The 57671-nt window shown below is 73.0% G+C and carries 43 protein-coding genes, 1 tRNA gene and 2 pseudogenes; 13 read left to right on the top strand and 33 right to left on the bottom strand.

From position 1 onward, the window contains the following. Nucleotides 1-94: 94 nt before the first annotated feature. Nucleotides 95-1786: a class I adenylate-forming enzyme family protein gene (locus tag ACWDAK_RS21205; RefSeq protein ID WP_427394196.1), complete on the top strand. Its 1692-nt coding sequence runs from the start codon at nt 95-97 to the stop codon at nt 1784-1786. 63 nt (nt 1787-1849) lie between these two features. Here ACWDAK_RS21205 and ACWDAK_RS21200 read toward each other — a convergent pair whose 3' ends face one another. Then, a complete protein-coding gene (locus ACWDAK_RS21200; protein WP_427394195.1) occupies nt 1850-2110 on the bottom strand; it encodes a hypothetical protein in 261 nt (86 codons plus the stop codon). Nucleotides 2111-2298: 188 nt separating this feature from the next. Here ACWDAK_RS21200 and ACWDAK_RS21195 point away from each other — a divergent pair, with 188 nt between their 5' ends. Next, nucleotides 2299-2643 carry a cupin domain-containing protein gene (locus ACWDAK_RS21195; protein WP_344635028.1) on the top strand — a complete coding sequence of 115 codons (345 nt, stop codon included), beginning with the start codon at nt 2299-2301 and terminating at the stop codon, nt 2641-2643. A gap of 65 nt (nt 2644-2708) precedes the next feature. On the opposite strand, the gene ACWDAK_RS21190 is transcribed toward ACWDAK_RS21195, so the two are convergent. Then, nucleotides 2709-3296 (bottom strand): TetR/AcrR family transcriptional regulator, encoded by a 588-nt coding sequence (locus ACWDAK_RS21190; RefSeq protein WP_344635029.1) that lies wholly within the window; start codon nt 3294-3296, stop codon nt 2709-2711. 464 nt (nt 3297-3760) lie between these two features. On the opposite strand from ACWDAK_RS21190, the gene tatA reads away from it, so the two are divergent. Then, nucleotides 3761-4045 (top strand): Sec-independent protein translocase subunit TatA, encoded by a 285-nt coding sequence (gene tatA, locus ACWDAK_RS21185; RefSeq protein WP_344635030.1) that lies wholly within the window; start codon nt 3761-3763, stop codon nt 4043-4045. A gap of 172 nt (nt 4046-4217) precedes the next feature. On the opposite strand, the gene ACWDAK_RS21180 is transcribed toward tatA, so the two are convergent. The 5 genes from ACWDAK_RS21180 to ACWDAK_RS21160 form a co-directional block, all read right to left on the bottom strand. Continuing rightward, a complete protein-coding gene (locus tag ACWDAK_RS21180; protein WP_427394194.1) occupies nt 4218-5831 on the bottom strand; it encodes a protein kinase domain-containing protein in 1614 nt (537 codons plus the stop codon). 212 nt (nt 5832-6043) lie between these two features. Next, entirely contained in the window at nt 6044-8194 is a 2151-nt protein-coding gene (locus ACWDAK_RS21175; RefSeq protein WP_427394193.1) for a bifunctional polysaccharide deacetylase/glycosyltransferase family 2 protein, read from the bottom strand. A gap of 68 nt (nt 8195-8262) precedes the next feature. Continuing rightward, a complete protein-coding gene (locus tag ACWDAK_RS21170; RefSeq protein ID WP_427394192.1) occupies nt 8263-9012 on the bottom strand; it encodes a hypothetical protein in 750 nt (249 codons plus the stop codon). A gap of 358 nt (nt 9013-9370) precedes the next feature. Next, nucleotides 9371-10306 (bottom strand): hypothetical protein, encoded by a 936-nt coding sequence (locus tag ACWDAK_RS21165; protein WP_449806486.1) that lies wholly within the window; start codon nt 10304-10306, stop codon nt 9371-9373. Then, nucleotides 10303-11127 carry an RNA polymerase sigma factor gene (locus ACWDAK_RS21160; RefSeq protein WP_427395444.1) on the bottom strand — a complete coding sequence of 275 codons (825 nt, stop codon included), beginning with the start codon at nt 11125-11127 and terminating at the stop codon, nt 10303-10305. Before ACWDAK_RS21160 ends, ACWDAK_RS21165 begins: the two co-directional genes overlap by 4 nt. A gap of 286 nt (nt 11128-11413) precedes the next feature. On the opposite strand from ACWDAK_RS21160, the gene ACWDAK_RS21155 reads away from it, so the two are divergent. From ACWDAK_RS21155 to ACWDAK_RS21145, 3 genes are all read left to right on the top strand, one after another. Then, nucleotides 11414-12055, top strand: a complete 642-nt coding sequence (locus tag ACWDAK_RS21155) for a hypothetical protein (RefSeq protein ID WP_344635035.1) — start codon at nt 11414-11416, stop codon at nt 12053-12055. A gap of 82 nt (nt 12056-12137) precedes the next feature. Continuing rightward, on the top strand, nt 12138-12845 hold the full coding sequence (locus tag ACWDAK_RS21150) for a tyrosine-protein phosphatase (RefSeq protein WP_344635036.1): 708 nt from the start codon (nt 12138-12140) through the stop codon (nt 12843-12845). A 670-nt stretch (nt 12846-13515) separates the two neighbouring features. Beyond that, a complete protein-coding gene (locus ACWDAK_RS21145) occupies nt 13516-14217 on the top strand; it encodes a class I SAM-dependent DNA methyltransferase (protein ID WP_344635038.1) in 702 nt (233 codons plus the stop codon). A gap of 57 nt (nt 14218-14274) precedes the next feature. On the opposite strand, the gene ACWDAK_RS21140 is transcribed toward ACWDAK_RS21145, so the two are convergent. Both ACWDAK_RS21140 and ACWDAK_RS21135 read right to left on the bottom strand, forming a co-directional pair. Then, a complete protein-coding gene (locus tag ACWDAK_RS21140; protein WP_344635039.1) occupies nt 14275-14769 on the bottom strand; it encodes an NUDIX hydrolase in 495 nt (164 codons plus the stop codon). 133 nt (nt 14770-14902) lie between these two features. After that, nucleotides 14903-15181 carry a hypothetical protein gene (locus ACWDAK_RS21135; protein ID WP_344635040.1) on the bottom strand — a complete coding sequence of 93 codons (279 nt, stop codon included), beginning with the start codon at nt 15179-15181 and terminating at the stop codon, nt 14903-14905. 193 nt (nt 15182-15374) lie between these two features. Between ACWDAK_RS21135 and ACWDAK_RS21130 the strand changes: the two genes are divergently transcribed. Continuing rightward, nucleotides 15375-17759: a lysylphosphatidylglycerol synthase transmembrane domain-containing protein gene (locus ACWDAK_RS21130; protein WP_344635041.1), complete on the top strand. Its 2385-nt coding sequence runs from the start codon at nt 15375-15377 to the stop codon at nt 17757-17759. 82 nt (nt 17760-17841) lie between these two features. Here the strand turns inward: ACWDAK_RS21130 and ACWDAK_RS21125 are convergent, their stop codons facing one another. After that, nucleotides 17842-18072, bottom strand: a complete 231-nt coding sequence (locus ACWDAK_RS21125) for a hypothetical protein (RefSeq protein WP_344635042.1) — start codon at nt 18070-18072, stop codon at nt 17842-17844. Between the two features lie 156 nt (nt 18073-18228). Then, complete coding sequence (locus ACWDAK_RS21120) at nt 18229-19227, bottom strand: helix-turn-helix transcriptional regulator (protein WP_344635043.1); 999 nt, start codon at nt 19225-19227, stop codon at nt 18229-18231. Between the two features lie 138 nt (nt 19228-19365). On the opposite strand from ACWDAK_RS21120, the gene ACWDAK_RS21115 reads away from it, so the two are divergent. Both ACWDAK_RS21115 and ACWDAK_RS21110 read left to right on the top strand, forming a co-directional pair. Next, nucleotides 19366-20850 carry an MFS transporter gene (locus ACWDAK_RS21115; protein ID WP_427395437.1) on the top strand — a complete coding sequence of 495 codons (1485 nt, stop codon included), beginning with the start codon at nt 19366-19368 and terminating at the stop codon, nt 20848-20850. Nucleotides 20851-21131: 281 nt separating this feature from the next. Beyond that, a pseudogene (locus tag ACWDAK_RS21110) lies at nt 21132-22070 on the top strand (beta-ketoacyl-ACP synthase III). Nucleotides 22071-22283: 213 nt separating this feature from the next. On the opposite strand, the gene ACWDAK_RS21105 reads toward ACWDAK_RS21110, so the two are convergent. The 13 genes from ACWDAK_RS21105 to ACWDAK_RS21045 form a co-directional block, all read right to left on the bottom strand. Next, a tRNA-Thr gene (locus tag ACWDAK_RS21105) sits at nt 22284-22360 on the bottom strand. A gap of 127 nt (nt 22361-22487) precedes the next feature. Then, the gene (gene leuE / locus ACWDAK_RS21100; RefSeq protein WP_344635064.1) at nt 22488-23156 is read right to left on the bottom strand and encodes a leucine efflux protein LeuE; all 669 of its coding nucleotides are present in this window, start codon (nt 23154-23156) and stop codon (nt 22488-22490) included. A 75-nt stretch (nt 23157-23231) separates the two neighbouring features. Next, nucleotides 23232-24791, bottom strand: coding sequence for an alpha/beta hydrolase (locus ACWDAK_RS21095; protein ID WP_344635065.1), 1560 nt, complete (start codon nt 24789-24791; stop codon nt 23232-23234). A 214-nt stretch (nt 24792-25005) separates the two neighbouring features. Further along, nucleotides 25006-26097, bottom strand: coding sequence for a hypothetical protein (locus tag ACWDAK_RS21090; protein ID WP_427395438.1), 1092 nt, complete (start codon nt 26095-26097; stop codon nt 25006-25008). 300 nt (nt 26098-26397) lie between these two features. After that, the gene (locus ACWDAK_RS21085) at nt 26398-27609 is read right to left on the bottom strand and encodes a DNA polymerase III subunit delta' (RefSeq protein WP_344635067.1); all 1212 of its coding nucleotides are present in this window, start codon (nt 27607-27609) and stop codon (nt 26398-26400) included. A gap of 45 nt (nt 27610-27654) precedes the next feature. Beyond that, a complete protein-coding gene (locus ACWDAK_RS21080) occupies nt 27655-28857 on the bottom strand; it encodes an acyltransferase family protein (protein WP_427395439.1) in 1203 nt (400 codons plus the stop codon). A gap of 210 nt (nt 28858-29067) precedes the next feature. Beyond that, nucleotides 29068-32268, bottom strand: coding sequence for a dTMP kinase (gene tmk, locus ACWDAK_RS21075; RefSeq protein ID WP_427395440.1), 3201 nt, complete (start codon nt 32266-32268; stop codon nt 29068-29070). A gap of 156 nt (nt 32269-32424) precedes the next feature. After that, nucleotides 32425-35256 (bottom strand): type I DNA topoisomerase, encoded by a 2832-nt coding sequence (gene topA, locus ACWDAK_RS21070; RefSeq protein WP_344635070.1) that lies wholly within the window; start codon nt 35254-35256, stop codon nt 32425-32427. Between the two features lie 477 nt (nt 35257-35733). Beyond that, entirely contained in the window at nt 35734-36216 is a 483-nt protein-coding gene (locus ACWDAK_RS21065; protein WP_344635071.1) for a DUF3592 domain-containing protein, read from the bottom strand. A 623-nt stretch (nt 36217-36839) separates the two neighbouring features. After that, entirely contained in the window at nt 36840-38372 is a 1533-nt protein-coding gene (locus ACWDAK_RS21060; protein ID WP_344635072.1) for a DUF7059 domain-containing protein, read from the bottom strand. Nucleotides 38373-38606: 234 nt separating this feature from the next. Further along, on the bottom strand, nt 38607-39407 hold the full coding sequence (locus tag ACWDAK_RS21055) for a hypothetical protein (RefSeq protein ID WP_344635073.1): 801 nt from the start codon (nt 39405-39407) through the stop codon (nt 38607-38609). Nucleotides 39408-39961: 554 nt separating this feature from the next. Further along, entirely contained in the window at nt 39962-40381 is a 420-nt protein-coding gene (locus ACWDAK_RS21050) for an ATP-binding protein (protein WP_344635074.1), read from the bottom strand. A 130-nt stretch (nt 40382-40511) separates the two neighbouring features. Beyond that, entirely contained in the window at nt 40512-40853 is a 342-nt protein-coding gene (locus tag ACWDAK_RS21045; RefSeq protein WP_045299370.1) for an STAS domain-containing protein, read from the bottom strand. 217 nt (nt 40854-41070) lie between these two features. Here ACWDAK_RS21045 and ACWDAK_RS21040 point away from each other — a divergent pair, with 217 nt between their 5' ends. Beyond that, nucleotides 41071-43416: a DEAD/DEAH box helicase gene (locus tag ACWDAK_RS21040; protein ID WP_427395441.1), complete on the top strand. Its 2346-nt coding sequence runs from the start codon at nt 41071-41073 to the stop codon at nt 43414-43416. A 182-nt stretch (nt 43417-43598) separates the two neighbouring features. Here the strand turns inward: ACWDAK_RS21040 and ACWDAK_RS21035 are convergent. The 7 genes and pseudogenes from ACWDAK_RS21035 to ssd all read right to left on the bottom strand — a co-directional run. Further along, nucleotides 43599-43943 (bottom strand): annotated as a pseudogene (locus ACWDAK_RS21035) (Rv3654c family TadE-like protein); the annotation flags it as partial. 290 nt (nt 43944-44233) lie between these two features. Next, nucleotides 44234-44578 carry a TadE family type IV pilus minor pilin gene (locus ACWDAK_RS21030; protein WP_344635076.1) on the bottom strand — a complete coding sequence of 115 codons (345 nt, stop codon included), beginning with the start codon at nt 44576-44578 and terminating at the stop codon, nt 44234-44236. 91 nt (nt 44579-44669) lie between these two features. Then, the gene (locus ACWDAK_RS21025) at nt 44670-44930 is read right to left on the bottom strand and encodes a DUF4244 domain-containing protein (RefSeq protein ID WP_427395442.1); all 261 of its coding nucleotides are present in this window, start codon (nt 44928-44930) and stop codon (nt 44670-44672) included. Between the two features lie 149 nt (nt 44931-45079). After that, on the bottom strand, nt 45080-45568 hold the full coding sequence (locus ACWDAK_RS21020) for a type II secretion system F family protein (protein WP_344635078.1): 489 nt from the start codon (nt 45566-45568) through the stop codon (nt 45080-45082). A gap of 374 nt (nt 45569-45942) precedes the next feature. Then, nucleotides 45943-46758, bottom strand: coding sequence for a type II secretion system F family protein (locus tag ACWDAK_RS21015; RefSeq protein WP_344635079.1), 816 nt, complete (start codon nt 46756-46758; stop codon nt 45943-45945). A gap of 355 nt (nt 46759-47113) precedes the next feature. Beyond that, nucleotides 47114-48289: a TadA family conjugal transfer-associated ATPase gene (locus ACWDAK_RS21010; RefSeq protein ID WP_427395443.1), complete on the bottom strand. Its 1176-nt coding sequence runs from the start codon at nt 48287-48289 to the stop codon at nt 47114-47116. Between the two features lie 323 nt (nt 48290-48612). After that, nucleotides 48613-49728: a septum site-determining protein Ssd gene (ssd, locus tag ACWDAK_RS21005; protein WP_344635081.1), complete on the bottom strand. Its 1116-nt coding sequence runs from the start codon at nt 49726-49728 to the stop codon at nt 48613-48615. Between the two features lie 747 nt (nt 49729-50475). Between ssd and ACWDAK_RS21000 the strand changes: the two genes are divergently transcribed. After that, nucleotides 50476-51300 carry an HAD family hydrolase gene (locus ACWDAK_RS21000; RefSeq protein ID WP_344635111.1) on the top strand — a complete coding sequence of 275 codons (825 nt, stop codon included), beginning with the start codon at nt 50476-50478 and terminating at the stop codon, nt 51298-51300. Between the two features lie 426 nt (nt 51301-51726). Here the strand turns inward: ACWDAK_RS21000 and ACWDAK_RS20995 are convergent, their stop codons facing one another. Further along, nucleotides 51727-52611 carry a Fic family protein gene (locus ACWDAK_RS20995; RefSeq protein WP_344635082.1) on the bottom strand — a complete coding sequence of 295 codons (885 nt, stop codon included), beginning with the start codon at nt 52609-52611 and terminating at the stop codon, nt 51727-51729. A 193-nt stretch (nt 52612-52804) separates the two neighbouring features. On the opposite strand from ACWDAK_RS20995, the gene ACWDAK_RS20990 reads away from it, so the two are divergent. Beyond that, the gene (locus ACWDAK_RS20990) at nt 52805-53803 is read left to right on the top strand and encodes a nucleotide-binding protein (protein WP_344635083.1); all 999 of its coding nucleotides are present in this window, start codon (nt 52805-52807) and stop codon (nt 53801-53803) included. A 360-nt stretch (nt 53804-54163) separates the two neighbouring features. Further along, the gene (locus ACWDAK_RS20985; protein WP_344635084.1) at nt 54164-56506 is read left to right on the top strand and encodes a SulP family inorganic anion transporter; all 2343 of its coding nucleotides are present in this window, start codon (nt 54164-54166) and stop codon (nt 56504-56506) included. A 117-nt stretch (nt 56507-56623) separates the two neighbouring features. Here the strand turns inward: ACWDAK_RS20985 and ACWDAK_RS20980 are convergent, their stop codons facing one another. Further along, the gene (locus ACWDAK_RS20980) at nt 56624-57088 is read right to left on the bottom strand and encodes a hypothetical protein (RefSeq protein ID WP_344635085.1); all 465 of its coding nucleotides are present in this window, start codon (nt 57086-57088) and stop codon (nt 56624-56626) included. Nucleotides 57089-57671: the final 583 nt, after the last annotated feature.

The raw sequence follows: 57671 nt of genomic DNA, 5'->3' as shown, positions 1-57671 counted from the left end.
TCCCCGGCAGCGGGCTTCCCCCATGGGCCCGCTGCCGGACCCTTCGCGACCTTAGACCGACCGGTCTTCCGAGAGCCGACGCACCGAGGACGCCATGACACCCGCGCTCGCCAAGCTCGTCCGCGTCCAGGCCGCGCTCAGCGCACCCGGCGCCCCCTTCGCCACCGCCGACACCCCTGACGGCCCTCACTACCGCCAAGGACCGCGCACCCTACGGGAGTTGCTGGACACCACCCTCGCGCACGGCGACCGCCCCTTCCTACTGGCCGGCTCCCGCGAGCTGACCTACGCGGGGCACCACACGGCCGCCACCGCCCTCGCCCACCGGTACCGCACCAGGTACGGCCTGCGGCCCGGCGACCGGGTGGTGATCGCCATGCGCAACCTCCCCGAGTGGCAGATCGCCTTCTGGGCCACCCAGTTGGCCGGACTGGTCGCCGTACCGCTGAACGCCTGGTGGGAGCGCGGGGAGCTGGGGTACGCGCTGGACGACTGCGAACCGGGGCTGATCGTCGCCGACCGCGAGCGTGCCGAGCGGACCGAGCGGTGGGCCGCCGCCCGTGGAGTACCGCTGCTCACCGTCGGGGCCCCGGGGCTCGGGCACGACCGGCTGGAGGAACTGCCGCTCGACGGCCCGGCCGCGTCCGGGGCCGGCCTCCCACCGGTCGAGATCTCCCCCGAGGACCAGGCCACGCTCATCTACACCTCGGGAACCACCGGTCACCCCAAGGGAGTTGCCGCCACCCACCGGGCCTGGTGCGCGGCGGCGCAGAACCCCCGCTTCTTCGCGCTGAGCGCGATGCTCTGCGCGGACGTGGACCCGGTGGCGGTGCCGCTGCACACCGCGCTGATGACCTACCCGTTCTTCCACGTCGCGGCGTTCACCGCGCTGTTCCCGCTGATGGCGAGCGGCGGCGCCGTGGTCCTGATGCACAAATGGGATGCCGCCGAGGCGCTCCGGCTGATCGCCGGGCACCGGATCACCGCCTACTACGGGGTCCCCGCCACCGCCCTCGGGCTGCTGGACGCGGCCGACGCCGCCGGGGAGGAGCTGCCCACGATGCGGGCGATCAGCACCGGCGGCTCCGCGGCCCCGCCCGGGCTGGCCCGGCGGATCGCCCGCCGCTTCGGCGGGCGGGTGGAGGCCCGCAACGGCTACGGCCTCACCGAGACCTGCGGCGGCGTGATCGCCAACCTAGGCGCCCGCTACGTCGAGCAGCCCGACAGCATCGGCCGCCCCGCTCCCGCCGTCGAGGTGAGGATCGCAGGCCCCACGGGCGCCGCCCTCCCGGACGGCGAGATCGGCGAGCTCTGGCTGCGCGGGCAGCCGGTCTTCAGCGGCTACCGCAACAACCCCGAGGCCACCGCCGCCGCCTTCACCGACGGCTGGTTCCGCACCGGTGACCTGGCCCGCCTCCAGGGCGGCGAGGTCTACATCGTCGACCGCCTGAAGGACATCGTGATCCGCGGCGGCGAGAACGTCTACTGCATCGAGGTCGAGGGGGTGCTCTTCGACCATCCCGAGGTCGCCGACGCCGCCGTGATCGGTGTGCCGCACCCCGTACTCGGCGAGGAGGTGGCCGCCGTGGTGGTGCTCCGGCCGGGCGCGGGCGTCGACGCGGACGGGCTCCGCGACCATGTCGCGGCCCGGCTGGCTTCGTTCAAGGTGCCCACGCACGTGTTCCTGCGCGGCACCGGACTGCCCCGCAACCCCACCGGGAAGATCGTCAAGCGTGCCCTGCGCGCCGAGGTCATCGCGCAGGGAGCCGTTCCGGGCGCGACGTGAGCCGGAGGGCGGCCCACGCGGGGTGCCGGAACGGCTCCGTGCCCGCCAGGGCCGTCCGGCCGGTCAGTCCGCCGCCTGGGCGCGCCAGGCTTCGAGGCCCGCCTGGGAGGCCGCCTTGGCCTGCTGGAAGGCGCGGGCCGCCAGTTCGCTGGGTGGGGTCTCCAGGTGCTGCACCCAGCCCCGTCCGGCCGAGGCCAGCGCCACGCCGACGAGCACCGTGCCGGTCAGCCCGATCAGCGCGCCGATCCCGGTGAGCGCGGCACCGGCGGTGAGCATGCCCCGGTTGACCTGGAATCCACTGATGAACTTCTGATAGTTCGCCATGGCATCCACCATCCAAGAGTGGCGTGCCGCCCGCACCCGGAAGCCGTCCGCCGATGGACCGGACCGGGTACCCGCCTACCGCCCGCGGCTGGTCCGGGCCGGGTGCACGGTTGCCGTCCGCGGAGCGGGCCGCCTAGGGTCGCGGTCAGGGGACCCTCCAGCAGTAGGCCGCGAACCAGGAGGACGCGATGGCCGGCCCAGCCCCCGCCGACACCCCCGTCGATCTGGTGGCACTCGCTGACGAGCACGCCGCGAAGGCCGCCGCCGACCCGCACGGCCGCAGCGCGCACCTCCTGGTCCACGACGGCGTACTGCGCCAGACCGTGATCGCCCTGACGGCCGGGACCTCACTGGACGAGCACAACGCACCGCCCGCCGCCAGCATCCAGGTGCTGCGCGGACGGGTGTCGCTGACCGTCTCGGGCCGGCGGATCGAGCTGCGGGCCGGCCAACTGCGCCCGATCCCGCAGGAGCGGCACGGCCTGCTGGCCCACCAGGACTCGGTGGTGCTGCTCACCGCCGTCACCTACTGACCGCGCGGGCCGCGCGGCGGAACAGCCGTCAGCCATCCGAAGCAACCATCCGGGCCGCGTCGGGCTCAGGACGCCGGTGCGGCCAGGACCGTCCCGCTGACCAGCCGCAACCCGCGCAGGATCTCCCGTCCGTCCGGAGCCTGGTCGGGGGTCGCGAACCACTGGACCGCCAGCCCGATCAGGAGTGACTGGTAGAAGGCACCCCTGGCCAGCTCCTCCGGGCTGTCGGGCACCTCCGCCAGCCCCTGGAAGATCGCCGAGAGTCCGAGCCGCGCCTCGCGCTGGGTGGCCGCGAACGCCTCCCGCAGCTCCGGCGAGTCCGCCACCCGGGTGGCGACCTCCAGTTGCACCGCCCACAGGTCGCGGTGCTCGACGAAGCTCTCCAGCACCCGGTCCCAGACGGCGACGAAGCGTTCCTCGGGGGTGGCGGCGCCGCGCGCCTCGGTCGTCAGCCTGCCGACCGCCTCACCCCACTCACCCATCGCCTCGATGATCGCCTGGACGAGCAGGGCGTCCTTCGAGCCGTAGTGGTAGCCGATGGCGGCCAGGCTGACCCCGGCGGCCGTGGCGATGTCCCGGGCGGTGGTGCGCCCGTAGCCCTTCTCGTACAGGCAGCGCTTGGCCCCCGCCAGCAGATCCTCGCGATTTCCCATGGCCCGATGCTATTCCAGCGCTGGACGACCGTCTTGGACAGTAGAGCAAGACACCCGAGTCACACGACCGTGCGGCGCAGCCGTCCCGGACGGCCCCACTCCACGCCACCGCCGCCGCGCCCCGGCCGCCCCGTCCCCGCCGTCAACACGGCTCTCCACCCGCCCCCGACCTGATGAGATCTCAGACCGCACGCTCGCCACCCCGGTGCGGCCGGCGGACCAGAGCGGGCCGCACAGCCGGTCGGGCGGGGTGCGGCGGCCGGTGCGCGATACCGGCAACAGGCGGCCCATCCGTACGTGGTCGAGACCACATACCCTGCCCCACCTGCAGAACACCCGCTCTTTGACCACCGTTTCCCGGCCGGTGTATACGTTCTGCGCTCGCGCCAGGCATACTGGCCAAGTCGGGCAAGCCCGCCCGGCCCTGATAACGGCGAGATATCCGAAGGGACCGGTGGTCAGGGATGCTGCGCAACGGTCTGGAGCCCTGGCACCTCCTCGTGGTGCTGGCTGTCATCGTTCTGCTCTTTGGCTCGAAGAAGCTGCCCGAGATGGCCCGCGGCCTCGGGAAGTCCATGCGGATCCTGAAGGCGGAGACCAAGGCGCTGCGCGAGGACGAGACTCCGACCGACGGGACGGCCCAGAACTCCACGGCCACCAGCACTGCCGCCGAGCAGCCGCGCCCGGCGGTGAGCCCCGCCAACATCGCCAAGTCCGCCGAGACCGACAGGTCGGCCACCACCGCCTGAACCGGCCACCACGACTTCACCCGGAGCCTCCGGCCCGTCAGCTGACGGGCCGGAGGCTCCGGCGTTTCCGCATCCACCGCGGGCGCCACCGCCGCCGACCGGCCGGCGTGAACGGGTGGCGGAGCGGCCCGTACGGCGGAGCCGGCGAACCGGAGGCCGCCCGGACGCCGCGTCAGTTGTCGCCGTCGTCCGCGTTGCGGTCGCGCGGCTGCTGGCCGTGCAACGTGTTGACCAGTGCGCCGAGGCGGTTCTGCCAGTTCTGGGTGGTAGCGCCGTCGACCCCGTGCTTCTTGGCCAGGTCCTTGACGGTCTTCTGGACACCCCGCAGCACCGCCTCGGCATCCTGCGGCCGGTGGTCGGCGATCGCCTGTGCCGCGGTGTCCAGCCGGCCCAGCAGCTCGCCCTGCTTGTCCTTCTCCTTGCCGAACGGCTGCGCCGCCACGTCGGCGCGGAGCGCGGCCAGTGCGGCGGCCGGGCCGTTCTTGGGCGGGGCGCTGGTCGCAGTGTCCGGCGTCGGGGTGGTGGCCGCGGCGGCCGGGGAGGACCCCACCGCGGTCGGCGGCTTGCCGCTCGGCGCCGCGGCCGGAGCCGAGCCGCCGGAGGACCCACCGAGTGCGAAGGCCGCGACCGCCGCCACGCCCGCCACCGCGGCGACCCCGATCGCGATCGGTACCAGCGGCCGTCTGCGGCGCTGCAGCACGGGCTCGTCGTGGGCGGGAACGGGCTCCATCAGCGACGTGGCAGCCCCGGACGCCGGAGGTCCGCCCGGCGGGGTGAACGAGGGTTGGGCGAACGGCGGCGGGGCCGCCGCCGGGAGTACGGCGGTGCGCTGCGCGTCGGCGTGCCCCCGGCCCGGCACCTCCGCCGGTACTCCGGCGACCGGGGGCAGCAGCTGGGTGGCGGCGAAGAGTTCGGCGCCCTGCCCGTTGGTTGCCAGCAGCTCCGCCGTACGGTCCGCGGCCGCGGCCACCGGGACGGCGGCCAGCAGCTCCGACCGGGCGGCGGCCGCACCGACCGGACGGTCCGCGGGCTTCTTGGCCAGCAGCCGCAGCACCGCCGCGTCCAGCGCCGGCGGTACGTCCGGGCGGCGCGCGGCGACCGGGGCGGGCTGCTCGCTGACGTGCTTGAAGGCGATGCCGACCGGGGTCTCGGCGTCGAACGGCGGCCGACCGGTGAGCATTTCGACCAGGACGCAGCCGACCGCGTACAGGTCGGAGCGGCCGTCCACCGGGGCGGCGGTGGCCTGCTCGGGCGAGAGGTAGGCGGCGGTGCCGACCACCGAGGCGGTCTGGGTCAGCCGGGAGCTGGAGGAGCCGGCTCGGGCGATGCCGAAGTCCACCACCTTCACCCCGCCGTCCTGGGTGATCATGATGTTTCCGGGCTTGATGTCCCGGTGCACGATCTCGGCCGCGTGGGCGACCTCCAGCGCCTCGCAGACGGCGGCGGCGATACCGACGGACCGCTCCACCGGCAGGCGTCCGAGTTCGGCGATCAGGCGGCTGAGCGGCTGGCCGTGCACCAGCTCCATCACGATGTAGGGGGAGCCCTGGTCCACGCCCGAGTCGAAGACGGTGACGATGCGCGGGTGAACCAGCATCGCGGCGTGCTGGGCCTCGCGGCTGAAGCGATCGGCGAAGCGCGGGTCGTCGGCCAGGCCGCCGTTGAGCACCTTGACCGCGACCGCACGGCCGAGCACCCGGTCGTGGCCGCGCCAGACGGTGGCCATCCCACCGACGCCGATTATCTCCTCCAGTACGTAACGCCCGTTCAGCGCACGTCCGATCACCTGGCACCACTCCCCTCGGGTCCACCGGCCGGAGACTTCGGGCCGCTGGTGCACCTGTGCACGATAACCAACTCGACCGTGTGGTGTTCTCGCAGACCGTGTGTGCCTTCCGGGTAGCCGCACCACACGCCGCGGCTACCGGACACCGAGCACGCGGAGCAGCACCAGCCGGACCCGGAGGGCGAGGATGGTGACGCGCGGGGGGAAGTGGATCACCTCGGCACCTGCAGGCTGCCGTAGCGCTGCATGCGCTGCCAGCGCAGGCGGGACCCGGCCACCGCCGTGAAGACGGACTGGATCACCACCAGGTACATCAGCTGCCGGTAGACGAACTGCTGCAGTGGCAGGCTCCAGAGCGGGCCCAGCCGCTCACGGTCGAGTCGGAAGGCGTAGCCGGCCATCGCCAGCTGGACCACCAGGAAGGCGAGCCAGACGCCGATGACCCGCACCGGGTCCAGGAAGGCCAGGCCGTACAGGGCGAAGACGTCCACCACCGGGGAGAGCAGGGGCAGCAGTACCTGGAACATCAGCAAGTAGCCCAGGCCGCGTCGTCCGAGCTTGCCCGCCTGACCCCCTTGGACGAGCGCACCGCGGTGCTTCCACATCGCCTGCAGGGTGCCGTAGCACCAGCGGTAGCGCTGGCGCCACAGTGCGCCGAGGGAGGCCGGGGCCTCCGTCCAGGCCTTGGCCCGTTCCTCGTACACCACCCGCCAACCGGCCCGGCAGAGCGCCATGGTGAGGTCGGTGTCCTCGGCCAGGGTGCTCATCCCCACACCGCCGACCCGCAGCAGGGCGGAACGGCGGAAGGCTCCGACCGCACCGGGCACGGTCGGCATGCACTCGGCCAGGTCGAAGAGCCTGCGGTCCAGGTTGAAGCCGACCACGTACTCGATGTGCTGCCAGCGACCTAGCAGCCCACCGCGGTTGACCACCTTGGCGTTGCCCGAGACGGCGCCGATCCGCCGGTCGGCGAAGGGCTGCACCAGCATCCGGACGGCGTCCGGTTCGAAGACGGTGTCGCCGTCCACCATCACCAACAGCTCGGACCGGGCGGCGGCGATACCGGTGTTGAGCGCGACGGGCTTGCCCGCGTTCTCCTGCCGGATCACCCGGACGCCGGGGAGGTTCAACGACTCGACCAGATCGGCGGTGCCGTCGGTGGAGCCGTCGTCCACCACGATCACCTCGACCGGGTGGTCGGAGGCCAGCAGCGAACGGACGGCCGGTTCGATGCCGGCCACCTCGTTGTAGGCGGGGACGATGACGCTGACCGGCTCGGTGACGGGCGGCCCCCAGGAGCGGCCCCGCAACCGCTTGTGCCGCCGAGCGGCGACCAGCACGGCCACCGCGCGCAGGACGCTCACCGCACCCGCCGCGTACAACAGCCAGTCGAGGATCCCGAGTGCCCAGTCGCCGGCCGTCATGGCCGCGATCAGCGCCTCTCCCTGCCAGCGGTCGGAGGCGCCGGCCGCCTTCACCGGGTTCGGCAGGCCGACGGCGTCACCGACGGTGGCGAACCGGTAACCCGCCGCCTGGAGCCTGGGCAGCAGTTGGTCGAGCGCGGCCACGGTCTGGCTGCGGTCGCCACCCGCGTCGTGCATCAGCAGGACCTGGCCGTCCGCGCCGTGCGGGGTGGCGTTGGCGAGGATCTTCTCGACGCCCGGGCGCTGCCAGTCCTCGCTGTCGAGGGTGGTCAGCACGGTGAGGTAGCCCTCCCGGCCGGCCTGCTGGACCGCTTGCCAGTCGGTGTCGGTCAGCGCGTCGGCGGAGGAGGAGTACGGCGGGCGGAGCAGCGAGCTGGTCCGCCCGGTGGCACCGGCCAGGGCCAGCTGTGCCTCGCGCAGCTCCAGCGAGCGACGCCAGGGTGCGGCGCTGCCGAGATCGGTGTGGGTGAAGGTGTGGATGCCGATCTGGTTCCCCTCGGCCAGGATCCGGCGGGCCAGCCCGGGGTTGTCGGCGACCTGGGTCCCGACCACGAAGAAGGTGGCGTGCACGTTGTGGCGGCGCAGTACGTCCAGGATCTGCGGGGTCCAGCGCGGGTCGGGGCCGTCGTCGAAGGTGAGCGCGATGGTCCTGGCCGATGGCCTGGCGGTGCTGGGCCCGGCGGCCGAGCCCGGGTCGATCACCGGACCGCCTCCGTGGACCACGGCGGGAACGTCGGCGTCGCTGCCCTGACTCAGCGCCGCGCCGTCGGCGGTCTGCCCGTACATGTGCCGGGTGTAGCCCTGCAGCAAGAGCGCCGCCGAAAGCGTGGTGATCAGCACGGTGAGCAACAGCCAGTGGGTGCGCAGCGGGACGCTGCGCACCGTGCCGCGCCTGCCGCGGCCTCGGCGTCGGGGGGCGGTACGGGTCGGCGTGGTCACTCGGTCCTCGGTCGGGGTGCAGGGGCCCAGGGCTCGGGGCGGGCGGCTCGGGAGACGGTCGTCGGGTGTCAGGCGGCCTTGGTCGGGTGGGCGTGCGACGCTGCCGCACTCGGGTGGCCGTGGCTCGTCGGGCTCGCGGTGGCGCTCGGGGCGGGCGCTGTTACGGGCGCCGTGGAGGGGCCGGGTGCGGCCGGGGCTCCGGGTGCGGCCGGTCCGGCGATCGCCGGGGCACCGGGGGCCACGGGGGCTCCTGGCCCGCGGCGCGTGACAGCGGCGACCGCGGACCTGGAGGGCCTCGGTCCGGTCGTACCGGAGGCCTTGGGATCGCCGGGCTCTCCGCTGGGCTCCGAGCTCGGTACCGGCTGAGGCGCGACCGGCGGCCGGCCGGCCTGTTGCACCGGCGACTGGGGGAGGAAGGGAGCGTTGACCGTGGGACCGCCGAGCGCGCTGCTGATCAACAGAGCGAGGTAGCCGACGGCGGGGACGGCGGCCAGCCGGCCCAGCCGCCTCACCCGGCGCTGGCGGCGGCCCGAGGAGTCCACGAAGACCGGCGCGTCGGGCGGCGCCGTCCCGGCCGACGGTAGCGGCACACGGTCGATCCGCACCGTGTCGTCCGGCACGGCCTGATCCGCCGGCGCGTAGTCCGGCTCCACGTAGTGCGGCACCCCTTGATCTGCCGGCGCGTAGTCCGGCACCACGTGGCCTGCCACCGCGTAGTCCGGCACCGCGTAGTCCGGCACCACGTGGTCCGACAGCACGGCGTCGGCTGCCGGATGGCACCTCGCCGTCCCGTCCCTTGTGGTCCAACTCGTCGTCATGGCCGGGCCTTTCGCCTGGCAACCACGCGATCGGGTCACCGGTCGTGGCGTGCCAGGAATGGAGTGGCCGGGCGGCCGGTGGACACGGGGAAGCCCACCGACCGCCCGGTGCCGGGGAGTTGACACTCCACCGGCGGGGTGGTCCGGGCGGCCGACGGGCCCGGGGGTGCGCCGTCGGCCGTCCGGAGTCGAACCGGGCGTGCGGTGGACACGGGGGAGCCCACCGACCGCCCGGAGCTTGGGAGTTGCTGCCGGGTACTGCTGGTCCGGCACTTCGGTTCACTGATGCAGCGGTTCACCGGACGGACGGTGTGCCCGGGGGGAATGTCGCACACCGTCCGTCCGGGGTTTCGGGGGGTCACCTGCCAGGGCCGTTGCCTCCGCCGGTGTCGTGCCCACCGGGCCCGCCGCCGGGCCGGGTCGGCTGGCCCGGCTTGGTCGGCAGTTCGGTGGGGGGCTTGTCCTTGAGGTCCTTCGTGCGGTCCGGGGCCGGGGTCGTGCCGTTGCCACCGCCGTTGCCGTTGCCCTTGGACCTGGCGGCGACAGCCGTGCAGTAGCCGTCCACCCGGTCCACGTCACCGGCGGCCGCGACCAGCGGGGCCAGCCGTGCGTCGGCGAGTACCGTGCGGGCCGCCGCTCCGCCGACCAGCCGGTCCGCGTACAGCCGGCAGAGCTCGGCCGACCGCTCGGCCGCGGCGTCCGGGACCTGCCCGGCGGGTTGGCTCGGGTCGCCGGCCGGGTTGCCGCCGGGATCGGCACTCGCCTCCGGGCCCCGGTCCGCGGCCGGTGAGGCCGCACCGTTCGGCCGGGGCTGTCCGGAGGCGGCGGTGCCGGCACCGACGTGGTGGGCGGTGGCCGGCGAGGCGGCCACCGTGGCACGCGCCGCGGTGGGACCGGCCGCGGCGGGCCGGCCGCCCAGTGCCGCGGGCAGATGTCCGGTACCGGCGGCGACGGCCACTCCCCCGAGGGTGGTGGCGGCGAACACGGCGGCGAGGACCTTCGCACTGAAGGCCCGCGCCAGCGCGGTGCTCGCCATCGTTCGTCTCCCGGGTAGCGGTGCAGGATTGCGACGGGCCTCCCGGAACGCGGCCAGTGCCGCCTCCTCTCCGGGCAGTACGCCGTCCGCCTGCTGCGCGCCACCCGCCGCGGTCCCTGCGGCGGCGGCGGCGAGCAGCCCGGCGAGGGCGGCATGACCGGTGAGGGGGGCCTGACCGGCCGACGTGCCGACCTTGGCGCCGCCGAGCAGTTGCTCGGCGGCGCTGCGGTCGATCCGGCGGGATCGGTTGGTGCTCATCTCATGTCCTTCAGCGTCGCTGCTCCGGCGCGTGTCACACCCTGCGCGGAATTCTTCGAGGAATTTTTTTCCAGCCCGGGCTCCGGCCCGCCGTCCGGTCCCCGTCCCGGGCCCCAGTGCGTCGCCGACGCGGTCCGTCCGGGTACGCCCAAGGCGGCTCCGCCGGCCTGGTCGAGCAGCTTGGCCAGTTTGCGCAGCCCGCGGTGGGCGGCCATCCGCACGCTTCCGGGGCGCTTGCCCAGCACCTGGGCGGCGGCGGTCGCGTCCAGGTCGAGCACCACCCTGAGCAGTACCGCCTCGGCCTGGTCCCTGGGCAGCCGGGCGATCAGGGCCAGCGCGTCGGAGGTGGCGACGGTGGCCAGCGCCGTCCCGGCGGTGTCCTCGGCGGCGGCCAGCTCGGTCAGGTACTCCACCGGGAGGTCCGCGACCGGACGGCGGCGGATGCGGCGCAGGTGGTCCATGGCCCGGTTGCGGGCGATGGTGGCGGCCCAGCCCCGGAAGCCGTCCGCGTCGCCGCTGAAGCCGCCGAGGTCGCGGGCGATCTGCAGCCAGGTCTCGGAGGCGATGTCCTCGGCGTCCTCGGGTCCGCCGCCGACGAGTACCCGCAGATAGCGGAGCAGCCCCGGCTGGACGGCGCGGAACAGCTGCCGGAACGCGTCCTCGTCCCCTTGCTGGGCCGCCCGTACGGCGGCGGTGAGGTCCGCCGCACGGCGGGCGGGCAGCGGATCGTCCGGCGGGCCCGGCCGGCTGGGTGATATCTGGTCGCCGGCGAGGTGGTCGGCGCCCGTCCCGTGTGGTTCTGCACTGTGCACCCGCCACATCATGCGCCATCCCGGTGAGACGCCCCAGAGGCGAGGGGTGGCCCGGCAGGAGCGGGAGCCGTATCCGGGGGGCGCGCGGTATGCGCCCCGCCTCCTCCGCGCCGGGGCCCCGGCCGGTGGGACCGACGTCCGCTCCGGTGCTGTCGTCGGCCGGTGCCGTCCCGGCCGCCCCGGTCATACCTTGGCAGGGAGGGGCGCGCCCCGCCCCGGGCGGGCCCGGCGGCACACCGGCCCTCCCCACCCGGCCCAGCGCGACCGCACGCCCAGCCAGCACCGGGACAACGCGATGACCACCGCCCAGGACCTGTTCGCCGAGGGGCTGCGCACGCACATCGCGCCGTCCCTCCGGTCGATGGGCTTCACCGGCGGCGAGCAGCACGTCTTCCGGCTCCCCGACGAGACGTACCGGGCGCTGCTCGGCATCCGGTTCGGCACCGTGAGCCAGCACGCCGTCCGGTACACCTTCGACCTCAGCCTGTCCGCCGCGACGGGCGGTGCCGAGCACTGGCACTCCTCGATCGGCGAGCTGCTGCCGGTCGGCGGCGAGGTGTGGTGGGAGATCGCGGCCGGGCCGCGCTGGCTGGTGGCCGTGGAGGACTCGATCGCCGCCGTCCGCCACTACGGCCTGCCCGAGCTGCGCCGCCGACTCGAACAGGCGCGGGCGGGCGGTGCGGGCAGGGCGGCCTACCTCTCCGCCGCCGAGCTGGAGGAGGTGAACGCCGCCCTGCTCATCGCCGCCGTGGCCAGGATCCAGCGCGCCGAGCTGGCGGACGGGGATCTGGTGCTGGTCGGTGCCTGGAGCCGCAGCGACCCGGTCGCGCGCGAGGTCCTGCAGGGGGCGGCCGAGGGCTTCCTCTCCGCCCGGGACGAACGCTTCGGCCGGGTGCGCTGCCGGGACACCCTCGGCCGCGACCTGTGGACCTTCTGACCGCGCCCGGAACCGATCCGCACTCCCCGGATGTCCTGGTGGACAGGGAGCGAACAGCTCCCGTCCAAGGGGGAACAACCGAATGAAGACCGAGCTGCCGGCCGACCGCCGGCTCTTCTGGGACGGCTGCCTGAACGTACGGGATCTCGGCGGCCTGTCCACCACCGACGGCCGCCGCACCCGGCGCGGCGCCGTGATACGAGCCGACAACCTCGACATGCTCACCGCCGAGGGCTGGGCGGCGCTGGCCGACTACGGCGTGGGTACGGTGGTCGACCTGCGGGACGAGCCGGAGTGCCGGCCGCTGCTGCCTCACCCGGAGGGCGTCGACCTGGTCCGGGTCCCGCTCGACCAACTGGCCGGGGCGGCCTGGTGGGAGCGGTTCGGCGAGCTGGACGGCACACCGCTCGCCTTCCGTCCCTATCTCGACCACTGCGCGGGCGCCGTGCGCTCGCTGGTCGCCGCGGTCGCGACGGCCCGTCCGGGAGCGGTGGTGGTGCACTGCAAGGCCGGGCGTGACCGGACCGGCCTGGCCGCACTGGTCCTGCTGGCGGCGGCCCGGACCGAGCCCGGCGAGATCGTCGCCGACTACCTGCTCAGTGCCGCCAACCTTCGCCCGCTCTGGGGCATCCTCGGCCGGCCGGACCAGGAGCGGGCGGCGGAGGACCTGCTGGCCCGGGCCGGCACCACCGCCGAGGGCGCGCTGCTGGACACGCTGGCCGGGTTCGACCCGGACCGCTACCTGCCGTCCGGCGACCTGGCCGCCCTACGGGCCAGGCTGGTGGGCTGAGGACACCGGGACCGCGCTCACCACAACCTCTCGACGGTGCCCGGATGGCGGGCGATCCTGGCGCCCACGAAGCCGTCCCTGGCCGACCGGGCCCGCCGGGAGCAGAACCCCGCCATGGTGGCCTTGTCGAAGCCGGGCTAATCGCGGGTTCCTCGGGGGTGCCGCCGACCAGCACCGTTCCCGGCAGCGCCGCCCATCCCGTGCTCTCGTAGAAACCCCCGAGGACCCGGTCGCAGGTGAACAGGCCGAGGTCCGCACCGCTTTCCTCGACGGCCCGGCGGGCGGCGGCGACCGCCCGCCCGCCGTGGCCGCGGCCCCGGTGGGCGCGGTCGGTCACCACGCAGCTCAGGCCGCGGGCGGTGAACACCTCGCCGGCGTGGGCGAGTTCCTCGGAGAGCGGGTCGAGGGCGGCGAGCACCCGGCCGCCGCCGTCCACCAGCAGCATCGACCGCGGATCCAGCGCCGGGTCGCGGCTCAGCCCGGGATCAAACCCACCGCTGGGCCATGCCTGTTCCTGCAACTCCCACACCTGCGCGCGGAGTTCCGGCAGAACCTCGGTTTCGGACCAAGGCGTGATCAGCAACTTCGATGCACCGCACAGGAGTTGACTTCAGGTCAGCGATACTAAATCCACTCGCCGTTGGAGCGCCGGACCGTCAATACTCCCGGCATGGTGCAATTCGCAGATTTCGATTCCCGCGGCTATCCGATGGTGGACGTCCGCACAGGGTATGGCCAGTGGGTCGGCAGCTACGAGCAGACCGTCGAGGACGCGATGGACCTGGCCGTCCTCGCCCGGCTGGCGGTGCCGGACTGGGGCGCGGCCGCGCGGGCCGCCGACCTCGGCTGCGGTACCGGCCGTACCGGCGTCTGGCTGCGCGACCGGGGCGTCGGCGCGGTGGACGGGGTGGACCTCACCCCCGAGATGCTCGAACTGGCCCGCGCCAAGGGCGTCCACGACCGGCTGGTCGAGGCCGACCTGGCCGCCACCGGACTGCCCGGCGTGGCGTACGACCTGGTGGTCTCCTCGCTGGTTGACGAGCACCTGGCCGACCTGGCCCCGCTGTACCGGGAGGCGTTCCGGCTGGCCAGGCCGGGCGGGCTGTGCGTACTGGTGGGCCTGCACCCGTACTTCATCATGGCCGCCGGGATGCCCACCCACTTCGACGGTGCGGACGGCTCACCGATCGCCATCACCACCCACATCCACCTGGTCAGCGACCACCTCACGGCCGGACTGGCCGCCGGGTGGCAGCTCGCCGAGATGCACGAGGCCGTGGTCGACGACACCTGGGTCGCCCTGAAGCCCAAGTGGGAGCGCTACCGCCACCGCCCGGTCTCCGCCGCGTACGTCTGGCGCAAGCCGGCCTAGCCCGCACCGGAGCCTTCCGCACCCGGCCGCGGCCCGGTCCGCCCGGCCGGCTCGTGCTCAGAAGCCCACCATCGGCGTGGTGAGCACCCGGGTGCGCCCGTCCGCTCGGGCGGCGAGGCCCGCGGCGAGGCGCAGGGACCGGCTCGGGCCGAGCAGGACGAGGGCCTCCTCGGGGGTGGCCCAGCGGTAGGCGTCGAGCTCGCCGGGCGGCAGGGCGACCGGGGTGTCGGCGGGAATGGTGCCCAGATCGAAGAGGAAGTGGCAGGCCGGGTGGTCGAGTTCGGCCGAGGGGTGGGTCCAGCCGACGGCCAGCAGGGCGCCCGGCTCCTTCACGATGCCGGTCTCCTCCAGGAGTTCGCGCTTCGCGCACTCCTCGGGGTTCTCCCCCGGGTCCACCGTGCCGCCGACGAACTGCCAGTGCTCCCGGTAACCGGCCTTCACGATCAGCAGCCGCCCCTCGGGGTCGCTGATCAGGCAGCCGGAGGCCGCGTAGACGCGGCGCAGCGAGGCGAGCCACTCGTCGCGGGTCTGCAGCAGCGGGGTGTCCGTCATGGGCTGTCCCTCCGGAGGTGTCGTGGACCGGTGTGCGCGCCCACTCTCCCACTCCCACCGCGTCGCCGGGCAGGGCGTACGACATCCTCACGGGGCGGCCCCGGCCACCGGGCGCCGCCCCGCGTCCTCTGGGTCAGTGGGCGGAGTGCTTCTCCGCGCCGCGGTGGCGGTGGCCCGGGAGTTCGGCGTGGTGCGCCGATCCCTGGAGCGGGCCGGCGGAGTCGGCGGCGCGGCGGCCGCCGTGGCTGAAGACGGCGTCGCCGAAGTGCGCCCCGGACTGGGTCGCCTTCGGTGTCCCGGCACCGAGGACGGGCGGGAGTCCGCGGGGATTGGCAGCCATGCCGCGGCGTTCGAGGAGCTCCTGGGTGCCGCGGCGGAGCCTGGTCATCTTGCCCGACGGTTGCTTGGTCATCGTGGACCTCCCTCCGGCGACCGCTCGTCGCGGCGGAGTGCGCGGCAGGGCGGGCGCATGGGACGTTATGTCCCGGATTCTAGCCTTTCGGCCCGTCATGGTCTCCGTCGCCCGGCCGCCGGCCGTCCCGGCGGCAACGAGACACCTGACCGTCGGCCGTACGCCGAACCGCATCTGTGGAAGCATGCGCCGGGTGGCAACGGTGATACGCGACGACAGTCGAACACGGGCGGGGGACGACGCGGCCTCCCCCGAGGTCCGGCGGATCCGCTACCCCGGCTCGCTGCTGCGCTGCGGGCTGGGCCTCGCCGCCGCCGCACTCTTGCTGCTGCTCGCCATGGGCGCCCACGGCACCACCAACGGCCTGGAGGCCGATGTCGCCGAGGGCGCGGAACACGTCCCCTGGCCGCCCGGCCGGCTCGCCTCGGTGGTCTCCGGCGCCGCGCTGCTGCTCGTCCCGCTCGCCTTCTCCGTCGACCGGCTGGCCCGCCGCGCCGGGCTGCGGGTCGCCGACGGGGTCTTCGCCGCCGTGGTCGCGTACGGGCTCTCGCTCGGTCTCGACACCGTCTTCGGCGACCTCGCCACGCTGACCCACGCGGCCCCCGAGGGCCTCGGCCGGACCGACGCCGTCTACGGGCACCTGGCACCCGTCCTCGCCTTCATGACCGCCGCCGATCTCGTCGGACTGCCCCGCTGGCGCGCCGCGTTGACCGCGACCCTCGCCACGGCCGGGCTGTCCGGGCTGATCACCGGCTGGGCCACCCCGCTCTCACTGGTCCTGGCCCTGCTGGTGGGCTGGGCCGCCGCCCACGGCACCGTGTACGCGATCGGGACCCCGGTCGTCCGCCCGAGCACCGAGCAGCTGCGAACGGCGCTCGGCCAGGCCGGCACCCGCCCGGACCTCGCCCGCCGCACCGGCTCCTTCCGCTACCTGGTCACCCAGCACGACGGACGCCCCGACCTCGACGTCCACCTGCTCGACCGCCACGCCCAGGCCACCGGCCTGTTCCACCGGCTGTGGCTGCTCCTGCGGCTGCGCACCGCCCCGCGCCCGCGCGGCCTGCGCTCGCTGCGCTCCGGCCTGGAGCACGAGGCCCTGCTCGCGTACGCGGCGTCCGCCGCCGGTGCCCGCACCCGCCGCCTGGCCGCCACCACCGAACTCGACGCCGACCGCGCCCTGGTCGCCTACGAGTGCCTCCCGGGCCGGACCCTGTCAGAACTCGACGACACCGAAGTCACCGACGAGGTGCTCAGCGACGCCTGGCGGCAGCTGGACCTGCTGCAGCGCCGCCGCATCGCCCACCGCGCCCTCGCCCCCGAGAACGTGCTGGTCGGCCCGGACGGCGCGGTCCACCTGGTCGGGCTCACCGACGGCGAGATCGCCGCGGGCGAGCTGCTGCTGCACCTCGACGTCGCCGGACTGCTCACCTCCCTGGCCCTGCGGGCCGGCGCCGAACGCGCGGTGACGACCGGCACCGCGGTCCTCGGTGCGGCCTCGATCGGCGCCGCCCTGCCGCTGCTCCAGCCGATCGCCCTGCCGCGCGGCACCCGGAACTCGCTCAAGGGCCGGCCCGAACTGCTCGCCGCGATCCGGGAGGAGACCCTGCGCGGGCGGCCCCAGGCCCCGGTCGAACCGGTACGGCTGGAGCGGCTGCGCCCGCGCACCCTGCTGGCGCTGGTCGCCGGGGTGTTCGCCGGCTACCTGCTGCTGCAGTTCATGTTCAGCTCGAAGACCGACCCGATCTCCACCGTCGCCCACGCGGACCCCGGCTGGCTGGCACTGGCGGCGCTGGCCGCCGTCGCCAGCCACTTCGCGGCGACCATGGGCTTCGTCGGCTTCGTCCCGGAGCAACTGGGCTTCCGGCGCGCGCTGGCCGCCCAGGTGGCGGGCTCCTTCGTCAGGCTGGTCTCCCCCGGCGGGGTCGGCGGGGTGGCGCTTAACACCCGCTTCCTGCAGTGCAGCGGCGTGCCGACCGCGCAGGCGCTGTCCAGCGTGGGCGCGTCCCAGCTGATCGGGGCGGCTCTGCATCTGCTGCAACTGGCGGTCTTCAGCGCCCTGCTCGGCCGCGGCAAGGGCGCCGAACTCCCCGAATCCCCCGTCCTGCTCGCCTCGCTGGCGGTGCTGGCCGTCCTCATGGTGCTGGCGCTCTCCGTGCCCTGGGTGCGCGGGCGGCTGGCCAAACTGCTGCGGCCGCTGCGCGCCGAGGTACTGCCCCGGCTGCTCGACCTGCTCCAGCAGCCCCGCAAGCTGGTCATCGGACTGGTCGGGCAGTTGCTGGTGTCGATGACCCTGGTCGCCTGCCTGTACTGCTGCACCCGGGCCGTCGGACCACGGCCCGCCTTCGCCGCCACCGCCGTCGCCTACCTGGCCGGGAACGCCGCCGGCAACGCCGCCCCGACCCCCGGCGGCTCCGGCGTGGTGGAGGGCCTGCTCGCCACGGCCCTGGCCGGCACCGCCTCGATCGACAAGGGCACCGCGCTCGCCGCGGTGATCCTGCTCCGGGTGCTGACCTTCCTGCTCCCGATCCTCCCCGGCTGGCTGGCCTTCACCTGGCTCCAGCGCCGCAAGGCGCTCTAGCGGCGCGCGCGAGCCACCGCGCACCACCCCGGGGCCCACCGCGCCCGGGTGCCGCACGGCCGGTCCCCGCGGCCGGACTCCGTCAGCGGTACTCGTCCTCGTCGAGTTCGACGATGCGGGCCTGTTCGACCGCGTCCGCGTCGTTGGCGTCGTCCGAGCCGAGCGAGCGGCGTTCGCGCAGCTGCTCGAAGTCGTCGCCGGGGTGGCCGTCGACGTCCCGCTCCTCGTCCTCCGTCTCCAGGACGAGCGGGGATTCGTCGGCGAAGTCGTCGAAGTCCTCGGGGAACTCGGGGTTCTCGGGGTTCTGCCGCATGGCGTCCGTCCCTGCTGCTCGGAGCCCCACCTGGGCCCAGGTCGGTACTGGAAGTATCCGACGGCGGCGGCCCGGCCGCGCGCCTGCGCCGTCCCGTCGGCATTTTGTCCGGCTCTCGCACGGTAGACCGCTGGACCGCCCTCCGGACAGTGCCTGTCACCCGCGCGGCTCCTCCGTTCCTCCCGAGGCCGCCGCCGCGGCGGCCCGGGCGGCGAGGGCGCCGAGCCGGTCGCGCAGGGCCGCGGGCTCGTGGACCTCGAAGTCGCAGCCCAGCATGGCCAGTCGGACCGCCAGCCAGTCCAGCGACTCGGAGCTGGCCCGCAGCCTGCAGGTGTGCTCGTCGATCGGCTCCAGCCGGTCGGACGGGCCGGTCAGCCAGCGCGAGACCCGGTCGATCGGGGCGTGCAGGGTGACCACGGCGGTGTAGGTCGTGGTCAGGTCGGCGAGTTTGCGGGCGACGTATGCGGCGGCGTCCTCGGCTGGCAGTTCGCGCGGCGGCACCCGGGCCCCGGTGGGCAGGGGGTCGCGCAGGCGGTCGACCCGGAAGATCCGCCAGTCGTCCCGTTCGTTGTCGTACGCGACCAGGTACCAGCGCCGTCCGGCGGCGACCAGTCGGTGCGGCTCCACCAGGCGGCGGGTCTCGTCGGCGGCGCCGTCGGGCCGGCCCCAGCCGGCCCGGTAGGTGAAGCGGATCCGTTCCCGGGCGGCGACCGCCGAGGCCAGCACGGTGAGCGTCTCCGGATCGACCCGCGGACCGCCGGCGTCCAGCCGTACGGTGGCGGCGCCGAGCGAGCCGACCCGGTGCCTCAGCCGGGACGGGAGCACCTGGACCAGTTTGGCCAGCGCCCGCACCGAGGCCTCCTCGACACCTTCGACCGCCGCGCCGGCCGCCGCGCGCAGGCCGACCGCGATCGCCACCGCCTCCTCGTCGTCCAGCAGCAGTGGCGGCATCGCGGTACCCGCGACCAGGCGGTAGCCGCCGATCGGACCGCGCGTCGCCTCCACCGGGTAGCCGAGGTCGCGCAGCCGCTCGATGTCACGGCGGATGGTGCGCGGGGTGACCTGGAGGCGCTCGGCCAGTTCGCCGCCGGGCCACTCGCGTGGGGTCTGCAGCAGGGAGAGCAGGTTCAGCAGGCGTGCGGAGGTGTCCGTCATGGTGCCAGCATGACGGAGGTAGCGGACAGGTTCTGACCTGTATACGGGCTACCGTCGACGACGTCCGGGGCGCCGGCCGCGGGAATCCGCGGGATCCGCCCCACCCCTCCCCAGAACCCCCTGCTCAGGAGTACCGCCATGCCATCCGCCCAGACCGTCCCCGATCGCCGCCGCTGGGCGGCGCTCGCCGTGGTGATGACGGCCAGCCTGATGGACCTGGTCGACGTCACCATCGTCAACATCGCCATGCCCAGCATCCAGAAGGACACCGGCGCCTCGTTCAGCGCGCTGCAGTGGATCACCGCCGGGTACGCGCTGGCCTTCGCCGTCGGCCTGATCACCGGCGGCAGGCTCGGTGACATCTACGGCCGCAAGCGGCTGTTCCTGCTCGGTGTCACCGGCTTCACCCTCGCCTCGGCGCTCTGCGGGCTTGCCGGCAGCCCCGCGTTCCTGGTCGCGGCCCGGGTGCTGCAGGGCGGCACGGCGGCGCTGATGGTGCCCCAGGTGCTCGCGATCATCCACACCACCTTCCCGGCCGAGGAGCGCGGCAAGGTCTTCGGCATGTTCGGCGCGATGGTCGGCCTCGGCGCGGTGCTGGGCCCGCTGCTGGGCGCACTGCTCTCCGAGTGGGACCTGTTCGGGCTCGGCTGGCGGCCGATCTTCCTGGTCAACCTGCCGATCGGCGTCGCCGGACTGCTGCTGGGCGCCAAGTACGTGGACGAGTCGCGCGCACCGCGGGCACTGAAGCTGGACCTGGTCGGCATGGCCCTGGGCGCCGCCGGACTGCTGATGCTGCTCTACCCGCTCACCCAGGGCCGGGAGTCCGGCTGGCCGCTGTGGGGATTCGTCTCGATGGCGCTGAGCGTGCCGGTACTTCTGCTGTTCGTGGCGTACGAGCGGGCGAAGACCCGGCGGGACGGCTCCCCGCTGGTGGAGCTCTCGCTGTTCCGGGTGAAGAGCTTCGCGGGCGGCATCGGAGTGCAGCTCTGCTTCGGCGTCGTCACCGGGATCTTCTTCCTGGTCTGGACCCTCTACATGCAGCTGGGCCTCGGCTGGAGCCCGCTCCGGGCCGGACTGACGGGCGTGCCGTTCTCGATCGCGGTGTCGGTCGCCGCGGGGCTGTCGGTGCAGCGGCTGGTGCCGCGGTTCGGACGGAAGGTGCTGCAGGCCGGGGCGCTGGTGATGGCCGCCGGAACCCTGCTCCACCTCGCCGAGGCCGAGCACCTCGGCACCGGGATCCAGCCGTGGCAGATGGCGCCGCCACTGGTGGTGATGGGTCTGGGCATGGGCCTGATCGTGGCGCCGCTGACCGACGCCGTGCTCTGTGAGGTGCCGCGCGAGCATTCCGGTTCGGCCTCCGGGCTGATCAACACCACCGGGCAGCTGGGTGTCGCACTCGGTCTCGGCCTCTCCTCGGTGGCCTTCTTCTCCGTGGTGGACGGCGCCGCGCCGACGCGCTCGGCGGGCCCGGTCTTCGTGGACGCCTTCACCCACTCGCTGTGGTGGGTGACGGCCGGCCTGCTGGCGGTGTTCGCCCTGGTCTTCGCCCTTCCGGCGCGGGCCGCACGGCCCGAAGCCGTCGAACCCGAACCCTCGAAGGAGCCGGCCCTGGCGGCCGGCTGAACCCGGCAGTCCCCGGCTGGTCCCCCGTCGCGGCACATGGCGGGGGACCGCTTCGCGGCCCGAGGCTCGGCACACCTCACGACCGAGCCCGCGCACGCCCAACCGACCGCCTTCCCGGGCGAATCGGGCACCACCGGCCCTACCGATCGACAACTCTCCTTCAAAGCACAGCGATTGACGGGCGATGCGATCATGACGGATGGATACTTGACTCTCCTCCAGGGGCCGTCGGACAGGTGGGCGGGGCCTCGGAATCCGCTTCACTTGAGGGGATTTGAGCTGTGCACGGTTCTCGCATACTTGCGCTCGGCCACTACCAGCCGGCCAGGATCCTGACCAACGACGACCTGGCGAAGATGGTCGACACCAGCGACGAGTGGATCCGCAGCCGGGTCGGGATCAGCACCCGCCACATCGCCGGCCCGGACGAGTCGGTGGCCGACATGGCCGCCAAGGCCGCGGAGAAGGCCTTCGCCGCCGCGGGCCTCACCCCCGCCGACATCGACCTCGTGGTGGTCGCCACCTGCACCTCGCTCGACCGCTCGCCCAACGTCGCGGCCCGGGTCGCCGACCGGCTCGGGGTGCCCTCCCCAGCCGCTCTCGACGTCAACACCGCCTGCTCCGGCTTCCCGCACGCCCTGGCGATGGCGAACCTCGCCATCGCGGGCGGCTCCGCGGCCAAGGCCCTGGTCATCGGCGTGGAGAAGCTCAGCGACTTCGCCGACTGGTCCGACCGCTCCACCTGCGTCCTGGTCGGCGACGGGGCGGGCGCGGCCGTGGTGGTGGCCTCCGAGACGCCCGAGATCAGCCCGGTGGTCTGGGGCTCGGTCCCCGAGATGGGACGGGCCGTCCTGATCGAGGGCCGCGACGGCACCTTCAGCCAGGAGGGCCAGGCGGTCTACCGCTGAGCCACCACCACCCTGCCCGCCATCGCCCGCCGGGTCTGCGAGCGCGCCGGTGTCGCCCCCGAGGAGCTCGGCGGAGTCGTCCTGCACCAGGCCAACCTCCGGATCATCGAACCGGTGGCGCACAAGATCGGCGCGGTCAACGCCGTCATCGCCCGCGACGTGGTCGACTCCGGCAACACCTCCGCCGCCAGCATTCCGCTCGCCTTCTCCAAGCTCGTCGAACGCGGCGAGGTCGAGAAGGGCGCCCCGGTCCTGCTCTTCGGCTTCGGCGGCGGCCTCTCCTACGCCGGCCAGGTCGTCCGCTGCCCCTGATCCCACGGCACCACGGCACGCATCCGGCGGCCCCTCGCCCACCGGCAGTCGAACGCGGACGGCCGGCCTGGGACCGTCGGGCCGCAGGCCGGCAGCATCGAAGCCCCTCGGGCGAAGCGCCTCGGCACCCCACTGAACCCCGGCCCCGGGTACACCGTCGCTACAGACGACAAAGCCCCCGGAATCCGGAACACCGGACCACGGGAGCTGTCATGGAGCCGCCTACGGGATTCGAACCCGTGACCTACGCATTACGAGTGCGTTGCTCTGGCCAGCTGAGCTAAGGCGGCACCGCCGTCGTGCGGGACCGAATGATCGTCGCACTGACAACGGGCGCAAGTCTACACACATTCGGGTCGTGGTCCGTACCCGCACCCGCCACCGCTCAGGTGGACGCCCCGCAGCCGGAACGGACGCTCAGGCGGAGGAGACTGCGAGCTTGGCGGCGAAGCCCGCGAAGAGGATGGCGACGGCGCTGGTGAGGCCGGCCGTGAGGCGCTTGCGGCGGCGGAAGGCGGCGGCCAGCGAGGTGCCCGCGAAGATCAGCGCGGAGAGGTAGAGCAGGCTGAACGACTGCAGTATGCCGCCGAGCAGGGCGAAGGAGAGCACCGGCTGCCCGTACGAGGGGTCGACGAACTGGGTGAAGTACGACAGCAGGAAGAGGATGGCCTTCGGGTTGAGCAGGCTGATCACCAGAGCCCTGCGGAACGGGCGCTCCGCGTCGGTCCCGGCCGCGCCGTCGGACGCCTCCGCGCCCTCGGCCCGCTCCGCGGTGGCCCGGCGCTCACGCCAGAGCTCGCGGGCCGCTCGCAGCATCCCGAAGCCGATCCAGAGCAGGTAGGCCGCCCCGCCGAACTTGACCACCGCGAAGACCGCGGGGTTGGCCCGCAGCAGCGAGGCGGCACCGAGCGAGGTCAGCGAGATCAGGGTGAGGTCGCCGGTGAAGACCCCGGCGGCGGCGCGGTAGCCGGCCCGTATGCCCTTGCGGGCGGCCACGGACGTGACGTACAGCGAGTTCGGTCCCGGCAGCAGGATGATGACGAGGGCGCCGAGGACATACGTCGCCAGGTCGTTGACTCCAAGCACGGTGCACTCCAGGAGCGGATACGAGGTGTGGGGGACGGGCCATCGTATCCGCGTCCCGAGCGGCTGCCACGGTGGCTACTTGGCGCAGCGGGTCCCCGGGTTCGGGGCGGTCCCCGCGAGCAGGTAGGCGTTGACGGCGTTGTCGATGCAGGCGTTGTGCCGCTGGTAGGCGGTGTGGCCGTCGCCGTCGTAGGTCAGCAGCCGGCTCGACTCCAGCTGGCCCGCCAGGGCCTGCGCCCAGACGTACGGGGTCGCGGGGTCGCGGGTGGTGCCCACCACCACGATCGGGGGCGCCCCGGCTGCCCGGATGGTGTGCGGCGTTCCGGTGGCCTTGTACGGCCAGTACGCGCAGCTGAGCGCCATCCAGGCCATGTCGCGGCCGAAGTGCGGGGAGGCCTTCTGGAAGGCGGGCATCGCCCGCTCGACGTCCTCCGGGCTGCTGAAGGGTGCGGGCAGGTCGAGGCAGTTGATGGCGGTGTTGGCGAACATCAGGTTGGCGTAGCTGCCGTCCGGCGACCGCTCGTAGTAGGCGTCGGCGAGCTTGAGCAGCGCACTGCCGTCGCCCGCCTTGGCACTGGTCAGCGCGGAGCGCAGCGAGGGCCAGAGGTAGTCGGCGTACATCGCCTCGATGACTCCGGCGGTTGCCAGCGACTCGGTGAGCTTGCGGCCGGAGTCGGTGTTCAGCGGCTGGTCGTGGATCTGCTTGAGCAGGGCGTCGATCCCCTGCCCGGCCTGCTGCTCGGTCCGGCCCAGCGGGCAGTCCTGGTGTGTGACGCAGTCCTTGGCGAAGTCGGCCCAGGCGACCTCGAAGCCCCCGGCCTGGGTCTGGTTGCCTGCCAGCGAGTCGAGCGACGGGTCGATCGCCCCGTCCAGCACCATCCGGCCGACCCGGCTGGGGAAGAGCCCGGCGTAGGTGGCGCCGAGGAAGGTGCCGTACGACTTGCCGAGGAAGTTCAGCCTGCTGTCGCCGACCAGCGCGCGCAGCACGTCCATGTCCCGGGCCGACTCCGCGGTGCTGACGTGCCCGAGGAAACTGCCGGACTGCATCTCGCAGGCGGCGGCGTAGTTCTTGTCGGCGGCGACCAGGGCGTTGATCTCGCCAAGGTTGTCGGGGGTCATGTCGGTCGCGGTGTACGCGTCCATCTGCGGGCCGCTCAGACAGGCCACCGGAGAGCTGCGGCCGACACCGCGCGGGTCGAGGCCGACCAGGTGGTAGGCGGCGCGCAGGCCGGGGTCGAAGCTGTCGATCGAGCCTTCCAGGTAGTCGATCGCCGACCCGCCGGGACCACCCGGGTTGACCAGCAGCGACCCCTGCGCCGCGCCGCCGGCCGGCTTGCGGACTGCGCTCAGGGTCAGGTCGCCGCCGGCCGGGTTCGCGTAGTCGAGCGGCACCTTGAAGGTGGCGCACTCGAATCCCTGGTCGCAGGCCTGCCAGCTGAGCTTCTGTGCGTAGTACGCGGACAGGTTGGCCGGGATCGCGGCGGGGAGCGGTTCGAGCGCGGTCGCGGGCCGGCCCTGCTGGGCGCCGCGGACACTGGAGTCCGATGCCCCGCCGCCCGAGCTGCAGCCCGCCAGCAGCAGCGCGGCGGCGGCCGCCATGGCGGACAGGACGCGGGTCGACCGGACAGCTCGCATGGAGGCTCTCTCCCATCGGACACCGACCGCGAGGTCGCTCGGGTGGCCGAGTCGCTGATCACCCGGCTGTGCAGAGCGTAGCCGGACGTACCGATCGCGCCCGGCAACCGGCGGCGGCCGGGCGGGGAACAGCCCATCCGGCGGCACCCGGCCCCGCCGCCCCGGCTTCGCCTCCTCCCGGAGCGGATGAAGCAGGTACTCCGTCGCCCCCGGGTCACTGCGCCGGCTTGGCCAGGCTCTCCGCCAGGTACTGCACCGCGATCCGAACCAGCCGCAGCCGCACCCGCTCCGGGGAGTAGTCCTGGACGATGTCGGAGATCCTCACCTCGGCCTGCGCGGCCCGGCCCCGGCCGCCGTGCAGCACGGCCTGGAGCTTGCGGGCGGAGTCCAGTCCGGCGGTGTCGGCCCTGGCGGCCGCGAGCAGCAGTCTGGCGGTGACCGTGCCGGACGCGTCGGCGCCGGCCCGGGCGAAGGCTGCCGGGTCGTAGCGGCCGGAGACTGCGGCGGCCGCGCCGTACAGGTCGGGTCGGGCCAGCCCTGCGACGGCCGCACACGGCGCCCCGGCCTCGATACCGAGGGCGCCCCAGTTCCCCGGGTCGGCCGGAAGGGTGCGGAACGCGGCGGCTACGGCGGTCCGCAGCGCGGCGTCGTCGGCCACCGCCTGCGGGGCGGCGGCCACCGGTTCGCACGGGCCTGCCGGGCCGGACGGCGACTGGGGGGCGAGCACCACGAACGGCTGGGACCGGCCCAGCTTCACCGCCGAGGCGACCCCGTCGAAGACGTCCGGGAGTTCGGCGTCGGCGGTGGTCCCGGCGCCGCCCGCGTGCAGCACGATCACCGGGAAGCGGGCCTTGGGGTCCTCCTTGTACTCCGCCGGCAGCCAGACCCGCACGGTACGTGGATGACCGTCCGGGCCTGCCACCGCACCCTCCAGCAGCTGTCCCCCGGCTGGCTGCCCGACCTCCTGGAACCTGGTGACCACCGGCTGCGGCTCCCGGGAGGGCGCCACCTGGGACGGCGGGGCGGGCGGAACGGGCTGAGGCTGCACGCTCCGATCGACGGAGGCGGTCTCCTGCGCGTCCCGTCCGCCGTACCCGCCCATCACCACCGCCACGACCAGCGCGGTGGCGCACATCCCGCAGACCATCGCGCCGCCGACCCGCAGCAGCAGCGGCCGCTGCTCGGCCGCCAGCTCGTACGTCTGGGCCACCCGGAGGTCACGCCAGCGGAGCAGGGCGGATCGGAGCAGCCAGATCCCGACGACGGCCACCGGCAGCACGGAAACGGCGAGGAGCGAACGGGGCATGGGACGCACCACCTCGGAGGAACCGACACCGCCCGGGTCCGGCCATCAGCGGCGCGGACCACCGCGGCGTACTCGGTCCACAGGGTGCAAGACGACCGGGTTCCCGGCCCGCGAGGCTTTCCTGCCGCACCCCGGTGTTCACTCGAACGAGCGAGTCGCACACCGTCCCGTGAACAACCCGATAGGGCGAGGGGCCCCGGGGCACCCACGGCTCGAACAGGCCGCACCGCCCGGCGCGCGGGCCCGCGCGATGCCCGGAAGCCGTTGCCCTGCTCGGGCCCGCAAGCCGGCCGAGCGGGCTCAGCCGGCCCGCAGGGCCACCGTCATGGCCTCGACCGCCAGCAGCGGGTCCACGTTCCGGTCCAGCGCCTCCCGGCAGGCGAGCACCGCCTCGATCCGGCGCAAGGTGTTCTCCGGGGCGCCCGCGGCCGCGACCTTGGCGAGTGCGGCCCGCTGGTCGTCATTGGCGAGCGCACCCGTCGCCCCGAGCTGAAGGGCGAGCACATCCCGGTAGAACCCGAGCAGGTCGAGCAGCGCGACCCCCAGCGTCTCGCGCCTGGTCCGGGTCGCCCGGCTCTTCTGGCGCTTCTCCAGCTCCTTGACCGCACCCGCCATTCCGCGCGGCGCCCGGCTCCCCTCCGTGGCGCCGTAGGCAGCCCTGAGGTCGTCGGTCTCCTTGGCGTCCTGGCTCTCGGCAAGGGCCTCGGCGTCGGCTTTGGCGGTGTCCACCAGCCGCTGGGCAGCGGCCAGACATCCGCCGATGTCGGCGACCTCCAGCGGGATGCGCAGCACGTCCAGACGGCGGGCGCGGGCCTGCTCGTCCACCGCCAGCCGGCGCGAGCGCTCCACGTCGCCCTGTCCGGCAAGCGCCGCCAGCCGGGCCGTCTCCGGGTCGACGCCGTCCCGCTGGACCAGCATGTCGGCGACCGCCTCGGCCGCGGGGGTACGCAGCACCAGCAGCCGGCAGCGGGAGCGGATGGTGGGCAGCACGTCTTGCACGGACGGTGCGCACAGCAGCCATACCGTCCGGGGGGAAGGCTCCTCGACGCCCTTGAGCAGCGCGTTCGCCGCCGCTTCGGTGAGCCGGTGGGCGGCGTCCACCAGGATCACCGACCAGCGGCCGCCGGTCGGGTAGCTGGAGGCGCGCAGCACCAGGTCGCGCATGTCGCCGACACCGATCGACAGACCGTCGGTGCGGACGAACTTCACATCGGCATGGCTGCCGGAGAGCACGGTGTGGCAGCCCTCGCAGAACCCGCAACCGGGCACCCCGCCGAGCTCCAGATCGGGGCTGGTGCACTGCAGCGCGGCGGCGAAGGCCCGCGCGGCGGTGGTCTGCCCGGCCCCGGGCGGACCGGTGAACAGCCAGGCGTGCGTCATCAGCGAGGCGTTCCCACCGGTCTCCGGCGCAGCCGTACGGCCTGCGGCCACCGTGGCCCGGGCGGCCTGGGCGGCCGCCTTCAGCTGCTCGACCACCCGATCCTGGCCGACCAGGTCGTCCCACACACTCACGCCGCGCTCCCGCCGACCACCGGTACTCCTCGCTTCCGGTCGAGCCTAACGCCGTAGGCCGACAACCGGCTCCACCGCGGCCTGCTGCTCCGGCAGCGGCTGGTGACCGCCCGGCCCCGCCGCGGTCCCGGCCGCCACCGCCCCCTCGTCGACGGCCGGCTCGTCGGCAGCCCGGACCCGGGCGAACGAGTTCCGCAGGTGCCGCTTCATCCAGCGGGATACCGGCCGCTCGACGAAGCGGTGCACCAGCCAGGAGGCCGCGATCATCACCACCAGCAGCCCGCCGGCGAGCAGCCACGGGTTCACCCGGAACCGGAGCTGATCGATCACCGCCCACCCGATGTACTCGTGCAACAGGTAGAGCGGGTAGGTGACGGCCCCGGCGGTGGTGAGCCAGCGCCAGTCGATCCGGTCGAACCAGCCCAGCGCCACCCCGGCCATCAGCAGGTAGCACGCCGCGAGCACCACCGCCACGGCGGGTCCGGGCAGGTGGTAGTCGGTGTTCTTCTGCACGAACTGGAAGGTGGGCTGCACCGTCCGCAGCCCGGCCAGGTAGCTGAAGCCGACCAGTAGCCACAGCAGCAGGTCCGGGCCGAACCGCCGCATCAGGTAGAACGCCATCCCCCCGATGAAGAACCAGCAGTGCTCCGGCATCACCAGTACCTGCAGCCAGGCCTCGTTCGACAGGGCGTACGTGAGTACCCCGGCGGCCGACCAGACCATGCAGAAGGTCAGCACCCGGCGGTAGGTCAGTCCGCGCCAGACCACCAGCGCGAAGATCAGGTAGAACCTGGCCTCCACCCACAGGCTCCAGTACACGGCGTCCACGTACGGTGCCCCGAACGGGTGCTCGAACATGGTCAGGTTGGTGAGCACGTCCTGCCAGGAACGCGGCGAACCGCCCGGGATCAACACCAGCGCAACCGTGGTCACCAGCACCGCCAGCCAGTAGGCCGGGAAGAGCCGGATCACCCGCGAGGTGAAGAAGTCGGAGACCGACCGGCCCCAGCCGCTCAGGCAGATCACGAAGCCACTGATCAGGAAGAACAGCTGCACGCCCAGCCAGCCGTAGGAGGCGGGCAGGTGCAGCACCGGGAACACCTCGGCGCGCGGCCGGCCCCAATCCGAGCCGTACGCCACGTAGTGGTACGTCACCACCATCAGCGCGGCGACGAACCGCAGACCGTCCAGCGCGGCGAGCCGCCCACCGCGCGATGGCGTCTTCGGGGCAGGGTCGGTGGCTCTCACGTGTGATGACTTCCTAGACGCCGGACGGAACGGGGCAGGCGTAGCAGTCTCTCAGAATCCGGCGTCCCGTCCCGCCCCGCGGTCGTTGGCGCACGACCGACCCGGGCGGTGCGCGGTCTCGATCGGGTCTCCGGATCAACGAGGGGCATCAGGCGCGGGAGCGGGGAACCGGGTGATCGGACACCCGGATCCGGCCGCCCCGGGCGGGACCTACTCCCGGCCTCCGCGCCACTTGCGGCCCTTGCCGCGGCCGTCCTGGCCCTCGCCCTGCCGGTCACTGTGCTCCCACTCCTCGCGGGAGCCCAGCAGGGTGTCGGTCAGGCTGGGGCCGCCCTCCGGCTCGACCGAGGGCAGCTCCCTGGTCGCCTCCGCGGCGGTCTCCGCCTCGGACGGCTGCTCGGCGCGCCACAGCCCCTGCGGCACCCGGTCCTCGGCCGGACCGGACTCGGTGCGCGAGCCGCTGCTCCTGCCCCAGGACGTCCGCGCTCCGCCGCCGGCGGTGCCGGACCGCGGCGTCGGCTCCACCCGCGGCAGTACGGCGGTCTCCTCCGCCGCCCCGACCGTCGGCAGCACCGTGGTCTCCTCTGCCGCCCCGACCGTCGGCAGCACCGTGGTCTCCTCCGCCGGATCAGCGTCCAGTGCCTCCGCCGCCCGGACCGCGGCCCGGCGCTCCGGCTCGGAGATCTCCCGGGTGACCTCCTCGGTGCCGCCGACCTTCGGCAGCTCCACGGTCGAGGCCGCAGCCGGACCCTCGGCGGCCTTCGCGGCCTTCGCGGCCGCAGCCTCCTCCGCCAGCCGGGCCGCCTCGGCCCGCTGCAGAGCCTCCTCCGCCCGGCGCCGCTGCTCGGCCCGCTGCAGCTCGCGCTGCCGCTGGAGCTCCGCCTGCGCCGCCGCCTCCGCGGCCAGCCGCTCCCGCTCGGCCTCCTCCGCCTTCCGCTTGGCCTCGAGCTCGGCCTGCCTTGCGGCCTCCTCCTCGGCGCGCCGCTTCGCCTCGGCCTCCGCCTTGCGCCTGGCCTCCTCGGCCGCCTTCTTCGCCTCCTCGGCAGCGACCCGCTCGGCCTCCTCGCGCGCCAGGCGCTCCTGCTCGGCCTGCTCGGCCCGCAGCTGCTCCAGCAGTTCCTGGCGCTTGCGCTCGGCGGCCTCCTCCTCGGCCTTCCTGCGGGCCTCCTCGGCGGCACGCCGGGCGGCCTCCTCGCGGGCGAGGCGCTCCTGCTCGGCCTGGGCCGCCCGCTCCTGGGCGGACAGCGGCAGCTCCCGGTCGAGCCGGTGGCGGATCGCGGTGGTCACGAAGGCGGGCTGCTGGCTGCCGTCCACCACTAGGTAGCGCGCCGGATCGGCAGCGGCCAGGGCGAGGAACCCGGCCCGGACCCGGGCGTGGAACTCGGTCGGCTCGGACTCGAGGCGGTCCAGCGCCTCGGTGAAGCGCTCCCTGGCCTTGCCCGGGTCGACGTCCAGCACCACCGTCAGGTCGGGCACCAGACCGCCGGTGGCCCAGCGGGAGATCCGGGCGACCTCGGTGGCGGCCAGGTCGCGGCCCGCGCCCTGGTAGGCGATGGAGGAGTCCATGTAGCGGTCGGTGATCACCACCGCGCCCCGCTCCAGCGCGGGCCGGATGACGTTCTCGACGTGCTCGGCCCGGTCGGCCGCGTAGATCAGGGCCTCGGCGCGGTGCGACAGGCCGGTGTTGCCGACGTCCAGGACGAGCGAGCGCAGCCGCTGACCGATCGGGCTGCCACCGGGCTCACGGGTGAGCACCACCTCGTGGCCCTTGCTGCGGATCCACTCCGCCAGCGCGTTGGCCTGGGTGGACTTGCCGGCGCCGTCGCCGCCCTCCAACGCGATGAAGAAGCCGGTGCCGCTGATCCGGTGCGGCGCCGGCGCCGCACCGCCGCGCAACGACTCCAGCAGCTCGCGCCCGAGCGGGACGCTGCCACGCTGGTCGTCGGTCTTCAGCAGCACCACCGCGGCCAGCACCATGGTCAGCAGCCCGGCGGTGGCGATCGCCAGCGCGGCCCCGTCGTGGATGAAGGTGAAGCCGCCGGGCCCGACCCGGCCGTACTCGACCTCGCCGTAGCCGGCGGCGATCAGCGGGACGACGATCAGCCCACCGCCCACCACGGCCCGCAGCACCGCGTACAGGTGCTCGGTGACCTTGGGCAGCCGGATCTCCTCGACCTCCTGGGCGAGCAGGGTCCGGCCGGTGGCGATCACGACTCCGGCGGCCAGTCCGGCCAGCACGGTGAGCATCAGCACCAGGACGAAGTCCAGCACCAGACCGGCCAGGATCAGCGCCACGCCCTCGATGAGCAGAGCGAGCGCGAGCAGGCGGCGCCGGGAGAGCGAGGGCAGGGTCGCCCGGGTGATCCGTACGCCGAGCGCGGGAGCACCGGCCGCGGCGAGCACCAGCAAGCCGAACCCGATCGGGCCGGCCCGGTGGCCGATGGCGGTGAGCAGTCCGAGCGCGGCGACGCCAGCCATCGAGGCATAGGCCGCGGCGACCGAGAAGGTGAAGTAGGGGGCGGAGCCGGTGCGGCCCTTGCGCAGCGTCGGCCCGGGAGTGGCGTCGGTGGGGGCGCGCAGGCCCTGGAGCGGGGAGCGCGGCGCGGCCGCCGTACCGCCGGGCAGTTCCTGCAGGAAGATCAGCGCGGCGGAGCCGGCCAGCAGCAGGGCCGCGCCGACCCCGGCCGCAGTGAACTGGTGGGTCCGCAGCCAGTGCGAACCGAGCGCTGCGAAGACGTTGTTGACCAGGGTGAAGGCCACCAGCGCGATGGCCGCGAGCGGAACGGTCGCCCAGCCGGTGCGCATGTCCAGGGTGCGTACGGCGTCCAGGCTCGCCACGGACGGCCGCTGCTCGGACGGTGCGGCGCCGGCATCGGCGGGCGGCAGCAGCGCCGGCACCGCGGCCGTCTTGGCGACGGACCAGACCCGCTCCGCGGCGCCGGTCAGGAAGACCGTGCCGAGCAGCAGGTAGGTGGCCGAGCCGGGGCTCCAGCCGAGCCACCACGGCGCGACGCCGATCAGCACCGCACGCAGCGCGTCGGCTCCGAAGAGCACCCAGCGGCGGTCGAGCTTCCCGGCCACCAGGCCGTGTACCGGGCCGAGCAGCACCGCCCCGAACAGCAGGGTGGCGAACACCCGGACGCCGAGCACGGCCGCCACCGCGAGCGCCTGCGCCCGGTAGCCGTGCCCGAACTGACCGCCGAGGATCGCCGCCGCCCAGGTCAGCGCGAGCAGCACCAGCAGGCCCAGCCGGTCGCCGGTACCGCCGACGAGCTGCGCCGTCCAGAGCCGGCGGTAGGGGCGCAACCGCAGCAGCGCGCGGGCCCGCTCTCCGGGAGTCCCGGCCGGGGCCGCCTCGGGGAGTTTTGGTCGGGCGGCGCTCGTGCTGGTGGGCTGCTCCTCGCTCGTCATACGGTCAGGGTAGCGGGCGGGCCCTGCGGCGAAGCCCGGGAACGAGCCCCGACAGGCCCTCATGACAGGGTTGTGACGTGTGCGACCCCGCCCACCGACCGGACGGCGGACCCATGCGTCCCGTCACCGGAACGCCGGGCCCGCCGCGCGGATCGCTCAGCCCTCCTCGGGCGCTGCGGCCTTCCTGGCCACCGTCTTCTTGGCCGCGGTCTTCTTCGCCGCCGCCGTGGTGGTCTTCTTGGCGGCGGTCTTCTTGGCCGCCGTGGTCTTGGCCGCGGTCTTCTTCGCGGCCGTCTTCTTGGCCGGAGCCTTCTTGGCGGCCTTCTTCACCGGACCGCGTGCCCGCTTCTCGGCGAGCAGCTCGTAGCCGCGCTCGGGCGTGATGGTCTCGACCGAGTCGTCCTTGCGGAGCGTGGCGTTGGTCTCGCCATCGGTGACGTACGGACCGAAGCGGCCGTCCTTGACCACCACCGGACGCTCGCTCACCGGGTCGGTCCCGAGCTCCTTGAGCGGCGGAGCGGCGGCGGCCCGGCCACGCTGCTTGGGCTGGGCGTAGATCGCCAGCGCCTCGTCAAGGGTGATGGTGAAGAGCTGGTCCTCGCTGGTGAGCGAGCGCGAGTCGGTGCCGCGCTTGAGGTACGGGCCGTAGCGGCCGTTCTGCGCGGTGATCTCGTTGCCCTCGGGGTCGGTGCCGACCACCCGGGGCAGCGAGAGCAGCCGGAGCGCGTCCTCCAGGGTGACGGTGTCCAGCGACATCGTCTTGAACAGCGAGGCGGTGCGCGGCTTGACCGCGTTCTTGCCGGTCTTGGGCGTGCCCTCGGGCAGGATCTCGGTGACGTACGGGCCGTAGCGGCCGTCCTTGGCGACCAGCATGTTGCCGCTGACCGGGTCGACGCCCAGCTCGAAGTCGCCGCTGGGCTTGGCCAGCAGCTCCTCGGCGAGCTCGACGGTCAGCTCGTCCGGCGGCAGGTCGTCGGGGACGTCGGCGCGCTGGCCGGGCTCGTCCGCGGTCCTCCCGGCCTTCTCGACGTACGGCCCGTAGCGGCCGACCCGCAGGACGATGTCGTCGCCGACCGGGAAGGAGCTGATCTCCCGGGCGTCGATCGCGCCGAGGTCGGTGACCAGCTCCTTGAGGCCGCCCAGGTGGTCGCCGTCGCCGTTCCCGGCCTCGGCGGCACCGCCGGCGCCCTCGCCCTCGCCGAAGTAGAAGCGCTTCAGCCACGGCACGGACTGCGCCTCGCCCCGGGCGATCCGGTCGAGGTCGTCCTCCATCTTGGCGGTGAAGCCGTAGTCGACCAGTCGGCCGAAGTGCTTCTCCAGCAGGGCGACCACGGCGAAGGAGAGGAAGGACGGGACGAGCGCCGTGCCCTTCTTGAAGACGTACTTGCGCTGGATGATCGTGTCGATGATCGAGGCGTAGGTGGAGGGACGGCCGATCTCGCGGTCCTCCAGCTCCTTGACCAGCGAGGCCTCGGTGTAGCGGGCCGGCGGCTTGGTGGCGTGGCCCTCTGGGGTGAGCTGCTCGGCGGCCAGCGGGTCGCCCTCGGCCACCTGCGGCAGCCGGCGCTCACGGTCGTCCAGCTCGGCGTTCGGGTCGTCGGCGCCCTCGACGTAGGCCTTCAGGAAGCCGTGGAAGGTAATGATCTTGCCGGAGGCGGAGAACTCGACGTCCCGGCCGTCCGCTGCCCGGCCGCCGACCTTGACGGTGACCGACTGGCCGACCGCGTCCTTCATCTGGGAGGCGACGGTCCGCATCCAGATCAGCTCGTAGAGCCGGAAGTCGTCACCGGACAGGCCGGTCTCCGCGGGCGTGCGGAAGCGGTCACCGGAGGGGCGGATCGCCTCGTGCGCCTCCTGGGCGTTCTTCACCTTGGAGGCGTAGGTGCGCGGCGCATCCGGCAGGTAGTCGGCGCCGTACAGCTGGGTGACCTGGGCCCGGGCCGCGGTGATCGCGGTGTCGGAGAGCGTGGTGGAGTCGGTACGCATGTAGGTGATGAAGCCGTTCTCGTACAGCTTCTGGGCCACCTGCATGGTCCGCTTGGCGCCGAAGCCCAGCTTGCGGCTGGCCTCCTGCTGGAGCGTGGTGGTGCGGAACGGCGCGTACGGCGAGCGGCGGTAGGGCTTGGACTCGACGCTGCGGACCGAGAACGCGGTCTGCTGCAGGGCGGCGGCCAGCGCGCGGGCGGCCGTCTCGTCCAGGTGCAGGGTGTTGACCGTCTTGAGCCGGCCGTCCGGGCCGAAGTCGCGGCCGCTGGCGATCCGCTTGCCGTCAACGGCGGCCAGCCGGGCGCCGAAGGTCTCCGGGTTCGCGGCGTCGGCCGGAGTGCGGCCGGTGCCGAAGACACCGGTCAAGTCCCAGTAGGAGGCGCTGGTGAAGGCGATCCGCTCACGCTCGCGCTCGACCACCAGACGGGTGGCGACCGACTGCACCCGGCCGGCCGAGAGCTTCGGCATGACCTTCTTCCAGAGCACCGGCGAGACCTCGTAGCCGTAGAGGCGGTCGAGGATGCGCCGGGTCTCCTGGGCGTCCACCAGGCGCTGGTTGAGCTCGCGCGGGTTGGCGACGGCCTCCTGGATGGCGGTCTTGGTGATCTCGTGGAAGACCATCCGCTTGACCGGCACCTTGGGCTTCAGGACCTGCTGGAGGTGCCACGCGATGGCCTCGCCCTCGCGGTCCTCATCGGTGGCGAGGTAGAGCTCGTCGGACTCCGCGAGCAGGCCCTTGAGCTTGGTGACCTGCGACTTCTTGTCCGCGTTGACCACGTAGATAGGGGCGAAGTCGTGGTCGACGTCGACCCCGAGGCGGCGCACCTCGCCGGTGTACTTGTCCGGGACCTCGGCGGCAGTGCCGGGCAGGTCGCGGATGTGCCCGACGCTGGCCTCGACGACGTAGCCGGGGCCGAGGTAGCCCTTGATCGTCTTCGCCTTGGCCGGCGACTCGACAATGACGAGTCGCTTGCCGTGCGCGGTCTCGCTGCTCGGGGACACCTTCGCTCTTCTCTCCCGGTCGTTTCCTGTGCTGGGCGGCGCACCGGCGAAGGAAGACGTCCCGCCTGACCATCGCCGTCCGGAGCTGCCGCTGCGCGACGGCCCCACCAGCGGAGTGTGACCGTACCCTGGCCACCCTTGTCAAACGGACGGTTCCCGCTTTTTCACCGGCAAGGTCGACCCACGCCACTCGAACGGTAACCCGACGATGCGCGGTCGTGCCGCGCGGAGGGGTGGCGAGGGCCTGCCACCGGCCGGTTTCGGCCGTCGGCGAGCGGCCCGTCTGCGGAACCGCGATCAGCCGGGGCTTGAGCGGCAGCGGGCCGGGTCCTGAGCCGTGGTGCGGCTGGCTGAAGTCGTGGTCAGGGATCTACTTCTCGCCGAAACCCGCTGGGCTTTCCGGGACTTCGCGTGACCCTGCGGAGACCATCGGTGACCCGGGGTTCCAGCGGCCCCGGTCCGGCGGCCGCCGCATCCTCAGCTCTGGAGCGCGCTCGCGATCAGACTCAGGCCGACCGCGAGCGCGCTCGTGCCGAGCAGCACCCAGAAGACGTCACTGGGCAGGCAGGGGCTGGTCTCGGAGGCGGCGAGGACCACGCGGCTCGGACGACGGGCGTCGTACGCGACCTGGACGACCGCCCCGGGCAGCAACCCGGCCGGACGCCGCAGCCTGGTGTGCCCGCGCGGCCGGGAGAGCACCGACTCGGCCTCGCCCGCACCCGCCGCTCCGACGGTCGGCAGGGTGGAGTACGAGAGCAGCGGGGCGGTGTCGAGTTCGCCGTACGGGTCGCCGTAGAGTTCCCCGTACGGATCGCCGTCCACCACGACCCTGGCCGTGGCCGGGACGCCGTGGCGGCGCAACCGGTGGCGGAGCCGCAGTTCGAGAGCGCACCAGACGAGCAGCGCGCCGCCGAACAGGATGAGGACGGACCCTGCCGCGGTCGCCGTCTGCGTCTCCATGTACGTCTCCCTCCGCGCTGTGCACCACTGGTGTCCGCCCGACCACTTGAGCCGGTGCACGGGAGCGTGGCAGCTCGGGGACAACCCGGGGCTGACGTTCGAAGTACGGTGGAGAACACCGGGGGGACGGGCGGGTGAACTGCCACGCGCACGAGGACCGCACGGACCGCACTACCGAAGCACGGCGCCGGGCGACCGCTCGGCGCTTCCGGGAAACGCTTCCGGAGAACAGGGGAACTTCGGGGGGACGCGGTCATGTTCGTTCGCCGACCGGCACTCAATACAGCCTGCCTGGCCGGTGCCGTGCTGACTCTCTCTGTCCCTCCCTGTCGCTTGCGAATCACGTCCGGCCACCGGGGCAGGGGCGTCCTCCCCCTCCGCCTCCCCGCCGAGCTCGGCGGCGACGATCTGGCCACCGGAGTCGACCTTGATCAGGAAGTAGTTCCCGTGGCAACTGCGCCGGTAGAGGGCGCCGGACCACGGCCGGAGGGTCCGGCTCGATCACCCGCCGCGTGCGCCTTCACCAGCCGCAACCGGACCAAGCCAGACCGGGCCGGCCTCCGACTGGACCCACCATGGGCCCGGACTTGGCCACAGGGACGCCCCTGCGGCCAAGTGCCGCCTCAGATCACCGGGTTGATGAAACCCTGCTCGGTCAGCAGGCGCAGCGACTCGGGCGTCCGGTCGCGCAGCACCACCCGGTCCTCACCGAGCAGGTGCGCGATCGCGTCGATGATCTCGCCAGCCGTGAGCGTTCCGTCGCACACCCCGACGAAGCTCGCGCCGACCGTGTCCACCTTGGTCGCCCGCCGCATACCGCGGTTGTGACGGAGGATCACGTGCTCCGGGTCCTCCGCCCCGGGCGCGCCGACCTGCTCCTGGACCACCTCGTCGGCCAGCAGGTAGCGCGCTGCGAGCAGGGCCGCGTCATCGTGCGTCCGCAGGAAGTCCTGGCGCGCGAACCAGCTCTCGATGTGCGGGCCGAGCGGCTGCTCCACCGGGTGCGGCCACTCCTCGATCCGTACGGCGGGCCGGGCCGCACCGCCGGCCCGCAGGGTGATCCAGCCGAAGCCGATGCCCTCGACGCCCGCGGCCTCGAAGGTCTCCAGCCACTCCTCGTAGCGGGTCTGGTAGTCGGAGCCGGAACCACGGTGGTCGCCGCCGTCCCGCAGCCACAGCTCGGCGTACTGGGCGATGTCCTGGACCTCTCGCTGCACCACCCAGGCGTCCAGCCCGGTACCCGCCACCCAGCCCGCCAGGCGGTCGTGCCAGTCCTCGCCCTTGACGTGCTGCCAGTTGGCCAGCAGATGGCAGTACCCGCCCGGCTCCAGGTGCGCGGCCGCGCCCCGGACCAGACTGCGGCAGAGGTCATCCCCGGCCATCCCGCCGTCGCGGTAGACGAAGCGGCTGCCGGGCGAGATCACGAACGGCGGATTGGAGACGATCAGGTCGAACTTCCGGTCGCCCACCGGCTCGAACAGGCTACCCTCGGCCACCTCGACGTTCTCGAACCCGGAGAGGGCCAGGGTCAGTCGAGTGAAGTGCAGCGCGCGGGGGTTGAGGTCGGTGGCGGTGACCCGCTGGGCGTGCCGGGCGGCGTGCAGCGCCTGCACCCCGGAGCCCGAGCCGAGGTCCAGCGCCTCCCGCACCGGCCGCCGTACGGCGAGGTTCGCCAGCGTGGTGGACGCGCCGCCGACACCGAGCACCAGGTCCTTACGGGCCACTCCGTGTGCGGTCTCTCCCGAACCGATGCCGCCCGCGCCACCGACCGCGCACCCGAGGTCGGACACCACCCAGGCATCCGCGCTCGGCAGCCCCGCGACCTCGTTCGCGTACGGGCGAACGTCCACGGTGGCCCGCACGGTCTCGCCGTCGCGGATCAGCCAGCCGTCCGTCAGGCAGTCCTCGACCGGCAGGGCCGCAGCCGCCGCTGCGTACGGGACCGGCCGCTGGAGCAGGAAGAGCCGCACCAGCGTCTCCAATGGGCTCCCGCCACGGGTCGCACGCAGCGCGGGCACCGCCTCGCTGCGGGCCAGTGCCGCGTAGCCGGCCGGCCCGAGCAGGTCGAGGCAGCCGTCGGCGGTGTACGAGGCGGCGAGCAGCGCCTCACGGAGCTTCGCGAGGCGGCCGAGGTCAAGAACGGGGCTACTGGTCACCGGCCCATTGTCCCCCGTCCCTCACCACCCCGACCGCGCGGCACCGCTGCCGTCGCGGCACCGTTCCCGGGGCAGCCGGTGTGCCCGGAACAGCCGGTCGCCGGATGCCCGGCTGGCGAACTGCTCAGCCGCCGGACCGTCGGCGCCGCCCCGGACGGCTACCTGACCGGTAGGCCGCCGGACGACTGATGCGACTGCTGTCAGGCTGCTGGATCGGGTTACCCGCCAGCCCGCTCAGTTGCCGGACGAGGAGGCCGACGGCGACGCGGCGGCCGTGTCCGCAGCGCCGTCCGTGGGAGCCGCACTGGACGCGGCGACCGACGGGGAGTCGGTCGGGGAGGCCTCCGGGGAGCCGCTCCGCGATCCGCCGTGGTCCGAGGAACCGGCGCCTGGGGCACCGGTCACGGCACCGGTGGGCGCACCGGCCGCCCCGCCCGACGGCCCTCCGCTCGCCGCTCCCGCACCGGGCTTCGCCTTGCAACCCGGCTGCTTGCTGATCGCCACCCCGAGGTCGCCGCTCTGGACGTTCTTCAGCGCGGAGGTGGACTGCTGGGCCAGCCGCTGGATCTGGTCGCCGATGCTCCTGAGGCCGTCCGCGAACCGCGCCTGGTCGGCGTTGTCCAGCACGTTCAGCTTCTTCTGGACGTCGAGGTAGCCCTGGGTGGCCTGCTTGAGCTCGTCCACGGCCCCCTGCTGCAGCTTCGCGCCGTCGCTCACCTTCGGCGCGCCTGCCTTGTTAATCGCGTCGGCCAGCTGCTGGTTGGCGGTCGCGAGCACCGCGAGATCGGTCGACAGTCGCTTCTGGAGGTCCACCGGGGCCTCACCCTGCTTGACCCTGCCGGTGTCGGCGAGGGCGTCGCTGGACTTCCCGATCGGGCCCTGCGCGCCATCGCAGACGTTCTTCGCCCAGTTGTTGAGCGAGGCGCTGTTGTCGTCGCCACCGCACCCGACGGCGCCGAACGCCAGCAGCGCACCGAGCGCGGATACGGTCAGCAGTCGCTTCTTCACCGGGAAGGCCCTTTCGGTGTCGGTCATCGACCTGCGAACCTACACGGCCACGCGTTCGGCCCGCAGGCGCCCGGCCCCCCACGGCCCTAGAGGACAGTTCGGCAAGGGCAGACGGCTGGGACAACGGGTGCCGGTCAGGCCCACCCGACCCGGATCGGGTCCGCACTCCGGACGGTACGCAGTACCTACGGTCACCGGCCGACACTCCGGGTCCGACACACCAAGGATCTTGCAGGCACCAGCCAGCCGGCACTCGTCGCCGCGCGAGGTCGGCGTGGGCTCGTAGGGCCGCACCGGGCCGTCGCCGCCGGTCCGGAACGCAAGCGTGCCGGGCTCTACGACCTGCCGGGCGCCGGCCTCCTCGGTGTGTCGACCACAGAGTTGCCGGCGCCTGCCCGGCCGCCCACGGGGTGCATCCGGACGCCACGCACCCGGGCAGGCAGGAACAGGCAGAGTGAACCCGGGCAGACGGGAGCCAAACAGCGTGAACCCGTGTGAGCGTGAGCCCGGGCAGAGCGACACGGGCAGCCGAAATCGGGGCGACCGGGAGCTGGGCAGATCGGGATCGGGAACCGCAGGGCTCAGTCGTCGGTCGCCGGGTCGGGCATCGGCCAGCTCATCCGGATCAGGCCGCCGTCGGCGCCGCTGGTCACCTCGACGTCCTCGACCAGGCCGGTGATCACCGCGAGGCCGAGTGCGTCCTCGTCGGCATCGGCCCCCGCGTCTCGATCGGAGGCGGGCATTCCGGCTGGACCGGCCTCATCCTCCACCTCGATGAAGAAACGCTTCTCCTGGTCAATCAGAGCGACCCGTACCGCTCCGTCGACGCCGCCACGGCGGTGCAGCCCGACCGCGCGCGAGCAGGCCTCGCCGACCGCGAGTCGCACCTCGTCGAGCACCGACTCATCGACACCGGCACGTCTCGCCACAGCCGCGGCCACCAGCCGGGCCGTGCGCACGTGCTCGGGAAGCGGACTGAATCGAAGTTCGACGGTTGCCATCTCTCCCCCTCCGGGGTAGCTCCCCAACACCTCACCGCTCATTGCGGCACCGGGTCCGTTCCCGGTCCCGCACAGCCGGCGAGGCACGGTCGCCCCGCCGGTCTGCTCACATCGGCGTGTCGAAGGTGGATCAGTCGGTCGCGGAGACCGCTTCCTCGACCGAGTTGTGGATCGGGAAGACCTTGGTCAGGCCGGTGATCCGGAAGATCTTGAGGATGCGCTCCTGGTTGCACACCAGACGCAGCGAACCCTCGTGTGCCCGGACCCGCTTCAGGCCGCCGACAAGGACGCCCAGACCGGTCGAGTCGAGGAAGTCAACGCCCTCCATGTCGACGATCAGGTGGTAGTTACCGTCGTTGACGAGCTCGACCAGCTGCTCGCGCAGCTTGGGGGCGGTGTACACATCGATCTCGCCACCGACCTCGACAACCGTGCGGTCGCCGATCGTGTGGGTCGACAGGGACAGGTCCACGGAACCTCCAGCACCTTGCCTTGCTACGTCATTGCAACCTCGGCCGGTCGGCCGCCATCGCTTGGCCGCAGAGCGGGCACACCGCCACGGCAAATGGAACCCCGGCGTTGCGACCCTCGGCCATGCGGCCGTCACGGCTTCATTCAACCACCTGTGACCATGCCCGCACGATGGCTTGGAGCGATTCTCCGTCACGCCGGTGACACACTGGGTCCTCATGCCGCCCCACCATCGCGCGCCCGAAGCCCTGTTGACCGCCCTCGCCGGTAGCCGGTCCCGTTCCGACCGCCTCACCCATACGGAGCAGTTGCCAGCCCGTCAGGCATGCTTTTCGCCGTGGCCGGACGGCATCCGCCCGGAAATCGTGGCCGCCGCCCGGCCCCTGGGCGTCGAACTGCCCTGGGCGCACCAAGCCGAGGCGATGAATCTGGCCAAGAACGGCCAAAGCGTGGTGATTGCCACCGGGACCGCCTCGGGCAAGTCGCTCGGCTATCTGGCGCCGGTCCTCAGTGATCTGCTGGACGGCACCGAGGCCCCGAACGGGCGCGGTGCGACCGCCCTCTACCTGGCCCCGACCAAGGCTCTGGCCGCCGACCAGCGCAGACGCGCCGCCGAACTCGCCCCGGACCGGGTCCGCCCGGCCCTCTACGACGGCGACACGCCGCCCGAGGAACGCGAGTGGGTCCGCCAGTACGCCTCGTACGTGCTCACCAACCCGGACATGCTGCACCGGGGTATCCTCCCCGGCCACACACGCTGGTCCTCCTTCCTCAAGACGCTGAAGTACGTCGTGATCGACGAGTGCCACAGCTACCGCGGTGTCTTCGGCTCGCACGTCGCCCAGGTGTTGCGACGGTTGCGGCGGCTGTGCGCCCAGTACGGCTCAGAGCCGGTGTTCCTGCTCGCATCGGCCACCACCGCCGATCCGGCGGCCACCGCCGAGCGGCTCACCGGCCTCCCGGCCGTGGCGGTGACCGAGGATGCGTCACCGCGCGGTCCGCTGGTCTTCGCGCTGTGGGAGCCGCCGCTCACCGAGAACGTCGGCGAACACGGCGCGCCGGTGCGCCGTACCGCCACCGCCGAGGCCGGCTATCTGCTCACCGACCTGGTCGGCGCCGGAACCCGGACGGTGGTGTTCGTCCGGTCGCGCCGCGCCGCCGAGCTGGTCGCCCTGCAAGCCCAGGAGCAGCTCGGCCCACCCCTTGCCGCCCGCGTCGCCGCCTACCGCGGGGGCTACCTCGCCGAGGAACGTCGCTCCCTGGAACGCGACCTGTACTCCGGGCGGCTGCTCGGTCTCGCCTCCACCTCCGCCCTCGAACTCGGCGTCGACGTCTCCGGTCTGGACGCCGTCCTGATGGCCGGCTACCCGGGCACCAGGGCCTCGCTCTGGCAGCAGGCCGGGCGGGCGGGACGAGAGGGCCAGGGTGCACTTGCCATGCTGATCGCCCGGGACGACCCGCTGGACACCTACCTCGTGCACCACCCGGAGGCCCTGTTCGCCAACCCCGTCGAGGCCACCGTGCTCGACCCCGACAACCCCCACATCCTGGCCCCGCACCTGTGCGCGGCGGCGGCCGAACTCCCGCTCGGTGAGAGCGACCTCGACTTGTTCGGTCCCTCCACCGCCCAGTTGCTCCCGGTACTGGAGCAACGCGGGCTGCTGCGCCGACGCGGTGCCAAGGCCTGGTACTGGACCCGGCGTGAGCGCGCCGCCGACGCGGTCGACCTGCGCGGCAGTGGCGGCAGCGCGGTGCAGATCGTCGAGGGACGCACCGGCCGGCTGCTCGGCACCGTGGACGCGGCCGCCGCCCACACCACCGTGCACACCGGCGCGGTCCACCTGCACCAGGGCCGTACGTACCTGGTGCAGGACCTCGACCTGGAGACCTCCGTGGCCGTGGTCGAACAGGCGGACCCGCCCTACACGACATCCGCTCGGGACATCACCTCCATCGCCATCCTCGGCACCGACACCACCGTCGAGTGGGGTGAAGCGCGGCTCTGCTTCGGCTCGGTCGAGGTGGTCAACCAGGTGGTCGGGTACCTGCGGAAGCGCATCGCCACCGGCGAGGTCCTCGGCGAGAGCAAGCTTGACCTGCCGCCCAGGACACTGCGCACCCGAGCGGTCTGGTGGACCGTTACGGAGGACCAGCTGTTCGACGCGGAGATCCCGTTCGACCAGCTCCCGGGCGCCGCGCACGCGGCGGAGCACGCCTCCATCGGCCTGCTCCCGCTCTTCGCCACCTGCGACCGCTGGGACATCGGCGGCGTGTCCGTGCCGCTCCATCCCGACACCCAGCTGCCGACGGTGTTCGTGTACGACGGGCACTCCGGCGGCGCCGGCTTCGCCGAACGGGGGTTCCGACGGGCGGGGCAGTGGCTGACGGCGACCCGGGACGCGATCGCGGCGTGCGAGTGCGAGCGGGGTTGCCCGTCGTGCGTGCAGTCCCCCAAGTGCGGGAACGGCAACGACCCGCTCGACAAGGCGGCAGCCGTGAGACTCCTGGATGTCCTGCTCGCCGGGGCTCCGGGGCAGGGCGCCTCGGCCGGGGGTGACGGCTGAGCCGCCGCTGGCGCATCACCTGTCACCGGCGGGTGGGGCGTGCGCGTCACGCGCAGGTGTAGCGCCCCCGGCGGTCCGGCCTTCGCAGGGCCGCCACCGGCCGAGCTCTCCGCCACCGGATCGGCCGTGGGCCGTGGCGGCTCGGACTCGTCTGCTCCCCAGGACCAGACCGGTCCGGCCCTGGCCCGGGCCTGAGCCGGACCGACCGGAAACGGCAACCCCCCGCGGGGCACTTCGACCTCGACGGTCACCGTGACGGCATCCGCGCCCGGATCCACCGAGCAGGACACCAGCGCCGCCCGGTGCTCGTCCGCGATCCGGGAGGCCCAGCCGCAGCCGCCGTCCGGGTCCAGCAGGAGTCGATCGGCGGCAGCGAGAGCGGCGAGATCCGCCGCCGACTCCGCGCGGTGCCGCGCGGCCACCACCGACCCGACGACCAGGCTGGCGGCGAAGACCACGCAGCCCAGCATCATCAGCGTCACCAGCCAGACAGTCGCCGAACCGGCGTCGGGGGTGGCGAGTGGCATGGCGGGGCACGGTGCGGCGGCGGTCGGCTCGGTGGAGCTTGGTGGGCGCGGTGCGGTAGACGGGGGTCCTGTCGGAGCCGGCTCCGTAACGACCGGGCCGGCCGGGTCAGCCGACCTGAGCAGTTCTGCCGACCTGGCCACCCGAGGCGACCTGAGCGATCCGCCCGCCCCGACCTCGGCGAACCCGGGCCCGCCGAAACCGGCCTGGCCGAACCTGATCCCACCGAACCCGGTCCAGCCGCAGGAACGGGGATCGCGGGGAACGTACGGGCCCAGTGCTCGGACCGCCATCATCCACCGCCCTCCGCCTTACCGATGATGTCCTCGCGGGCCGCCACCGCCGATGCCCCCAGCCGGACCGTGAGAGCCGCCGCGAGACGCCCGGGCCCCGGGCAGGGTGCGTCGATCGCCACCCGTACCGTCTCGCCGTCCCGGGAGACCTGGACGGCAGCCCCGGCCGGTGCCGCGGCTTGTGCCAGCTCAGTGGCGTTCGCGTCACCGCGTGCGGCCGCTCTCGCCCCGATCCGCGCGGCGTCCACGCACCGGATCTGGGCAGCCGCCGCCACAACTCCCCACATCAGCACGGCCGCCAGGAACACCAGGGCCGGGAGTGCGACGGCGGTCTCGGCTGTCACGAACCCGCCGTCCCCGGCCGTCCTGACGTCGTGCCCCCGCGGAGTTCGGCCGCACCGTCCGCCCGGTCGGAGAACCCGCCGCCCGGGCGGGTCAGATGACATGGAACGCCCGGTTGACCAGTTCGGTGAACGCATCGGTGAACACCCCACTGGTCACCAACTTGTAGAGCGCCGCAGCGATCGCACACGCGGCGACCGTCCCGATGGCGTACTCGGCCGTCGACATTCCCGCGTCGCTCCGCGCCCCGCGCAGTCTCCTCAGCCGCGCGGACAGCCACCTCCGCACCCTCCGGGCCGGCGGGATGGAGCGGACGCGCCGTCGGCCGGTCGCAACCGCGATGGAAACGGTCATGGCAGATCTCCTTCGACTTGTTCCGTGAGTTCGCAGCGGTTCCGCGAGTTGGGGCTTGGTCCCTCACTCGGGGCTTGTTCCACGTGTCCGGACCTGTTCCGTGAGTTCGTCCTCGACGATGTCCGAGGGCGAAGAAATCTGACATCAAGTCAGATTCGTTTGGCGAAGAGCGAGGTCAACCCGATGACCACGGGAACGACCCCGATCAGGATGAATGCGGGCAGGAAGCAGACGCCCAGTGGAGCGGTGGCAAGCACCCCGGCCCGGCGGACACGGACGTGCGCGGCCCGGCGGACGGCCTCCCGCTGGGTCTGGGCCAGTCCGATGAGGGGTGCGGCCGGCGGCGAACCGCTGGTGCTCGTCCGCACCAGACACCGAGCCAGCGGGGCGAGTGTCGGACAGTCCGCGCCGAGCCTCTCCCAGCAGACCTCCGGCGGTGCTCCGAGCGACAGCTCGGCCGCCACCCCCGCCAGCCGGTCGCTCATCGGCGCGCTCACGCTCGCCGCCACCGCCACGGCAGCCTCGCCCGGCGAGGAGCAGGAACCGAGACAGGCGGCCAACAGTTCGGCGGTCAATGGCAGTTGCCGGGACAACTGCTCCTGTTCCAGAGCGGTCCGCCGCTCGGCCGGAGAGCGCACCCGCGGCAGCCACCGCTTCGCGGCGAGGGCAAGCAGGACTCCGGCCGATAGTCCGACCGGGCCACCGACCACAGCCGCCGCACCGACCCCCACCACGACCGGTGCCGTCCACTCGGCTCCCGCCAGTTCGGTCGCGCGGGTTCGCCAAGTCCGCGTCGACGAGCTTCGACCTGCTCGGTGGAGCCCATGCACCGACCATCGGCGTTTCCCCAGGCCATGATGGCCTTGAAGGCCGGCCTCCGCACCAGAGGCACGGGCGATCCATCGGCCGGCCCGACGCCGGGCGACCCGGCGCCGTCCCACCCCGGCCACCTCCCCGACAGCCGCCATCACCACGACCGACAAGGCGAACGACAACACCGGAACTCCCACGCTCACCACCCCACCTCCGCCCGGCCGGCCCGACTCCTTGAGATCCCGCACTCAATCGCGCACCCCTGCACGTCCGTTGCTCTTCGGCGACCCCCCGCGTCGCGAGTCGCCGCTTCGTCCCGCGCCGGGTCCGGCTCCACCACCGGCCGGCGAGCAGGCGGCTCCGGGCGGCCCACTGGTCCCCCTCGGGCCGGCAAGCCCCCGGCGGCCTCAGCAGCCCGCACGATCCGGGCCGTCCACGCCAGCCCGGCCGCCTCCAACAGCGCCCCGATGACAAGGCATCCCAGGCCGATCGGCCTGTGCAGCAGGACCTGTATGGGCTTCGCGCCGAGCGCGGCACCCAGCAGCAGCCCGATCAGTGGCAGTGCACCGAGTACCACGATGGTCGTCCGCGGCCCGGCCAGCTCTCCGGCGATCTCCTCGTTCAAGGCCCGCTCGGCCCGCAACGCGTCGGCGAGTTGGTCCAGACCCGCGGCCAGGCCGGTTCCGCTCTCCGCGGTCACCTCCCAACAGGCTGCGACGGCCGCCGCGCCTTGCCCGCCGGGCAACTCCGCCACGAATCTGAGTGCGGCGGGGATGTCGGCGCCGTACCGGCCGGCGGCCAACCGGGCGGCAGGCTCCGCTCCCAACCCCGCCCACAGGGACGTACGGACGATCACCGAGCCCAGCGCCTGGTCCGCCGTCGCTCCCGCGCGCAACTCGGCGGCCAGGCCGGTGCAGAGCTCGATCACCGCTGTCGCCCGCGTGCGCGCCTCCGCCGCCAACCGACGGCGGTGCCGCCACCGCCGCAGCGGCACCACGGCAACAGTCGCCACCACCAGTGGTACTGGCGACCTCACGTGCAGTCCGAATGCCAACCCGACCGGCAGCACGAGGAGTTCCGGAGCCAGTCGGCCAAGCCAGCCCGACCGGGCCCTAGCCAGGAGGCCGTGTGCCAGGTCGCGACGTCCACCTCCTGCCGCCCTGCCGAAGAGACCTCGTACCCGCTCGGCCGCTCGCGTCCTGCGCCCCAGAGTCGACCGGAATCCGGCCACCGCGCCGATCGTTCCGACCACCCAGAACAGCTGGCCGCTGATCACTGCAACCCCTTCCTGGCCGACTGCAGCAGCCGCCAGGCACCGAACGCGGCGGCGCACAGGAGCAGCGCCCAGAGGATCTCGATCTGCCGCACGTTCATCGGATGCTCCCCGGCAGCTCCACCCCTCGGACCGCACAGCGCTGCCGCAGCCGGTCCCAGCCGGGACCCGGCTCACAAGCACCGTCGGCCGTGAACGTGACCGCCGACGTGGTCGTCGCGAGCCCTCGCTCGTCGCCCGTGAGCATGTGGATCTCGGCGACCCGGCGCAGCCCGGTGTGCGACTCACGCACCAAGTGGATGATCACATCGAGGGCTGCGCGCAATTGGCTGTGCAGGGAGAGTCGGTCCAGGCCGGCGAGCGAGCCGAGCGCCTCCAGCCTGGCCGGGACATCGGTCGCGGTATTGGCATGAACCGTGCAGCAGCCGCCCTCGTGACCGGTGTTGAGCGCGGACAGCAGGTCGACCACCTCGGCCCCTCGGACCTCACCAACCACCAGGCGGTCCGGCCGCATGCGCAGCGCCTGCCGGACGAGATCCCGCAGGGTCAGCTCACCGAGCCCCTCCTGATTCGGAGGCCTGCCCTGGAGCCGCACCACATGGGGGTGGTCCGGCCGGAGTTCGGCCGAGTCCTCGGCCAGCACGATCCGCTCCCCCGGCCCGACCAGCCCCAGCAGGGCCGCGAGCAAGGTGGTCTTCCCCGTGCCGGTCCCACCGGCGATCAGGAACGAGAGCCTGGCGTTCAGCAGCGCCAGGAGCAGGTCCGCTCCGGCCTGGGGCAGCGTGCCACCGGATACCAGCTCCGTCAGGGTGAACGGCCGGGAACGGGAGATCCGGAGCGAGATGTGGGTGCACCCGGCGGCGATCGGTGGCAGCACGGCATGCAGGCGTGTCCCGTTCGGCAGCCGGGCGTCGACCCATGGCCTGGCGTCGTCGAGACGTCGACCGGCCGCAGTCGCCAGCCGGTGCGCCAGGTGGCGCACCGAGGCGGCGTCGGGGAACCGGATGCCGGACACCCGCTGCAGCCCGGCTCCCCGGTCGATCCACACCTCGTCGGGACCGTTCACCAGGACATCGGTCACATCCGGCTCACCCAGCAGCTGGTCGAGCGGCCCGGCGCCGACCAGCTCCGAGCGGAGCACCCGCACCGCGTCGAGGACATCGTCACCGCCCAGCGGCGGCCTGGCGGCCCGTACTGCCGCCGCCACCGACCTCGCGGTGGGCTGTGCACCGGCTTCGGCCAGCCGCAGCCGCACGGCGTCGAGCAAGGCCACGGCTCGCGGATCGGTCCGCCCGCGGACCACCGCCGCCCCGGTCCGCCCCAGCCCCTCCGGCTCCGCTCCACCGGGCCGCTCGCGCCCGAGCTGCGGCCCGGAGCCGGCCGCCGCTTCCGCGTCCAGCCCGGCGTCCTGACCCCTTTCGCTCCGGCCTCGCCCGCCCGCCTCCGCTCGACTCGGGTCCGCATACCCCGTGTCGGCCCGGCCCGGCCGGTGCGGCCGGCCACCGAGGCGCATACCGGGGCCGAGCGGCCGCCGGTGCGGGCCGGTCGTGGTCCTGTCGCACTCCCCCGGCCGGCTCGACCCCCTCAGACGACCTGTCACAGCACACCCCCTCCATCCGCCGGAACCGGCGGCATCGCTTCGTTCAGGAAACCTGCGCAGAACCGCGCCAGCGGTCCTTTCGCGCGTGTACCGGGCGGTGCTCCCCGCTCGACGTCGACGCCCAGTCCGGGCTCCCGTGGCAGCTCACCGGCCAGCCGCAGCCCGAGCCCACGGGCGATCTCCGGGGCCGCCAGCCCGGCCGGCCCCGGCACCCGGACGACCGCGCGCAGGTCCGAGAGCCGCATCCGGGCGGCGGAGGCCACCCGGTCCGCCGCCGCCATCGCGCGCAGCTCCGCCGGAACCACCAGCAGCCCGGTGTCGGCCTGTTCGAGTGCCTGCCCGGCGGCCGAGTCGAGGTGCCGGGGAAGGTCGAGAACGACCAGCCCCCCGCGGCGACGGGCCGCGGCGACCACGCTGCGCATCGCCTCTGGCGGCACGGCGAGCGTGTCGCCGCGATCCCAAGACAGGGCGGCCAGCCGGTGCAACTCGGGTAGCGCTCTAGCTAGTTCGGCTCCATTGACCCGCCCGCGGGAGGCAGCCAGGTCGGGCCAGCGCAGGCCACCCGCACCCTCGCCACCGAGCAGCACGTCGAGCCCGCCGCCCAAGGGGTCGGCGTCAATGAGCATGGTGCGGTGTCCCGTGCGGGCCGCGGTGATCGCAAGGGCGCAGGCCAGGGTCGAGGCGCCGGCCCCGCCGCGGCCGCCGAGCACGGCGACGGTCAGTGCGGGCGGGCCGACGCCCTCGGCCGCGTCGGCGATCCGGTCCAGCAGCCACGCCTGCGCATCGGGGAGGAACAGGACGTGCTCGGCCCCGAGTCTGACGGCTCTGACCCAGACCTCGCAGTCGTCCAGATCGAGGCCGAGCAGCAGCACGCCGGCCCGGCGGCCCAGAGCCGCACAGCGCTCCGCCTGGTCGTCTCCGACCAGCACCAACGGCGCGTTCTCCCACAGGTCTCGGGACGGTGGAACGCCGCACAGCAGGTGCGGGTCGGTGCCTGCGGCGACACAGAGCCGAAGCAGGTTCTCGGCGAGGGACTCGTCCTCGGTGACGATGAGCGGCCCCGACGGAGCCGTCCGGTCGGCCGAATGGTGGTCTGCGGTGGGTGTGGACATGGCTGTCTCCCCCGGTGAGGTGCTGTCCGGGCGCCGGCACCGGACATGGCCCCGGCGCCCGCCGGTGGGTTGTCAGCGGCCTCCCCGAGAACGGAGACGACTGCTGCCCGGACACCAAGGTCGCGGCCGCGGCCGAATCCGTCAGCCCCCTCCCGATTACCTGTGGACAAGTCGGGTCTGTGGATAACTTTGTTCACCCGCACGGGGGGTTAATGAGCAAAGAATTGACACCCGCGAGACTGCCAAGAAGCCCGGGAACGCGGCGGCCCGCCCCCACCCGAGATCCGCAGCCAGGGGGCGGAGTCACGTCTCGCCACCCAAGACTCAATAGACACGGAGAGTGACGGATCAATGCCGATGAGCCCTCCCGGCAGATCGCTCTCGCCCATCGCGAATACCGTCGGCGAGCCTTCCCCGAGATCGTCGAGAAGCCCGGAAAATGGCCCCGGACGTGCGACGACCCCCGCCGGGGGGGAGAGCGGGGGTCGTCTATCCACAGCCCGACTCGGGGGGGAGGAGCCGGACCGGGTTAGCACGGTCGCGAACGATCCGTGACTTCCATGGTGTACCCGAGCGGCCAGAAACACAAACCCACACGCCCGCGAGTACGCCGAATGGCGGGGTGTTTTGCCGGGCCCTCTATCCTCAGATCCCGTGGACACCTCCGAGAACGCCGACATCGCCGAGCACGACGGGAACTCCGCGTTCCGTTCCGCACCGGACGGCACTGAACCGGCACCTGCAGCCATCTCGCGTCGCCAGTATGGCGCGGTGCGAACCGCCGCATTCTTCGATCTCGACAAGACGATCATTGCCAAGTCGAGCGCCCTGGCGTTCAGCCGCCCGTTCTACCAGGGCGGACTGATCAACCGTCGGGCCGTGCTGAAGAGCGCCTACGCCCAGTTCGTCTTCCTGGTGGGCGGCGCGGACCACGACCAGATGGAGAAGATGCGCGAGTACCTCTCCGCACTCACCCGGGGCTGGAACGTCCAGCAGGTCCGCGAGATCGTCGCCGAGACCCTGCACGGGCTGATCGACCCGATCATCTACGACGAGGCCGCCTCGCTCATCGAACAGCACCATGCGGCCGGCCGCGATGTCGTGATCGTCAGCAGTTCGGGCTCCGAAGTGGTCGAGCCGATCGGCGCGCTACTCGGCGCGGACCATGTGATCGCCACCAGGCTGAAGATCGAGGACGGCAGGTACACCGGCGAGATCGAGTACTACGCCTACGCGGAGAACAAGGCCGCGGCGATTCGCGAACTGGCCGATGCCGAGGGCTACGACCTGGCCAACTGCTATGCGTACAGCGACTCCTCGACCGATCTGCCGCTGCTCGAGGCGGTCGGCCACCCCTCCGCGGTCAACCCCGACCGCGCTCTGCGCAAGGAGGCCCTGGCGCGCGACTGGCCGGTCCTGGCCTTCGACCGCCCGGTCGAACTCCGACGTCGACTCCCGGACTTCAGCGCGCCGAGCCGCTCCGTGGTGACGGCCGTGGCAGTCGGCACCGCACTGCTGACGGCCGGGGTGCTCTGGTACACGGCGGCCAAGCGACGGCGCCCGTCCGCTTGATGCGACCGGCCCCGGGCGACGTCACACCGGGGCCGCCGCACTGGTCTACGCGCCCAGTCGGTTTCCGCGCGCCCAGTCGGCAAACCACTCCATCAGGACGAAACGGACAAACAGCAAAGACTTCTTTTTTCGGGTTCCGCTTTCCGTCGAACCGCGATAGAAATGAGTTACGGCCCGCGAGACCCGGTCAGGACCCAATGAGGGTCGTTCCGACAACGCAGTTCAGGCCCACGGACCGCGTACAGATAGCTGGGCACCCACATGCAGCCGACCCGCTGTCGGGCCGCCGCACCAGGTGAACGGGCAGGATCCCCGCCTGATGGGCACTTACGGTGCATGCTTGGTAACTCGGTACCTGTACCAGCGGCGGCACCCAGCAGGATCAGGTGCCGCCGCAACTCTGCGCCGGGACGGTGCCCGGGTCGCTCAGACCATGCCGCGCTGCATCGCTTCACAGACCGCCGTGCTCTCCCGCACGCCCAGGCGGAGCGCCTTCCCGCAGTGCCCGATCCAGGCGGCCATTCCCTCGGGCGTGCCGCCAAGGTAGCCGCGCAGGGCCTCCTGATAGGCGGCCGTGCCCAGCTCCGCGAGACCGACTTCCACCGGGCAGATGGCCTTGGGGTCGAGCCCCTCGGAGATCAGGACGATCCGCTGTGCGGCGCGGGCGATCATGCCGTTGTGCGAGGCGAACGGCCGCAGCGCGAGCAGCTCGCCGTGCACCACCGCGGCCACGACCAGCGCGGGGGTTCCGCTCGCCGCGCCCTCCGCCCGGGCCACCAGCAGCCGGGAGAGCTGATCGAGGCGCGCCGCGACCTCCTCGACCTGCGGTGCGGGCGGGAGCTCCACCGCGCCGGAGACCGCCTCCTCGACACCCTCGACCGCGGCCAGCTCCAGCGGGAAGAGCTCGGCCACCCCCTCCCCCGCACTTCGGGGCCGCCCGGCGGACTCGTCGGCATCCCCGACCGCCAGCAGGTGCAACCGGGCCAGCACCTGGAGCGGAGAGTGCCGCCAGACGCTCAGCAGCTGCCCGGCCTCGGCGGAGATCCGCAGCGCGGCGCCGACCGTCCGGGCCCCGGGATCGCCGCCGAAGTCGCTGCGGCGGCGCACCTCCTCCAGCGGCCAGTCCGCCCCGTCCAGGGCGGCGGAGGCACGCGCACCGCGCAGTGCGGCCTCCGAAGTCACCTCGGGCGAACGGCGGCGCATCACACGGTGTCCGTACAGCCGGTCCACGGCCTTGCGCACCTCGGCAACAGCCTCGGGCACCCCGGGGAGCTCTGCCAGCGGGGCGAGGGGATCAGTTCCAGTGGTCACCTACCCGAGAGTAATGAACCACCCGCTGGGGCCGGTACAGCAACCCCGCCATCACCCGTTTGAGGCAATCCCCGATTCCCGCCCTCGCGGGGCACCGGCGCGCCGCTAGCATAGCCACTATCGGTGACGATAACGATTTCCAAGAACAATCCCGGCGGCACACGTCCCGCCCGAGCGAGAGTCGGGGTCCCAGATGAAGATCGCCTTCGTCGGCAAGGGCGGCAGCGGCAAGACCACGCTGTCGGCGCTGTTCATCCGCCACCTGGCCGCCGCTGGGCGCCCGGTCATCGCCGTCGACGCCGACATCAACCAACATCTGGGAACAACCCTCGGACTGACCGACGACCAGACCGCCGCGCTGCCCGCGCTCGGCGAACACCTGCCGCAGATCAAGGAGTACCTACGCGGCAGCAACCCGCTGATCGGCTCCGCCGAGGAAATGATCAAAACCACGCCGCCCGGCCGGGGTTCACGCCTGCTGCGGATCGTCGAGGAGAACCCGGTGTACGCCGCCTGCGCCCGGCCGATCGCACTCGACGAGGGCTCGGTCCGCCTACTGGCGACCGGCGCCTTCGCCGAGGAGGACCTCGGCGTCGCCTGCTACCACTCCAAGGTCGGCGCGGTCGAGCTGCTACTGAACCACCTGGTCGACGGCCCGGACGAGTACGTCGTCACCGACATGACGGCGGGCTCGGACTCCTTCGCCTCCGGCCTGTTCACCCGCTTCGACCTGACCTTCCTGGTGGCCGAACCGACCCGCAAGGGCATCTCGGTGTACCGCCAGTACAAGGACTACGCGCGGGACTTCAACGTGGCCCTGCGGGTCGTCGGCAACAAGGTGCAGAGCCCCGACGACCTCGGGTTCCTCCGACGCGAGGTGGGCGACGACCTGCTCGCCGCCTTCGGCCAGTCCACCTGGGTCCGCCACCTGGAGCAGGGCGCCGAGCCGGAGCTGAGGACGCTCGAGCCCGCGAACCGCGAGGTGCTCGCCCGGCTCAAGGCGGAGGCCGACGCGGCCTTCAGACTGCGCGACCCGCTGCGCTACACCCGGCAGGCCGTCCACTTCCACCTCCGCAACGCGGAGAGCTGGGGCAACGCGAGGACCGGGATCGACCTCGCCTCGCAGATCGACGAGGACTTCGCACTCGGCGTCGAACAGGCCACCGATCAACTGGACGCCGCCCCTGCCTGACGACCCAGCTCGCACACCGGCGCCGATCGGCCCTCGCGAAGGCCGGCATCCCTAGGGGGTGCCGGCCTTCGCGCTGCCCGGCGACGCCCGGTCGGCCCTCGCGCAGGTCAGGACGTATTCCCGGAAGACCCGGCCGCCACCCATAGGAATGAATCCAGGGCCGTTTCCTTCCACTCAATTTCACCATGTGCAAAGCTTTCATTACTCTCGGTTTACTGATTCTTGATGGTTCATGGGCCGCCCGCGACACTCCCCGCCGCGCCCACGCCATCCCGCCGTACCGTCGCGACCCACGCCGATCCGCCTCCGAGCTCCCCCACCGGACCTGACTGCGTTCGCTCCCCGGAAAGACGGGAAGACATGACCCTCGACATCTCCACCGCACCGATCGCCTCCGACACCACCGACCACGCGCCACCGGAAACCACGGCCACCGGCCCCCTCCCGGCGCGGCCCACCGGCCTGCCGCACGACCTCGCCGCCTCCCTGGTGGTCTTCCTGGTCGCCGTCCCGTTCTCGCTCGGCATCGCCCTGGCCACCGGCGCCCCGCTCACCTCTGGCCTGGTGGCCGCCGCCGTCGGCGGTCTGGTGGTCGGCCTCCTCGGCGGTACTCCGCTCCAGGTCAGCGGCCCTTCCGCGGCACTCACCGTGATCGTCGCCGGGCTGATCGCCCGGTTCGGCTGGCAGGTCACCTGCGCCGTCACCGTGATCGCCGGACTGCTGCAGCTGCTGCTCGGCTCACTGCGGGTCGCGCGGACCGCGCTCGCCGTCTCACCCGCGATCGTGCACGGGATGCTGGCCGGCGTCGGCCTCACCATCGCCATCGCCCAACTGCACGTGGTACTCGGCGGCTCACCGATGAGCTCCGCACAGGCCAATCTCCTCGCGCTGCCCGGCCAGCTCTCCGGTCCACATCTGCCCGCGCTCGCGGTCGGCGCCGTCGCCATCGCCATCCTCTGCGGCTGGCCCCGGCTCGGCCGGTTCCCGGGCTCGGCAGGCCGGCTGGGCGGCGCACTGGCCAGGGTTCCCGCCGCCCTGGTGGCCGTCGCCAGCGGTACCGCGCTCTCCGCGGGCCTCGGGCTGAGCCTGGCCCGGGTCGAGCTTCCCGCCTGGAGCCGGCACGCCCTCGCCTCACCTCCCAGCCCCGCCGTGTTCGTCCAGCACTGGCCCGTCCTGCTGGCCGCCGCGCTGACGGTGACGGCCGTGGCGAGCGTGGAGTCGCTGCTCTCCTCCGTCGCGGTGGACCGGATGACCCACAGCTCGAGCGACCTCAACCGCGAGCTGCGCGGGCAAGGCGTCGCCAACCTGCTGAGCGGCCTGCTCGGCGGGCTTCCGGTGGCGGGCGGCGCCGTCCGCAGCACCGCCAACATCCGGGCCGGCGCCGTCGGCCGCAAATCCGCCGTCCTCCACGGGGTCTGGGTGGCTCTGGCCGCGGTCGCCCTGGCCGGCGGGTTGCGCCGGATCCCACTGGCGGCGCTGGCCGCGCTGGTCCTAGTGGTCGGCATCCAGATGGTGAGCTTCGCGCACATCCGGCGGGTGCACCGGCACCGGGAGTTCCCCGTCTACCTCACCACCGTGCTGGGAGTGGTTCTGCTCGGCGTCCTGGTCGGTGTCGCCCTGGGCGGCTCGATGGCCGTCCTCCTGGCCCTGTACCGGCTGACCCGAGCCCATGTGGACGTCTCGGTAGAGCCCGACGGCTCGTACCTGGTCCGCACCCATGGCCCGCTCACCTTCGCCGCTGTCCCCAAACTGAGTCGGGCACTCGCCCTGATCCCCCCGCGGGCCCGGGTGACGGTATGCCACGACGGCTCGTTCCTCGACCACGCGGCATACGAGCAGGTGCACACCTGGCGGGTCGGCCACCAGGCCGGAGGCGGCCGGGTCTCGATGCTGACGGAGCGGCATGACGACGGGGTACTGGACCCGGACGGCACCGTTCGCTCCGGCAGCTCCTCGGGCCCGCACCGCTGCCGGGCCTGGACACCCTGGGGTCGTCACCACTGCATCGAGCAGGGCAACGAGGACCCGCATGGCCGGCTGCTGGACGGGGTCCGCGGCTTCCAGCAGCACACCGCACCGCTGGTCCGCCACGAACTTGCCCGGCTCGCGCGTGAGGGCCAGGCGCCCTCGCAGCTCTTCCTGACCTGCGCCGACTCCCGCCTGGTCACCAGCATGATCACCAGCAGCGGCCCCGGCGACCTGTTTACCGTACGGAACGTCGGGAACCTAGTCCCGGCACCGTACGAGCCGGGGGCCGCCGACGACTCGGTGGCGGCAGCGGTGCAGTACGCCGTCGAGGTGCTGGAGGTCCGCAGCATCACCATCTGCGGGCACTCCGGGTGCGGCGCCATGAAGGCCCTGCTGGACGGGGTCCACGAACAGCCGGGGCCGCCGACACCGCTGACCCGCTGGCTGCGCAACGGGCGCGGGTCGCTGGCCCGGCTGAGGCGGGCACCGGCCGAGTTCGCCGGGCGACCGGTAGTCGACCTCGCGGAGCAGCTCTGCATCACCAACGTGGTCCAGCAGTTGGATCAGCTGCTGGCCAACCCGGCGGTGGAACGCCGGGTCAACGAGGGCACCCTGCGACTGGTCGGCATGTACTTCGACTTCGCCACCGCCCAGGCGTACGTCTTGGACCGGGAGAAGAGCCGGTTCGTGTCCGTGTCGGAGGAAAAGCACGACGAACGGCCAGTGGCAGCCTGACGTCGCGCGCCTCCTCCGGCGCCTGCCGGGCCCGGTCGGGCAGAACCGGGCCCGGCCCCCGAGGGGATCCTCGAGTTCGAGGCTCGGGGCCGTAGTTGTGACCTTGGACAGAGTGGGTCAGGGCCATAGCAGATTGGCCAGGTCGGCCGGGGTGACGTAGCCCGGCCAACGGCCGTCCCGGAACAACTGGATGCCGGCGTCCCGGTAGCACTGGTCGACCAGTTGGGAGCAGATCATGTGCCGGCTGTCCGCAACATAGGCCTTGATCAGCAGGCCTATCGGAAGATGGAAGTGGTGTGCGGCGAGCGCGAAGTAGTCGGCCGCACTGTAGGGGACCCCGACGTAGCCGCGGGCCGCAGCGACCACGGCCTGCCGCTGTTCCTCGGTCAGCGCGAGCCTGTCGGTCGACCAGCGGATCGGCTGGCCTTCGTACTCGGTCAGCGGCCCGACCCGGGCACCGCCGGGTTCGGCCTCCATCAGCTCGCCGTCGCCGAGGTAGACAAAGGCGTGCTCGAAGTCGGCGAATCCATCGCCGTTGAGCCACTGTCCGATCCTGATCAGGCGGCCGACCTGGCCGTTCATCCGGACAACGGCGAAGTCCCCTGGAAGGGGCGGAAGTAGGGGCTCCCCGGGGCGGGCCGAGGCAGCGGGGGTCGCGGGAGTTCCAGGCATGTGCATCCCCCCAAGAACGGGAGCGCTGCGTTGAGGAGCGGGCCCGCGAGTGACGACGACGAGCCCGTACCTTCAGTGGATTACCCGCCGGACCAGCCGTCAATACTCCTCGTGGCAGCCCGCCCGCAGTCGGTGATCGGTGATCGGTGGTCGGTGGTCGACGGAAAGCAGCCGTCGGTTGGCGCTCGGCGGTTGGCAACCAGGGAGCCGGATGGAACGCCCCCGAGGGCGGGGCCGCCAGCGCACGTCCGGGCCGGCCCACTTAAAGGTCTAAACCAATTGAGAGCAGCTGCCTCTTGTCAACATGGCGGTTCGCCTGGTGAGCTGTGCGCTGGAACACACGGGACAATCCCGCCGCACGGGATCTCCCGGCATATGAAACTCGATGAGGAGTGCGCGTTGAGCAACGAGAGCCTGGCCAACCTGCTCAAGGAGGAGCGCCGTTTCGCTCCGCCCGCGGAACTCGCCGCCGCCGCCAACGTCACCGCGGCCG

The organism is Kitasatospora sp. NPDC001175 (assembly GCF_053598215.1).
Note: the sequence above shows the minus strand (reverse complement) of the source record. Positions and strands in the feature narration are given on the sequence as shown.

What these genes read in the sequence shown, in the direction of transcription:
- ACWDAK_RS21205 (WP_427394196.1), top strand. Translation starts at nt 95, where the DNA reads ATGACACCCGCGCTCGCCAAGCTCGTCCGCGTCCAGGCCGCGCTCAGC.
- ACWDAK_RS21200 (WP_427394195.1), bottom strand. Translation starts at nt 2,110, where the DNA reads ATGGCGAACTATCAGAAGTTCATCAGTGGATTCCAGGTCAACCGGGGC.
- ACWDAK_RS21195 (WP_344635028.1), top strand. Translation starts at nt 2,299, where the DNA reads ATGGCCGGCCCAGCCCCCGCCGACACCCCCGTCGATCTGGTGGCACTC.
- ACWDAK_RS21190 (WP_344635029.1), bottom strand. Translation starts at nt 3,296, where the DNA reads ATGGGAAATCGCGAGGATCTGCTGGCGGGGGCCAAGCGCTGCCTGTAC.
- tatA (WP_344635030.1), top strand. Translation starts at nt 3,761, where the DNA reads ATGCTGCGCAACGGTCTGGAGCCCTGGCACCTCCTCGTGGTGCTGGCT.
- ACWDAK_RS21170 (WP_427394192.1), bottom strand. Translation starts at nt 9,012, where the DNA reads ATGACGACGAGTTGGACCACAAGGGACGGGACGGCGAGGTGCCATCCG.
- ACWDAK_RS21165 (WP_449806486.1), bottom strand. Translation starts at nt 10,306, where the DNA reads ATGAGCACCAACCGATCCCGCCGGATCGACCGCAGCGCCGCCGAGCAA.
- ACWDAK_RS21160 (WP_427395444.1), bottom strand. Translation starts at nt 11,127, where the DNA reads ATGTGGCGGGTGCACAGTGCAGAACCACACGGGACGGGCGCCGACCAC.
- ACWDAK_RS21155 (WP_344635035.1), top strand. Translation starts at nt 11,414, where the DNA reads ATGACCACCGCCCAGGACCTGTTCGCCGAGGGGCTGCGCACGCACATC.
- ACWDAK_RS21150 (WP_344635036.1), top strand. Translation starts at nt 12,138, where the DNA reads ATGAAGACCGAGCTGCCGGCCGACCGCCGGCTCTTCTGGGACGGCTGC.
- ACWDAK_RS21145 (WP_344635038.1), top strand. Translation starts at nt 13,516, where the DNA reads ATGGTGCAATTCGCAGATTTCGATTCCCGCGGCTATCCGATGGTGGAC.
- ACWDAK_RS21140 (WP_344635039.1), bottom strand. Translation starts at nt 14,769, where the DNA reads ATGACGGACACCCCGCTGCTGCAGACCCGCGACGAGTGGCTCGCCTCG.
- ACWDAK_RS21135 (WP_344635040.1), bottom strand. Translation starts at nt 15,181, where the DNA reads ATGACCAAGCAACCGTCGGGCAAGATGACCAGGCTCCGCCGCGGCACC.
- ACWDAK_RS21125 (WP_344635042.1), bottom strand. Translation starts at nt 18,072, where the DNA reads ATGCGGCAGAACCCCGAGAACCCCGAGTTCCCCGAGGACTTCGACGAC.
- ACWDAK_RS21120 (WP_344635043.1), bottom strand. Translation starts at nt 19,227, where the DNA reads ATGACGGACACCTCCGCACGCCTGCTGAACCTGCTCTCCCTGCTGCAG.
- ACWDAK_RS21115 (WP_427395437.1), top strand. Translation starts at nt 19,366, where the DNA reads ATGCCATCCGCCCAGACCGTCCCCGATCGCCGCCGCTGGGCGGCGCTC.
- ACWDAK_RS21095 (WP_344635065.1), bottom strand. Translation starts at nt 24,791, where the DNA reads ATGCGAGCTGTCCGGTCGACCCGCGTCCTGTCCGCCATGGCGGCCGCC.
- ACWDAK_RS21090 (WP_427395438.1), bottom strand. Translation starts at nt 26,097, where the DNA reads ATGCCCCGTTCGCTCCTCGCCGTTTCCGTGCTGCCGGTGGCCGTCGTC.
- tmk (WP_427395440.1), bottom strand. Translation starts at nt 32,268, where the DNA reads ATGACGAGCGAGGAGCAGCCCACCAGCACGAGCGCCGCCCGACCAAAA.
- ACWDAK_RS21065 (WP_344635071.1), bottom strand. Translation starts at nt 36,216, where the DNA reads ATGGAGACGCAGACGGCGACCGCGGCAGGGTCCGTCCTCATCCTGTTC.
- ACWDAK_RS21055 (WP_344635073.1), bottom strand. Translation starts at nt 39,407, where the DNA reads ATGACCGACACCGAAAGGGCCTTCCCGGTGAAGAAGCGACTGCTGACC.
- ACWDAK_RS21050 (WP_344635074.1), bottom strand. Translation starts at nt 40,381, where the DNA reads ATGGCAACCGTCGAACTTCGATTCAGTCCGCTTCCCGAGCACGTGCGC.
- ACWDAK_RS21040 (WP_427395441.1), top strand. Translation starts at nt 41,071, where the DNA reads ATGCCGCCCCACCATCGCGCGCCCGAAGCCCTGTTGACCGCCCTCGCC.
- ACWDAK_RS21025 (WP_427395442.1), bottom strand. Translation starts at nt 44,930, where the DNA reads ATGACCGTTTCCATCGCGGTTGCGACCGGCCGACGGCGCGTCCGCTCC.
- ssd (WP_344635081.1), bottom strand. Translation starts at nt 49,728, where the DNA reads ATGTCCACACCCACCGCAGACCACCATTCGGCCGACCGGACGGCTCCG.
- ACWDAK_RS20990 (WP_344635083.1), top strand. Translation starts at nt 52,805, where the DNA reads ATGAAGATCGCCTTCGTCGGCAAGGGCGGCAGCGGCAAGACCACGCTG.
- ACWDAK_RS20985 (WP_344635084.1), top strand. Translation starts at nt 54,164, where the DNA reads ATGACCCTCGACATCTCCACCGCACCGATCGCCTCCGACACCACCGAC.
- ACWDAK_RS20980 (WP_344635085.1), bottom strand. Translation starts at nt 57,088, where the DNA reads ATGAACGGCCAGGTCGGCCGCCTGATCAGGATCGGACAGTGGCTCAAC.